The following is a 55390-nucleotide window of genomic DNA, read 5'->3' as shown; positions in this document are numbered from 1 at the left end:
CACCGCCGTGCTGTACGTGTCGACGTACGCGTGGACCCAGGTGTCCAGCGGCTACCCGACCACCTCGTTCTGGACGACCAACCGGGACGCCATGCGCTCCGGCCGGGAGTACGGCACCACCCGGGTGTGGCGGTCGTTCGTCCGCTTCGACGGCCTGGCCCCGGTCACCGGCACCCAGATCCTCAACGCGACCGTCACGCTGACGCTCAACCACTCGGCCTCGTGCGCCGCGACGCCGGTCGACCTGTGGAAGACCCAGGACCTGACCGCTCCGGCGACGACCACCTGGGCCAACTCGCTCGGCTACTGGCAGACCAAGGTGGCGTCGGTCTCCACGGCGGCCAACACCACCTGCGGCTCGGCGCCGCACGCGGTCACGTTCAGCGGCGGCGTGACCAACGCCGTCCAGCAGAAGGCCGCCGGAGGCGGCGCCGACATCACGTTCGGCCTGCGCGCCCTGGACGAGAACGACCAGCTGCAGTGGAAGAAGTTCGCGCCGACCGGTGCGTTCCTCGAGATCTGGTACCAGACCGCCTGACGGTGCACTGATCACCCCATCGGTCATCAGTACCGCAGGACGCCGGGCGCTCCTCATGGAGGATGATCGCGGGGTGGGCATCGCAGACACACCTCGCGTCATGAACGTCGCGCGCGGGGACGGCGGGGTCCGATGAGCGTGCTGGTCGTCGGCGCGGTCAACGTCGACCTCGTCGTCCACACGCCGCGGATCGCGCCGCCCGGCGAGACGATCATCGCCACCGGGTCGACGACCGTGGCGGGCGGCAAGGGCGGCAACCAGGCCGTCGCGGTGAGCCGGCTCGGCGGGGCGTGCGCGCTCGTCGCCCGGGTCGGCGCCGGGTTCGACTACGGCAGCCTCGACGGTGTGGACGTGACGCGGGTGCGGCAGGACCCGGCGCCGACCGGACTCGCCATCGTCATGCTCGACGCCAGGGGCGAGAACGCAATCACCGTCGTCCCCGGCGCCAACGCAAACCTGGCACCCGACGACGTCGGCGAGCTCACCGGCGCCGGCGTCGTCCTGGCCAGCCTCGAGGTGCCCCTGGAGACCGTCGCCGAGGCGGGCCGGCGGGCGGCCGCGGCGGGCTGGACGTTCGTGCTCAACCCCGCGCCGACCGGGCCGCTGCCGTCGTCGCTGCTCGCGCAGGTCGACGTCCTGGTGCCCAACGAGCACGAGCTGGCGCTGCTCGGCCCGCCCGAGACCCTGCTGGCCCGGGGCGTCGGCACGGTGGTCGTCACGCTCGGGTCGGCCGGCTGCCGGGTACACCGGCCGGACAGCGTCACCGAGTTCCCTGCCCATCCGGTGCGGGCGGTCGACACCACCGGCGCCGGGGACGCGTTCTGCGGCGCGCTCGCCTGGGCCCTCGACGCGGGCCGCGACCTCGACGACGCCGTCCGGCTCGCCTGCGCCGCCGGCGCCCTCGCGACGCGGGCCGTCGGTGCCCGCGCCAGCCTGCCCACCGCCGCCGAGGTCACCGCGCTGGCCGCGAGCCTGCGAGCGTGACGGCTAGTTCCGGGTGACCGGGAGCGCCATCATCTGGTCGCCGTCGCGGCTGCGGCTGTAGTGCACGGCCTTGCCCTCGCGGGCGCGGACGAGCAGGCCGGCGCCGAGCAGCGCGGCGAGGTGGTAGGACACCGTCGACTTGCTGAGCCGGTGCCGCCGGCTGAGCTCGGTCGTGGAGCGCGGCACGTCCAGGTCGCGCAGGATCGCGGCCCGGTGCGCGCCGAAGAGCTGGACCGGGCCCTGCACCTGGACCGGCGGGGCGGGGGTCGCCCGCAGCGCGTACTGCACGAACGAGTTGGCGGGGTCACCCAGCTGGATGTTCAGTCCCGGCCGGCCGAGCAGCGACGGCACCAGCGGCAGGCCGGTGGCCGACAGGTCCCACGTCTCGCGGAACGCCACCCGCAGGTCGATCGCCGCGCCCGACCAGTGGATCTTCGGGTGGAGCGTGTTGACGGCGTGCCCGATGCCGTGCCGGGCCATGAGCCGCGCGCGCATCGCGACCTCGGCGTCGATGGCGGCACGGACGGTGGAGATCTGCTCCGCGAGGACGGTGTCGTAGAAGTGGCGCAGCGCCCGGGCCGCTCGCCCGGCGAACGTGCCCCGCTGCACCGCGTCGCGCACCTCCCGCGGCAGGTTGCCGGGCAGCATCCGGACGGCGTCGGCGGCCGGCGTCGCACGCACCTGCTCGAGCTGCTGCCGCCAGGCGGCGTCCCAGTCCTGCTCCGGCGGGCTCGGCATCAGCAGGTCCGGGACGTAGTGGCGGTAGGTGCGCAGTACCGCACCGACCAGGGCGACATCGCGGTCCCGCAGCGCGAAGCGGGCCGCTGCGCCCGGGTCGCCGAACTCCCGGTGCCGCTCGCCGCACGCGGCCAGGCGCAGCCACTCCAGGGTCTCCGCGACCGGCGACGGCGTCAGCCGCACGTATGCGAGGCCCGGACCACCGACCGACACCGAGATCACCGTCGAACTCTACCGATTCGCGCCACGCCTGGCACCGTTCGACGAGGTTCGAACGGATTGCGGGCCGCCGCCACGGCGTAGTGCACTGCGTACGGCGCTTCGCCGGGTTCAACGGGGGACCCGGCGACGCACCCTCGCCGGCTGCTCTGGCACCGGCTGGTGGCATCGGGCGTTGGTCGCCCGGCCACGCCGGTCGTCGCGGGATCGGGTGCGCCGCCCCGGGTCAGGCGGCGGTGGCGCCCATCGGCGCGGAGTCTGCCGGGGCGCCGGGGGTGGGGCGGCGGGTGAGGACCTGGGGGCCGGAGGGCGTGACGGCGACGGTGTGCTCGGAGTGGGCGGTGCGGGAGCCGTCGGCGGAGCGGATGGTCCAGCCGTCCTTGTCGTACTTGATCTTGTCGGTGGAGCGGCAGAACCAGGGCTCGATCGCGATGGTGAGGCCGGGCTCGAGCTTGATGCCGCGGCGGGCGCGGCCGACGTTGGCGACGTGCGGGGCCTCGTGCATGGTGCGGCCGATGCCGTGGCCGCCGAACTCGCCGTTGACGCTGTACCCGTAGGAGTGGGCGACCTCGGCGATCGCGGCGGAGATGTCGCCGAGCCGGCCGCCGGGCTGGGCGGCGTTGATGCCCGCCTCCAGGGCGACCTCGGTGGCCTCGATGAGCTTCAGGTCGGCGGGGTCGGGGGTGCCGACGACGAAGGACAGCGCGGAGTCGGCGACCCAGCCGCCGATGCCGACGGCCATGTCGATGCTGAGCAGGTCGCCGTCGCGCAGCACGTAGTCGTGCGGCAGGCCGTGCAGGACGGCGTCGTTGACCGACAGGCACAGCACGTTGCGGAACGGGCCGCTACCGAACGACGGGGCGTAGTCCCAGTAGCAGGACTCGGCGCCGCGCTCCTTGATCCGGCGGCGGGCGTGGTGCTCGACGTCCATCAGGTTCACGCCGACCGCGGCGACGCCGCTCAACTCGGCCAGCAGCTCACCGACGAACTGCCCGGCCACCGCCATCCGGCCGATCTCGTCGGCGGACTTGAGCTCGATCACGACGCCTCTCCCCACTTCCGTGTGCGGTATTTTTATACCACACACGGTCCGGGGCGGTATCCTGCTCGCATGGTTCGCCAACCACTCTCCGTCGAACAGATCGCCGCGGGCCAGCGCCTCGGAGCGGCACTGCGGGCCGCGCGGGCGGGCCGCAGCCTCGTCGAGGTGGCCCTGGCGGCCGGCATCTCCCCCGAGACGCTGCGCAAGATCGAAACGGGCCGCCTCCCGGCGCCTGCGTTCGGCACCGTGGTCTGCCTGAGCCAGGCCCTGGGCGTCCCCCTCAGCGACCTGGCCGACGCCTGGCTCCCCGACACCCCCGTCCGCCAGGCGTCGTAACTTTCACGTCGCCGCTGGCCGTACAGTGGCAGCCGACCCGATTCGTTGACCGCCGTCGATGCGGTGAGCCAGTCTCGGGCCATGCCCGGAACTCGATCGCTGCTTCGGCTGGCGTCCGTCGCCGGCACCGCCATGCTCGCCGGCGCCCTGCTGGTGGCCGTCAACGACGCCAACGGCAGCGTGGCGGTCACCCCCGCCCCGCCCGCGCCCTCAACCTCGGGGACGCCCAACACCTCGCCGTTCCCGCCGACCCCGCCCACGAACCTGCGGGCGACGGCCGTCACGTCCACGTCGGTGACGCTGAGCTGGACCGCCTCGAGCCGCGGCTGCTGCGCGGTCACCGGCTACGACATCACGTCCATGCCGGCGTTCAACGACTACGGCCGGGTCATCGCCGTCGGCGACGTCACCACGGCCACCGTCACCACCGACATCCGGCCGGGCCAGCAGTACACCTTCCAGGTCTCGGCCCACGACGACCTCGGCCACCGCTCCGGCGGCTCGAACACGGTCGTCGTCGTCACGCCGGTCACCGACACCGGCCCGGACACCGTGCCGCCCGCCGCGCCGACCGGCCTGCGGGCCGACCCGACCAGCGGGCCCAGCACCACGCTGACCTGGTCGCCCTCCACGGACAACGTGGCCGTCACCGGCTACAACGTCTACCGCTTCGACGGCGTGTTCATCTCCACGCTGCTGGCCACGGTCCCCGGCACCACGTACACGGCGGCGGTGGTGTCGCCCCGCGACCAGTTCTACGTCCGGGCCCGCGACGCGGCCGGCAACGTCTCGATCGCCTCCAACACGGTCGTCGTCACCGGCGGGACCGGCGGGCCGGGCAGCCCGTCCGCAAGCTCGCCGCCAGTGCTGTCGTGCCGCGCCACATTCACGTACACATCGGTGTGGGCCAACGGGTTCGTCGCCGACGTCACGGTCACCAACACAGGGACGACGCCCATCTACGACTGGGTCATCACCTTCACGTTCCCCGGCGACCAGCGCGTCACCCAGGCCTGGAACGCCACCTCCAGCCAGACCGGCGCCGCGGTCACCCTCACCCATGCGAGCTGGAACCGGGTCATCCCGCCTGGTGGTTCGGTGACCGTGGGCATGTACGGCACCCGGACCGCACCGCCCACCCCGCCGCCGACCGTCTACGTCAACGGGGTGCCCTGCACCGCCTGACTGTCCACTTGCGACTCCCGCCCGAACGCCCGTTTCGCCTGGTAGGGTAGACGGTTCCGACGGGCGGGAGGTGCGGGATGAGATTCGCTCCCGTCCTGCGCACGACCGCCGTCGGCCTGGCGCTGAGCGCGTGCCTCATGCTGCTCGGGCTCTCCCGGGCCCACGACGCGCTGCCCGGCGACACGTTCCAGCTCGCCCGCGGCACGGTCGCCATCGCCGCGGCCGGTGCCGAGACACCGCACGGCAGGAAGCTGCCCGAGTCGCGGGACCTGCGGTCCGGCGCGCCGCACTGGCTCGCCGTGCTCCCACCAGTCGCCGGCGCCGACCCCGTCCTGGGGCCGGCGTGCCGCGGCCCGGCCGCCGCCATCGTCCACGCCGGACGGCCGGCGGCGGCGCCGACCTGCCGGGGCCCACCCATCCCCTGAGCGTCCACGTTGTCCGCAGCCGCGACCCTGCCGGGGTCGACGGTCTCGTCGCGTTGACCCTCAGGAGGTCGTCCGTCATGAACCCCACACCACCGATCACGCCGGCACGCCGGCGCCCCCGACCCGGATCCCCACCGCCGCCGGCGCCGCGCATGGCCACCCGGCGGAGCGTCCCGCGCACCACCAGCGCTCCCCTGCCCGGCATCGGCACGCTGCACGTGCTCGCCGCCCGGGACGGGCACCACGTCGGCGTCATCCGGCACGACGACGACCGGCGGGAGCTCGTCGTGTACGACCCGGCCGACCCGGACACCCGCCTCACCGGGGTCCTGCTCACCGCAGCGGAGGCCCGTACCGTGGCCGAACTGGTCGGCACGACCGGCCCGATGACGCACTGCGCCCGCCTCGACCGGCACACCGACGGCGTCGCGGTGCTGCAGGTCCTCATCGGGGCGGACTCGCCGCGGGTCGGCAGGCCCCTGACCGGCACCGGCGTCGCCGGCGCGACCGTCATCGCGGTGGTCCGTGACGAGCACGTCGTGCCGTCCCCCGGGCCGGACCTGCGGTGCCGGGCCGGCGACATCGTCGTCGTCATCGGCCGGCCGGACGCCGCGTTCGAGGTGATCGACTCGGTGACGGCGGCCTGATGTACCGCTTGCTGTATCGCCAACAGGATCGCTGAGTGCCCTACCGCCGGACGCACCCGGGTGGTGCCATCGAGTGCACCGAGCAACCATGCTCGTCGATGTTTCCGGAGGCGGTCTCATGCGTTCGCTGTGCAGGCGGTACATCGTGACGGCGCTCGTCGGCATCGTGGGTGCGGCGGCGTCCGCCGTGCCCGCCGGCGCGGCGCCGTCACCGCTCGTCGTCGACCAGGCCCGCGCCGACGAGCTCGTCTCCCTCGCGGGCGCCGACCAGGCGACCTTCGGCGGGGTGAGCGTCGACGAGGCCGGCAACGTCCTGACCATCCGGTACGCGCCGGGCCGGCTCGCCGCGGCGCGTTCCAAGGTGGGCCCCAGCGCCGCCGGTCAGGGCGGGCGGGGATGGCGGGTCGACCTCGTCCCGGTCAGCCACAGCCTGGCCGAGCTGGACGCGGTGCGCCAACGCGTCGGCCGGTGGCGGCCCGGCGGCGCGTCACTGTCGGAGTGGTACGTCGACGTCACCCACAACCGCGTCGCGGTCGGCGTGACGGAGCTGTCGCCACGGCTGGTGGCCGCCGCGCGGGCGGAGTTCGGCGACCGGGTCGCCCTGCACCAGGCCGCGCGGGCGACCAGGGCGAGCCGGACCGCCGACTGGAAGCCCTGGGCCGCCGGGATCCGGATCACCTCGGGCGGCACGGCCTGCACCGCCGGGTTCTTCGTCGAGGTGCCCGGCACGCCGGCCACCCGCAGGATGGTCACGTCGGGCCACTGCTTCGCCAACGCCGCGGTCGTCTCCAACAACGGTGTCTCGATCGGCACGGTGACAAGCCGGACGCTGACGGACAACGGCAAGGACGTCGAGTACGTCCTCGGGACCTTCACGCCGTGGACCTACAAGGGCCCCTCGACCAGCGACTACGGTGACACCATCCGCGGGACGAAGGCCTCCGTGGTCGGCCAGACGTTCTGCACCAACGGCGCGTTCGGCGGCGAGGTGTGCTCGGGCACGGTCGACGCGACGAACCTCTGCGTGCTGATGACCGACGGCATCACCACGTGCAGCCTCGACCGGCTGGTCAGCGGCGGCGGCGTCATGACCCGGCTGGGCGACAGCGGCGGCAACGTCTTCACCTATGACGCGGCCGGGCTGAAGATCGGCGGGATGATCGTGGCCATGTCGCCGGGCGGCACCACGACGTACTTCCACCCGGCCGCCGCCGTGACGCCGAGGGGCTGGCGGGTCTCCGTCGGCTGACGCTCAGCGCGCCGTGGTGAAGTGCCGCTCCAGGCGGTCGAGCAGCGCGGTGCACCGGCGGACGTCGCCGAGGTCCTCACCGAGGGCCTCGGCGAGCTCGCGGGCCCAGACGGCGCGCAGCGTCCGCAGGTTGGCGGCGGCGCGTTCGGTCGGGTGGACGGCGACGCCGCGGCCGGCGGTGGCACGGCGGGCGACCATGCCCTTCTCCTCGAGGCCGCGCAGGGCGGTGCTGACGTTGGTGCGCTGGAGCCCGGCGCGGTCGGCGATCTGGCTGGGCGAGGCGCCCGGGAAGAGGTCCACGACCCGCATCACGTGCCGCTCGGTCTCGGTCATGGGCACGACGTCGGGGCCTTCCGGTGTACGGGCGCGCACCAGCCGGCCGACATTGAGGATCAGCTGCGCCAGGTCGGCGAGATCGGTGTCGTTGCCCACGGTTCACATCCTAGTGGATTATGACATCATAGTTATGTGCTGATAACCCTTGCCGGCGAGGACCTGCGCCGCGGGCGGCGGGCCCGGCTGGCGGTGGTGCTCGGCTCGCTCGCCGCGTTCGGCCCGCTCACCATCGACATGTACCTGCCGGCGATGCCCGGCATGGCGCACGACCTGCACACCAGCGCGCCGCTGGTGCAGCTGACGCTGACCGTCTTCGTGGTCGGGCTCGCCGCCGGTCAGGTGATCGCCGGCCCGCTGTCGGACGCCTGGGGACGCCGCCGGCCGCTCCTGCTGGGCCTGGCCCTGTACGTCGCCGGCTCCCTGTGGTGCGCGTTCGCCCCGGACGTCGGCTGGCTGATCGCCGGCCGGGCCGTGCAGTCCCTCGGCGCCGCGACCGGCGTCGTGCTGTCCCGCGCGATCGTCCGGGACCTCTTCGAGGGCACCGCCATGACCCGCTTCTTCTCCACGCTCATGCTCGTCAACGGCGCCGCCCCGATCCTGGCGCCCGTCGTCGGCGGGCAGCTGCTGACGGTCGCCACCTGGCGGGCGGTGTTCCTGGTGCTGGCCGGCTTCGGCACCGTCCTGTCCGTCGCGGTCGTCCTCGCGCTGCCCGAGTCGCTGCCCGCGCAACGCCGCCGGTCCGGCTTCCGCGGCACGCTGCGCGCGTTCCGGACCCTCGGCACCGACCGGCACTACCTGCGGCACGTCCTGGCCGCGGCGCTGATGTTCGCGGCGGTGTTCGCCTACATCTCCGGCTCGTCGTTCGTTCTGCAGGAGGTGTACGGGCTGAGCGCCCAGCAGTTCAGCCTCGTCTTCGGCGGCAACGGCCTGGGCATCGTGCTCTTCGGCCAGCTCAACGGGCTGCTCGTCGGCCGGGTCGCGCACGAGCGCACGCTGCTGCGCGGCGCCCTCTGCGTCGCCGTCACGGGCGCCACCGGCGTCGTCGTGGCCGCCGCGGCCCGCCTGCCGCTGCCGGTGCTGCTCGTCTCCCTGTTCGTCGTCGTGTCGATGCTGGGCGTCGTGCTGGCCAACGCCACCTCGCTCGCCCTCGCCGGGCACGGCGCCTCCGCCGGTGCCGCCTCCTCGCTGCAGGGGCTGCTGCAGTTCCTGGTCGCGGGCGTCGCGGCGTCCGCCATGAGCCTGGCCGGCCAGGCTTCCGCCGTACCGATGGCGGCGACGATGCTCGTCTGTGCCGCCGCCGCGCTCGGCGTGCTGACGCTTGCCCGACAGCCGGTATCTGCCCGGTCCGCTCCCCCGTCCTCGCCGTGACCCTGTTCAGCCGATGTACGTGGCGACGAGCGACGCCGCGGTCGGCGTCACGCGTATCTCCGTTGTCCGTAGCCGCGGATGCTCCAGCCAGAACATGCGTGCTTCGTCGAGCTCTCCTGCGTGTCGGGGCGGCCAACTGGTCATGGGAGTGAAGTCGTCGATCACCACCACGGCCCCTCGGCGGAGCCAGTCGGCCGGTTCGAGCGGTGGCTCGTCCGCCTTGCCCTGGCCGCCGCCGTCGAGGACCAGCATGTCGAACGGCGCCTCGTCAACCAGCTCGCGCCAATCACCGCAGCGAACCTTCACCCGCGAGTCATCCGCGAACAGCTGTTGCGCTCGCTGGGCTCGATGCGGTTCTCGTTCGATGCTGAACAGTTGAGCGTCAGGATGCGCCCCGCTGACCATCCACGCCAGGCCGACGCCGTACCCAGTGCCGGTCTCGGCGATGCGTCCGGCGCCGATCCCGGCGGCCAGCAGCTGCAGCAAGCGACCGTGCTCAGGCAGGCACGACGCGGTGAAACCGGCGCCGCGGGCCGCCGCCACCGCGGCGGCGACACGGTCCGGCAGATCAAGCTGAGTCTCGTGCCGCGCGGTTCCGCCGATCGCCATAGCCGAATGATGCCGTATCCCGTCACGATGCCGGCGGGTCCGCCGGCCTGGCTCGCTGCGGATGGATCGTCTCGTGCCGGGCGAGCATCGCTACGAACTCGGCGATCTTCCGGGTGCGCGTCTCGGCCCGCTTGACGGTATTGACCCGGCTGATGAGGGAGAAGCGGTTGGTCTTGGTGAGCACGTCGAACATCGCCTGCGCCGCTGGGTCGGCGGCGATCGCGGCGCGCAGGTCGGCCGGCACCTCCGCTTCCGACGACGGCGCATAGGCGGCTGTCCACCGCCCGTCGGCCTTCGCGGCGTCCACCGCGGCCCGGCCGGCGGGCAGCATCAGGCCGGCCGCCTCCAGCCGGGCCACGTTGGCGACATCGCGCTGGGACCAGACGCTGCGGGGCCGGCGCGGGGTGAACCGCCTCCAGGAACTCCCCTCGTCGCGCTTGCGGGCCTGCCCGTCGATCCAGCCGAAGCACAGTGCCTCGTCGACCGCGTGCTGCCAGGTCAGCGTGGTGACGGAGCCGTCCTTCCTGGTCAGCGCAAGCCACACGCCAGGGGAGGCGGTGTGGTGCTCCAGCAGCCACGCGCGCAGCGCCACGCCGTCAGCCACGATCAACTCGTCCAGTTCGGTTCCGGCCACCACCACAGGCTAGTGGAACGATCATGCTGGGTGGCGCCGCCGAGTCCGCTGGGCTGGACGGACTACACCTTCGGTTGAGCTGCCGTCAGCTCGGCTGACCGGCTCGGGTTCGGGTTCGGTGTGGCGCTGGACGGCGTCGCCGCCCGCTCCACGACGTGGGCAGCCAGGAGGGTTACCAGGGTCAGCAGGGCGAGGAAGGTACGCACCAGGTGCAGTCGCTGCCAGCGGCTGCGGACCTCGGTCCAGTCGGCTGGTGGAGCGTCCGGGTTCCACGTGTCGCCGATGGCGTTGAGTGGCTCCAGCCGGCTCACGGTCAGCCCGATGGTGACCACGATGAGCAGGATCGCCACGACCGCCGCGACGAAGGCGGGCTTCGAACGGCCGTAGCTCAGCACTGCGGTGAGGGTCAGCAGGCCCAGACAGGTCAGCAACATCGGTGGCATGGCCCGGCTCATATCGGTGTTCATGGCTTGCCACCAGCGCGTGTAGGCGTCGGCGGGCAGGCGGGTAACGCTCGGCGCGATGACCACGAACAAGACGCCGCCGGCATACAGCGCGACGAGCGCCGTTGCCAGGGCACGCACGACCTCGAACGACCAGGTACGCATGACCGAACTCCACTCGATTGGATCGACTTATATTGAATAGAATGTCTTCCACTGAAAATTCTGGCAACATGGTGTCCGATGACCGACAAGCCCAAACGCCGGTACGAAAGCGAACTCCGTCGCGAGCAGTCCGACGGCACGCGCCAGCGAATTGCCGACGCCGCCCGGGAACTCATGCTCGCCCGCGGTTACGCCGACACCACCATGGGCGACGTGGCTGCCGCAGCCGGGGTTGCGGTCCAGACGCTCTACGCCGCCTGCCCCGGAGGAAAGGCAGGCCTGGCAAAGCTGGTCTACGACACGACCCTGGCCGGCGACGCCGCGCCGGTCGCGATGAGCGAGCGGCCGGCCGTGGCGGCGATCATCGCCGAGCCCGACCCAGCGCGCAAACTGCAGCTCTACGCCAGCATGGTGGCCACCACCGCCGAACGCATCGCCCCGGTGCACGCGGTGCTGCGCGCGGCGGCCGGCGGCCTGGGTTCACTCCTGCAGGAGTCGGAGGCCCAGCGCCGCACCGGGACTCGCGGCCCAGCCGGCATGCTCGCCGCGGCCGGCGCTCTGCGACCCGGCGTCGACGTGGACCGCGCGGCCGACATCATCTTCGCGCTGACGTCGATCGAGGTCTTCGAACGACTGACAACCACCTGCGGCTGGCCCATCGACGACTACGCCGACTGGCTGACCTCCACGCTCACCGACGCGCTGCTGCCACACCAGCCGGTTCGGCACACGCAGCCCGCGGACTGACCCACAGGCCCGAAACACGTCGACACGATGTCGCGCAGCGCCCGCGCGACGGCCACCTCGATCGACGCCCTCCAACCTGCCAGGCCTTGCTCGTCCAAGCGGCATCCCTCCAGTCCGGCTGCTCCACACGCGGGCATCGTCCGGTGACGCCTACGATCATCACCGTGGCCGAGACCGTGATGCTCATGTTCAGCTACTTCGAGCACGACTGGGACGAGAGTCTTGAGGGTGCTGAGGCGATGGATGCGGAGCTGATGCGGCGCGTCACCGAGGGTGAGTGGACGCCGTACAGCGGCGACGAACCCGACCCGGAGGACATCGCGACGATCGAGGAGCTTGAGGCCCGCGCCCGCGAGGCGGTCGACGAGTGGGACGTGCCCGACGACGTCGTGCGCGTCCCGATCGAGAAGCTGCGGGCCGTCATCGACGGCGGGGGCTGGACGTTCGTCGCGGGCGAGTTCTCCGAGTTCGAAGGGCACCACAACGACACCGAGTACGTCGTCAAGCTCACCCGGCAGCCGGCGGCATGACCGAGTCCGTGCTGCTGATGTTCAGCTACTTCGAGCACGACTGGGACGAGAGCATCGACAACCCCGAGGCGGCGACCACGGAGCTGATGCGACGCGTCACCGAGGGTGATTGGACACCGTACAGCGGCGACGAACCCGACCCGGACGACATCGCCACGATCGAGGACCTCGAGGCCCGCGCCCGCGAATCGATCGACGCGTGGAACGTCCCAGACGACGCCGTCCGCATCCCCATCGACAAGCTGCGGGCCATCATCGCCGACGGCGGCTGGACGTTCGTCGCCGGCGAGTTCACGGAGCTCGTCGGAAACCACCACGACACCGAGTACGTCGTCCAACTCACCCGGTAACCGCCGCGGGGTAGGGTGCGCGGCGTGCTTGGTGGCCTTGACGCAGTTGCCTGGGGCGAGCTGTCACACGCGTACGGCAGCGCGGGCGACGTGCCGGACCTTCTCCGGCAGGCGGCATCCGAGGACAACGAGGAGGCCATCTCCGAGCTGCACGGCAGCATCTTCCACCAGGGCACGGTGTACCCCGCTACGGCGGCCGCGGTGCCGTTTCTCGCGGAGCTGGCCGCGGTGGCCGCGGTCCGTCGGGCTGACTTCGTCTGGATGCTCGGCATGCTCGCCGACCCCCAGCACGCCTCCGGTGCCGCCTTCCCGCAGGTACGGGCGGCGGTCAACGACCAGTTGGAGCCGCTGACGGGCCTGCTCGACGACGCCGAGCCCGCGGTCCGCGAGGCCGCCGCGTATGCCGCCACCAGGGCCGACGTCGCCGCCGGGGCGTTGTGGCAACGGTGGGCGGTCGAGGACGACCCGAAGGCGCGGGCGGCCCTGGCACTCGCGTTGGGCGAGGTGGATCCCGGCGCCGCCGAAGCGGCGCTCGGCGAGGCTGCCCTGCGCGGCGGGCCGGCGGTCAGCGCGGCGGCCGCGGTGGCGTTGCTCCGGGCCGGCCTGGATTGGCCGGCGGGCACGGTCCCCGCCGTGGTGGCCGCGATCGACGCGGGCGCGACCGTCGCCTGGCCGTGGACCCGCGGAGCGGAATGGTTCGAAGACCTCGCGACCCACGAGGTGGTCCAGCACATGCTGCGGTCCGGCAACCCGCGGACCCGCGAGTCCGGGCTTTGGGCGTTGAGCGCCCGGTGCGACGCCCGGCGATCGGCGCCCGCGCTGCTCGTGCCGATGGTCGCGGCGCTGCTCGACGATCCGGATCCTGACGTCCGCGATCAGGTGATGCACGTGCTGCGCCGGGCGGGCGCCGCGGCCGGGCAGTTCGCCGATGTGGTGGCCGACGTCGCCGCCCGCTTCTCCGACACGGCCGGGGCGTCGGGATTCACCGTCGAATACCGGGCGGTCGAGACGTTGCACCGGCTCGGTGACCCGCGCTGGGTGGTGCCGGTCTGTGCGGCGGCCGCCCGAGGGCACCGGTTCCGGTTCGCGCCCGGCGCGGTCCGCTGCACGCCGGAGGTCCTGGCCACGGTGCACGGCCGGCTGGTCGCCCGTCCGGCGGACGCCGAGGTGCTGGCCGGGATGGTCGGGCACTGGGGCGCCGGCGCCGCCGTGCTCGTGCCGGCGCTGGCCGCCGCCTTGCCGCACGCCGGTCCGCAGGTCGCTCAGGCGCTGCTGCTGTTGGGTCACGACGAGCACGCCGCCGTCCCGTACTGGCGGATTCGAGCGACGGAAGCAGGTGACCTGGACGCGGCGCTGGCGGTCCGGCGGCTGACCGGGGAAACCGGCGTCGTTGTCGACGCTCTCCGGGTCGCTCTCACCAGCGGTGCGGGGCCGTCTCTGCCGGACCTCAATGGCCTCGGCGATGCCTTGGCCTCCTTGCTGCCCGTCGCGGCCCCGTTCCTGACCGGTGTCGCCGCGCCGGTCCACCCACAGCGCGACCAACAAGTCCTGGCGGCCAGGGTGGTGGCGGCGGTGGCCGGTCCGACGGAGGTGCTGCCGACCGTGGAGGCGGTGCTGGCCGCCGGGGACACCCCGGCGCGTCATGCCGCGGACCTGATCGCCGACCTTGCGCTCGGCTCACCCGGCTCGGTCGCCCGCTTGGAACCGCTGCTGCGCGACCGCCTGGGTGACCGCTGGAATAGGTTGTCCGCCGTACGGGCGCTCGCCCGGCTCGGCGTGCCGACGGCGGAGTCGGCCGAGCCGCTCGGCCGCGGGATCCTCGACTACGGCGGGCGCTCAGCGCTCCCGCTCATCGTGGAACTGCACGCGGTCGAGACGATTCCCGTCCTGGAAGCGCTCCTCGACGGCGACGACCGCTCCGGCGTGGCCAGCTCCGCCGACGACGTCGTCTGGGCCGACGAACTGTTCCAGGAACGCATCAGCGAAGCCCTCGGCAGCCTCAGGCGGGATTTGGCCGGGCGGCGTCCTCGATTTCGGTGATCTCTGCCCCGGTAGTGCCGCTCCGGGCCGCCGCACCCCACCGGTGACGCGGCCGCTACGGCTTGGGGGTTGTGGGGGGTTTGGCGCAGTCGTCGCCGATGTCGAGGGTGTGGTCGGGGCGCAGGATGGCGTCGGCGGGTTCGGATTCGCTCGGGTGGGGGGTGGCGGGTGCCGGTTTGCCCGGGGCGAGCAGGCCCTTGTCGGCGCCGGCGCAGTCCATCCATGCGACGTAGGAGTCGGTGTCGGCGATCCACATGCCGCGGTCGTTCTTGCGGACCTGGTCGGGCTTCGGGAACTCCCAGCGGATGCTGTCGTGGACGGCGGCGATCGGGGTTGGCTGGCGCACGTCGAACGCGTAGACCCAGACGAAGTTCGTGGTGACGCGCAGGGTCTGGACGCCGTCGACCTTGGCGGAGTCGAAGGTGACGCGGCCACTGACGCGGGGCTGCTCGTCCGGGTCGAGTTTCGTGGACGGGTCGATCCAGGTCACCGCGTTGATGCGGGTGGCGCCGGTGAGCCACTTCGTGGTCCCGGCGCGGGCGTTCGGTGCCAGCAGGGCGAGGAACGCGGAGTTGTCGTGGCCGACGAGCGTCTTCCGGTCCAGGCGGCCGGCCACCAGCGCCTGGTGCACCAGTTGCAGGTCCGCGCCCACCTCGGCCTGGGTGAAGCCGGTGACGGCGGTCGCCGGCGGCATGGTGATCCCGGCGTCGCCCTTGGGGTACGTCGCGGCCGCGGTGCCGTCGAACGGGCCCGTCGGGGTGGCGCTCGCCGAGGTGGTCACGGAGATGCCGCTGGGCACCGGTTGGGTCGGGTAGGCGGCCGTTCCGGTGTCGCCGCTGCCCGGATCGGACGTGAACGCCGCTTTCACATACGGGAAGGCGGCGGCCAGGAGCACCGCCGCGGCGACGGCGCTGGCGATCCAGAGGGTCGTCTTGGTGACCTCGGACCAACGGAAGGACCAACGGAAGAGGCGCGCCACGCGGCCCCAGCGGTGGGCCCGCTTCGCCCGTCGTTCGACGTCCTTGGCCCAGTCGTCAAGCCCGTGGAACGGGTCGTCGTCGTGGTCGTTCATTGTGCTCTCATCCGCCCGGGCTTGATCATCTGGCGGCACAGTATGCACGACCGGCCGGACCCTGCACAGCCGTCCCGCGGCGACGGCACGCCACTATCTGGGACGGCGTGATCGGCACCGGGGCGCCACGAGCGCCTGCCAGAACGCCAGGTCGTGCGCCGTCGCTTCCACCAGGTGGGAGGGGTGCAGGCATGGTGTGGGAAATTTGGCTCCGGTACCCACTGTGAGAAACCTGGGCTGCACCGCTAAGGTGCACCGACAGGCCGGGCCAACGCTGTCCCACCGTATTCCGATGCACCCACAGGCAACGGTGGAGGTCAGGCATGCCCGATCCGATGGGCTTCATGAAGTACCGGCGTCAGCTGCCGCTGCTGCGTCCTGTGACCGAGCGGGTCGCGGACTGGCGCGACGTCTACCAGCGCGCGGACTCGCAGCTCATCCACGAGCAGGCCGCCCGGTGCATGAACTGCGGTGTCCCGTACTGCCACAACGGCTGCCCGCTGGGCAACCTGATCCCGGACTGGAACGACCTGGTCCGCACCGGTGACTGGGAGCGCGCGGCCGACGTGCTGCACGCGACCAACAACTTCCCCGAGTTCACCGGGCGGCTGTGCCCGGCGCCGTGCGAGGCCGCCTGCGTCCTCGGCATCGGTGACGACCCGGTCACGATCAAGCAGGTCGAGGTCGAGATCATCAACCGCGCCACCGACGGCGGGCCGCTCAAGCCGTTCCCGGTGGCGGCGCCGTCGGGGCGCAGCGTCGCCGTGGTCGGGTCCGGCCCGGCCGGTCTCGCCGCGGCGCAGCAGCTGGCCCGCGCCGGTCACGCGACCACGGTGTACGAGCGCAGCGACGCCATCGGCGGCCTGCTGCGCTACGGCATCCCGGACTTCAAGTTCGAGAAGCACCACATCGACCAGCGCGTCGCCCAGCTCGAGGCGGAGGGCGTGACGTTCGTCACCAGCTGCCACGTCGGCGAGGACGTGTCGCTCGCGGACCTGCGCAAGCAGCACGACGCCGTCGTCCTGGCCTGCGGCGCGCTCGACGCCCGTGACGTGCCGGACACCCCCGGCCGCGAGCTGAGCGGCATCCACCAGGCCATGGAGTACCTGGAGGGCGCCAACCGGGTCGTCGCCGGCTCGCTGGACGCCCCGCCGATCAGCGCCGAAGGGCGTCACGTCATCGTCGTCGGTGGCGGTGACACCGCGGCGGACTGCCTCGGCACCGCGCACCGCCAGGGCGCGGCCAGCGTCCAGCTCGTCGAGGTCGCCCCGCTGCCCCCGCCGCAGCGCGACTCGGCCCGCAACCCGTGGCCGACCTGGCCGATCATGCTGCGCAGCGGCTCGGCCCACGAGGAGGGCGGCGAGCGCAACTTCGGCTGCGCGATCCGCCGCTTCATCGGCACCGAGGACGGCAAACTCCGGGCGGTCGAGCTGGTCGACGTCCTGCTCGGTCCGGGCTTCACCCTCACCGAGGTCGAGGGCACCATCCGCGAGATCCCCGCGGACCTGGCCCTGCTGGCGATCGGTTTCGGCGGCACGCAGGACGGCGCCCACCTCGAGCAGGTCGAGCTGACCCGCAACCGGCGCGGCACGATCGACACCGACGCCGCGTGGCAGACCGACGCGCCGGGCATCTTCGTCGCCGGTGACGCCCGCCGCGGGCCGTCGCTGATCGTGTGGGCGATCGCCGAGGGCCGCTCCGCGGCGGCGGCGGTCCACGAGTACCTCGGCACCGGCGGCGCCCTGCCGTCGCCGATCACCCCGTCCTCGATGCCGCTCGCCGCGCACTGAGCGCACCCGGCGACACCGTGCAGGGCGGAGCGGCATCACCGCTCCGCCCTCCCCCTTTGCGCACCGGGTCCGGCCGGCGCCGTCAGTCGTCGATGGCGAACATCCCGGCGGGGATGCCCGGTGCCTCGTACTGGCGCCAGATCCGGCGGAAGCCGGGCACCTCGAGGTAGCGCCGCACCGCGGCGAGGCCACTGAGCCAGCCGGACCAGCCCGGGTAGGGCGGGTTCTCCACGTCGAACCCGCTCTGCACGAACGTGAGCCGGGTCCGGCCGCCCGAGCCCTCCAGCTCCCAGGTGGAGGTGAGCCCGTCGGGGAACCGCAGCGACGCCCGGCGCCCCGGCTCGAACTCGACGAACCTGACGCCGCCCGACGGGTCCAGGTCGAAGCCGCCCATCGCGAACCGGCCGTCCACCCTCGGCTCGATGTCGACGCGGACACCGGACCACCTGGTGTAGCGGTCCGACTGGGTGAGCGCGTCGAACACCGCCTGCGGCGTGGCGTCGATGACCACCGAGCCCTGCAGCTGCGGTGAGGTGTAGTCGCACTTCGGGGTCAGCTCGCGCCCCGCCAGGTGGTCGTGCAGGTTCTCCAGGGCGAGCGTCCAGAACGTCTGCAGCTCACCGCGCGGCCCCGCCATGTCCGACAGGACCTCCGCGAAGGTCGGCAGGTCCGTCTGCGTCAGGGTGAGCAGCGTGCTCTCCGTGCCGTCGGCGCCGGCCTCGTGCTCGGTCAGGGTGATCTCGACCGTGGTCTCGACACCGCCGACGGTCCAGGCCAGCCGCAGGCCGCGCTCGTCGGCGGACAGCACCCGCTGCCGCGGCTCGGCACCGTCGGGCGTGTGGCGGCCCCAGAACTGGAACCGGTCGGGCAGCGTCACCTCGGCCTGCTCGGCCAGCCACACCCGCAGCGCGGCCGCGTCGGTCAGCGCGGCGTGGACCACCTTCAGCGCGGCCGGCATGACCGCGCTCAGCCGCAGATCACTGTGCTCTGTCAGCTCTGTCATTGGGATCTCCTTCGGTACTGCCTACTGGAGCCGCCGAGTTGGGCGAGGTCACTCATGCGAAAGCGAGTCTTTACGTAAAAAGATGTTTTGTCAATCGCCCACACGCAGCCCGTCCGCCGCCGTGTGAGGCCTGTGTGAGGCCCGTGGCGAGCACGTCCGGCAGTCGCCGCGGCGGCGGATGCGGTACGCGGCCGCGGCGACGGCCAGGGCGGCGCCCCATACCGGCCACAGCAGGGCGGGGCCCATCATCGCCAGCTTGTCCGGGTCGGGGTCCAGGTACAGCACGCGGGCGAACATCAGGCCCGCCGACGTGACCGCCATCGCGACGACGACCGCGGGGACGACGGCGAGGGCGACCGGCACGCGGCGTCCGCGCAGCAACGGGATCCAGCGCGGGAACCGTTCGCCCCACGGGCGGATGAGGCCGAAGGTCAGCACCGAGCCGATGAGGCCCATGCCGCCCAGCGCCGCGCCGCCCCACCAGATGCCCGGCATCTCCTCGGCCATGTCGCGCAGCTGGGCGGAGCTGAAGCCGAGGGGGATGCCGAGGGCCCAGGCGAACCGGGTCGCGGCGTACACGACCGGGACACCGGCAGCGACCCACACCGCCGCCCTGCCCCAGCGCGCCGGATCCCGGCCGGGGGCCTGAAGGCCGGCCCGGCCGCAGGTCGCACAGGCGCCGCGGCGGGCACGGCGGTGGGCGAGCGCGGCGAGGGCGAACAGGACACCGCCGGCCATCAGGATGCCCTGATGCAGCACCGGCCACGGCAGCTGCGAGGCGACCGACACCCCGTCGGGCCAGCCGAACGGCTTGCCGGCGAGCAGGTCCGGGCGGCGATGGCCGGCGACACGCTGATCAGCCCGCAGCTGACCGTCCGGCTGCTGCGCCGCCTCCAGCCGCTGCCCGCGGCGGCGGCCGGCGTCTCAGGGCTGACCGGCCGGGAGCGGGACGTCGCCAGGGCGGTGGCGGCCGGCGGCACCAACGCGGAGATCGCCGAGTCGCTCAGCATCTCCGCCGGGACGGTGAAGACCCACGTCGCCAGCATCCAGGCCAAGCTCGGCGTGCGGAACCGGGTCGGCATCGCCGCCCGCATGTGGGCCGCGGGCGAGGCCGGCGGCCCACCCGACCCGGCCGGCTGACACCGGCGGACGGCGGACGGTCGCAACCGGGGTGCAGCCGGGGAGCGGCGCGCGGGCCGCGCTCAGCCCCGGACCGTGCGCCCCGATGTCGTGGTGTCGGACGACGGCCAGGCATTCGAGGGGCGGCGGCAGTGCAGCGTTCGCAGCGACGGCGGTGGTACGCCGTGACCGGCCTCGCCGTGATCATGCTGGGCCTGACCGGTCTGAGCGTCACCGGGGTGGCGCAGACCCGCCGGTCGGCGGCGGCCGTCAGCAAGGTGTGCGCGCTCGCCGCCGCGTACGGCCGCATCCACGACGCCGTCATCACCGAGGAGCGCAGCGAGCGGCTGTACCGGGTCGAGCCAGGATCGGTCGTGCGGACGTCGCACACCACCGCGGGCGCGTCGCTGCAGGACGCGCTGCTCGACGTGGAACGGTTCGGCACCGACACCGACCGGCGCCTGGCGACCGAGCTCGGCGCGCTGCACGGGCAGTACCTGCAGGCGGTCACCGACGTCTTCGACGCCGTCGACGACGGTGACGTGGCCCGGATCGACACCGGCCGCGCGCAGTCGCTGTTCGAGCGGATCAACCGGATCGTGCAGACCGCGACCGTCGAACGGGACGCGCAGGCCGCCCGCGCGCTGCGGCACCTGGAGCGGGTCGAGACGCTCGCGTTCATCGCGACGGTCGCCGGGTTCGCGGTCGGGCTGGTGCTGATGACGGTGCTGCTGGTGGCCAGCGTGGGGTACCAGCGCCGGCTGATGCGGCACGCCGCCTCCAGCGAGTACCTGGCCTCGCACGACTCGCTGACCGGCCTGCCGAACCGGGCGCTGTTCGCCCGCCGCGCCGCCGACGCGCTGCGGGACGCGCAGGACCGCGGCGCCGGCACCTCCGTGCTGATGCTGGACCTGGACCGGTTCAAGGAGGTCAACGACACCCTGGGCCACCACTACGGCGACGAGCTGCTGCGGCAGGTCGCGGCCCGGACCAGCGCCACGGTGCGCTCCGGCGACCTGGTCGCGCGGCTGTCCGGGGACGAGTTCGCGATCCTGCTGCCGCAGGCCGCCGCGCACGACGCCGCCCGCCTGGCCACCCGCCTGCAGAGCGAGCTGCACCGCAGCTTCGTGCTCGACGACGTGACCGTCGACATCGAGGCCAGCATCGGCGTCGCGGCGGCCCCGGAGCACGCCACCACGGTCGAGGCCGCCCTGCGCTGCGCCGACATCGCCATGTACAGCGCGAAGGACACCAAGACCGGTGTCGCCGTCTACGACCCGGCGATGCAGGTCGAGGACGGCAGCCGCCTGCTGCTGCTCGGCGACCTGCGCCGCGCCCTGGACAGCACCGACCAGCTCACCCTGCACTACCAGCCGAAGGTCCGGCTCAACGACGGGCAGGTGTCCGGTGCCGAGGCCCTCGTGCGCTGGCAGCACCCGACCCGCGGCGCGATCCCACCGGCGGAGTTCATCCCCGTCGCCGAGACCACCGGACTGATCAGCCGGCTCACCCTGTACGTGCTGCGCGCCGCGCTCGGTCAGGTCCGCACCTGGCTGGACGACGGCCTGACCCTGCCGGTCGCGGTCAACGTGTCGCCGCGCTGCCTGCTCGACGCGGGCCTGGTCGGCCACGTCGTCGCGCTGCTGCGCGAGTTCGACGTGCCGGCGTCGCTGCTGCGGCTGGAGGTGACGGAGTCGGCCGTCATGGCGAACCCCGCGACCGCCACCGCCACCCTCACCGAGCTGCACGAGCTCGGCGTCCGGCTGTCGATCGACGACTACGGCACCGGCTACTCGTCCATGGCGTACCTGAAGCGCCTGCCCGTCGACGAGCTGAAGGTCGACCGCACGTTCGTCCTGCACATGGACGCCGACCACGACGACGCCGTCCTCGTCCGCGGCGCGATCGAGCTCGGCCACAACCTCGGCATGACCGTCGTCGCCGAGGGTGTCGAGGGCATCGCCCACGTCGCCGCCCTGCAGGCGCTCGGCTGCGACATCGCCCAGGGCTACCACTACGCCCGCCCGATGCCCGCGGCCGACCTCAGCCGGTGGATCAGCGACCAGCGCCCCGCCACCGTCCCGGTCGGCTGACGCCGCTCGTTCTGCTGCCGCGCCGACAAGCACGCAGCCCGGCTTGATCCGTTACGGGTCAAGCCGGACGATCTCGGGTTGGTTCTGCGGAAGGCCCGCAGCGTCGCATGGTTGGAGCCGTGCAAGGCTGAGGCGGTGGAACAGCCTGCGTGGACCGACGCCGGCCACCTCGGTTTCCCACCCCGGCCAGCGCAAGCAAGGCCTCGTAGAACTGCGAAATCGCACCCGCGAACATCGAGCCAGTCGCCATACCCGAGCTCGAGGTCCTGCCAGGCGAGATGACCAGCACTCGGGTCCGACTTGGCAGCCACATCCGGCAGCCCGTCATGGCCGCCCTCGAGTACCCGGAGCCAACCGTGGTCGATCCACCAGCCCGCCACTGTCGGCGACCACCGCCCCGAGCCACGACCTGGCCGTGATTCCCAGGGCTGTCAGGCAGACCGACGCCCGCTCCGGATTGACCGGCAGCACCTCCACCGGATACGGAGCTGCTGCCACAAGCTGCGAGATGTTGCCCTGGATCACGGGATCAGCGCAGTGCCGCCGCCCTGGACCCGGGAGGGTAGGGACCTTTCCGCGGTGTCCCGTAAGCCGATCCCGTTAGCACAGCTCGTTTCGGTTCACCGGGAATTCGCGCGTCAGCTCGGCTTCCTGTAGCACGCCGCTGCCTCTCCGCCCGGCAGGCGACCAGATCGGGAGGGAGGTCAGCGGCCGGTGGTGGCGGGCGCGGGGGTGTCGCTGAGGCGCCAGCTGTTCTTGCCGGCGGACTTGACCGCGTACATGGCCGTGTCGGCGCGGCGGAGCAGGTCGGCGGCGCCGCCCGGGGCGTCGCTGACGGCGGCGATGCCGATGCTCGCGCCGACCCGGACCGGGTTGCCGCCGATGACGGCGTGGGCGGCGACGGCCTGCACCAGCCGGCTGGCGAGGCCGGCGGCGCGCCCGCCGGTCTGGCCGGTGAGCACGACGAACTCGTCGCCGCCGAGGCGGCAGACGACCGCGTCGTCGCCGGCCTCGCGGGTCAGCCGGCCGGCGACGTCGCACAGCAGCTGGTCCCCGACCACGTGCCCGAAGGTGTCGTTCACCGCCTTGAACCCGTCCAGGTCGATGAGCAGCAGCGCGGTGTCGTCGCCGGTCGCGGTGAACCGCTCGATCGCCTCGTCCACGTAGCGGCTGAACGAGGCCCGGTTCGCCAGGCCGGTCAGCTCGTCGTGCCACGCCTGGTGCCGCAGTTGCTCGGTGAGCGCCCTGTTCTGCGTGAGCAGCCGGTTGTTCTCGTGCAGGGCCGCCAGCTGGCGGGTCGCGACCAGGACCAGCAGGACGCCGGTGCCGGCCAGGACTCCCCCGCGGCGCCAGTCGAGCCCGGGGCCGACGACGGCGACCAGCAGCCCGAACGCGGCGGCGGAGGCGCCGTACGGCAGGACGCTGAACGGCCGGTCGCGGCGGGCCAGGGGCGGCACGGTGCCGGCGACGCTCGCCTGGTGCTGCAGCACCGCCCCGGTCAGCGAGGACAGCTGCGCCAGCAGCAGCAGGACGGTCGGGGCGATCGGCGCCTCCTCCTGCCCGATGGGCAGCGCGGTGGCGACGCCCGACAGCGTGATGCAGGCGGCGTAGCAGGCCAGGGTCGGGCGGGTGAGCAGGCCGGCGCCGACGAGCGCCACGCGGAGCACGCCGAACCCGGCGACGAGGACCGTCACCGGCAGGGCCAGGGTCTCCGACAGCGACAGCCAGCCGAGGTCCGGGGCCCAGTGGCTGCTGACCGTGAAGTACCAGATGAACGCGGCGGTGCCGACGAGCACGATGCCGGCGTCGAGGCCGACGCGCAGCTTCTGCGACCGGCTGTGGGTGACGGTCGGGTAGCGGAACACGGCGTACATGGTGAACACGCCGGCGACCGGATAGACCAGTTGCGCGCCGTACATCGACACGGACCGCCCGCTGACCGAGGTCGTCAGCAGCGCGGCGAGGTCCACGGCCATGCCGATCGCGTACACCAGCAGCGCCCGCGCCAGGCTGACCCAGAACCGGGCGGCCGCGGGCGGTACCCCGGGGACGCGCGACGTGCGGTGCACCACGAACGTCAGCGCACCGAGCAGCCCGAGGTCGGCCAGGACCGTCACCGGCCGGGAGGCGTCCGGCGGCAGCAGCAGCCCGGCGAGCACCGCCAGCACCGCCAGCACCGCACCGGCCGGCAGCAACGCGCCGACCCCGCGAGACAGCCGCATCCTCAACCCTCCTCGCCCCCGCCAGCTGGTCGTCGGCAGACATCGGCACCGTCCGGGCCGACTTGAACAATCCCCGCACGCCCGGTCGGCCAGGGTACCGGCGGTGCGGCCGCGCTTACCCGCCGCGCGGATGGGAACCAGTACCGGCGAGAGGTCCTGCGCAATCCCAGGAGGAGCAGATGCCAGCCGGTTCCAATGCCAAGCGCGAACGGCAGTACGAGCACATCAAGGAAAGCGTGAAACGGCGCGGCAGGTCAACGGACGTCGCCGAGGAGATCGCCGCGCGGACGGTCAACAAGGAGCGGGCCCGCGCGGGAGAGTCCCGGACGGCCAGCCGGTCCTCGATCAACGACGTGTCGTCCGGGCATCGCGGCGGGAAGCGCTCACACTCGGGCGCTCAGGGACGCACGAAGGAGCAGCTGTACAACGAGGCCAGGCAGCGCAACATCAAGGGACGCTCCGCCATGAGCAAGGCCGAGCTGGAGAAGGCGCTGTCCCGCTGAACGGCAGCGGCCCGGCCCGTGCTCATCGGTCGTCGAGGGTGATGACGACCTTGACGTCCTCGTCGGTGGCGGTGAACGCCTCCGAGGCCCGCTCCAGCGGCACCCGGCGGGTGATCAGCCGGCCGAGCCAGTCCCGGTCGGCCTCGGCCAGCGCGTCCGCGGCCGTGGCGTAGTGGCCGAGGTTGGCGTTCACCGAGCCGACGACCACGTTGTTGTCCAGGACGAGCTCCCGGTTGAGGTCGCCGGCGTCCACGGTGACGCGGCGCCGAGCCGTGGTCGCCGTGGGCGATCTCCTTGTCGGTGCCGCACACCCCGACGGCCAGCCCCTCGACGAGCAGCTCGCCGTCGCCCGGCTCCGGGTCGGGGACGTCGGTCACGGCGAGGGACTGCCGTTGCCGCGGGATGACGGTCAGGGCACGCGTCCGGCGCACACCTCCATGGTCGATCCGGCTGATGACAGGTGGCGGGCGCGCGCGCCCGTGTGCCGCATACCCAGTGCGCGATGCATCCATGTACGGACGGCCGCGCCGACGGTTGCTACCGGGGTGCGAGCGGGTGCAGTGCCCGCGGCGGCACCGGGTGTGCGCTGATCTCGCCTTCGGGGTCGGCGACGTACAGCCGGTCGGCGGCGACGGCCACCGCGAGCGGTACATCGGGCAGGGCGACGACGTGCCGGGCCGCGCCGGTGAGCAGGTCCCACACCGTGAGCGCGGGTCCCGTCACGGCGGCCAGGACCGCACGGCCGTGCAGGACACCGACCGCGGGCGCGCTCAGGTCCTGCACGGTCGCCGGCAACGCCGGGCCGGCCGGGCGGCGCAGGGCCAGGTCGAGGACCCGGTACTCCCGCCAGTCGGTCTTCACCAGCAGCGCCGGCCGCCGGCCGAGGGCCCACGGGCCCCAGCGGTAGCCGCGCACGAACACGGGCGGCCCGACCGGCCGGCCACCGATCGCGTCCCACAGCCAGCCGCGCCAGTCGGTCCGCGGCGAGTCGTCGTCGGGCTCCAGCCAGGCGTACGCCCCGCCGGCCACCGCGACGAGCTCGTCCACCCGCCAGCCGTCCGGCGCGCTCCACGGCGCCCGGAGCGCCTCGCCGGTGCGCAGGTCGTGGTAGTGGACGCGCCGCCAGTCGCTGCTGAGCACCGCCGGCCGCCCGGACACCACGGCCGCCGCCACGGTGTAGACGCCGTCGCCGTCCGGTTCGAACCGGCCGACCGGCTCCGGGCCGTCGAGGGTGAGCCGGTGCGCGATGCAGTCGTAGCCGCGGCCGCGGACGATCGAGTACGCCTCGCCGTCCGCCGCGAACGTCGACAGGTTCGTGTCGGGGCGGGAGAAGCACCAGTCGTAGGGCATCGGCCACCCGCCGAGCAGCCGGCCCGTGTCCGCCTCGTGCAGCGTGCAGGCCGTGGCCTGGTCGACCGTGCTGAACATGCCCGCGACGACGGCCACGCCGCCGACGGTGGCCGTCCGCAGGGCGCCGAAGTCCCACGTCCGCACCCGACGCATCGTACGGACTCCGGCGGGCGCTCACTCCTTCACGCCCATGTGCTCCATCGGCGGGACGCGCAGCAGGCGGCCGATCGGCAGCACCGTGGTGAGGAGGGCGAGCAGCGCCGTGCCGGCGATGACGGTGGCCCAGCCGAGGGGCGGCACGTAGGGCAGCGGTTCGCCGGTCACCGCGTGCACCACCGTGGTCAGGGTGGCCAGGGCGATCGCCGCGCCCATGAGGACCGCGACGCCGAGGAGGCCGGCCTGTTCGGCGTGGACCATCCGCTTCGCCTGGCCGCGGGTGACGCCGGCGAGGCGGAGCACGGCGAGCTCGCGGCGGCGGGCGAGGGCCGCGATGACCATAGTGTTGGCGGCCGCGAGGGCGGCGTAGCCGACCATGACGCCGACGAGCAGCCTGTTGAGCCAGGCGCTGACGGCGAGGTCGGCGGCGAGCTGCCGGGTCTGGCCGCTGGTGGCGACGAGCGTGCTGCCGGGGTGCCGGGCCGTGAGCGCCGACAGGTCCGCCGGACCCGACGTGCTGATGAGGACCTCGTCGTCGACGTCGCGGGCGGTGTGGCCGGCGACCGTGTCGCGCGCCAGGGTGATGTCGCCGAAGCCGAGGCCGCGCTCATAGACGGCGACGAGGGTGAGCCGCACGGGTGTGCCGTCGCCGAGCCACAGCGGGACCGTGTCGCCGATCTCCCAGCCGTGGGTCGATGCTCTGATCGACGATGCGGCCACGGTACCGGCGGACAGCGCGGACAGGTCGCCCTGGCGCACCCGCAGGTCCATCGTGGCGGTCAGGTCCGGCGCGGAGACGGCCTGGGCGCCGACCGTCTCCGCGCCGTCGAGGAACTTCACGATGACGGACGTGCGCCGTACCGACGTGGCGGCCCGGACGCCGGGAAGCTTCCGCGCGTCGTCGGCGGCGCCGACGGGCAGCCCGGCCGGGGAGACCAGGGCCTGCGAGGCGCGCAGGCCGTCGCGGCGCTGGGCGAGGGTCTGCCGTTCGAGGTTGTCCTGCAGGAACCACACGGATCCGCCGAGCCCGACGGACAGCACCAGCGCGGTGAGCACGGCGGCCGTGCCGCGCGCGTTCGCCTTCAGGTTGGCGGTCGCCAGGTATCCGCTGGTCCCCCACACCGCGCGCAGCACCGGCGCCAGCGCCTGGGCGGCGGCCCGGTTGATCCACGGCGCGAGGAGGCCGACCGCGGTCACGAACAGGTACAGCATGCCGACCGCGGCGGCGAGCGCCGCCTGCCCGCCGGCGCCGAGCGTGAACGCGCCTGAGGAGCCCGCGCCGGCCAGCGCGACGAGACCGCAGACGAGGCGCGCCTTGCCGCCGCGGGTCGGCTCGACCGCCACCTCGCCGAGGGCCTCGACGGGGCGGATCGCGGTGACGCGGCGGGCGGCGATCAGCGCGGACAGCACCGCGACGAGCGTGGTGACGCCGGCGGCCGCGACCGTCGCGAGCAGGCCGTCGGCGATCGGGAACGTCGCGGGGACGAAGCCGCGGCCCACGAGCTGGCCGCGCACCCAGCGGGTCGCGAGCAGGCCGGCGGGGACGCCGACCGCGACGGCGGCGAGACCCACCGCGGCCGCCTCGGCCATGATCATCCGGCGGACCTGGCCGGGGGTCGCGGCAACGGCGCGCAGCAGTGCGAGGTCGCGTCGGCGGTGCCGCACCGACAGCCCGACGGTGGCGGCGACGACGAACCCGATCAGCAGCACGACGTACCCGCCGAACGCGCCGCCGGCCTGGATCAGCAGGTCGCGTGCGTCGAGGTCGGCGGAGCCCTCGGCCAGGCCGCGGTCCGCGCCGGTGTAGACCTTCCCACCCGCTTCGGCCGCGAGCCCGCGTACCGCCGCCGCGAGGGCGGCCTTGTCGGTGCCGGGTTGCGCGACGATCCCGATGGCGGCGATCCGGCCGGGGTGCGGCGACAGGGTCGCGGCGTGCGTGTCGGTGAAGAAGACCGCGGGTGCCGGCCCGTCGACGACGCCGCTGACCCGGTACGTCCGTGCGGCGCCGCCGACGACCAGGATCGTCTGCTGGCCGGGCGCCATCCCGAGCCGCCGGTCGACCGCGATCTGCTCCGCCGCGGCCGGCGGGACTCCGGCGACGAGCCGGAACGGTGTCAGTGCGGCACTGGCCCAGCCGTGCCCGGTGACATCGGGCAACCCGACCGGCACAGGGTCGTCGGCCGCGACCGTGGCGACCCCGGCGAGCGCGCGGATCCGCTCGACCAGGTCCGCCGGGACGGTGCCGCCTTCGGGGAGCCGTACCGTCGACCAGACGACCTCACCGTCGAGGTCCTTGGCGCTGATGGTGATGTCGCGGTGCGCGACCACCACGTCGGCTGCGGCGTATCGGGCCGGCGACGGCTTGTACCGCAGCCCGGACTCGACGAGCGCGCCCATGGCCATGAGGATCATGACGCCCGCGGCGAGGGCGACGAGCGAGGCGACCGCCGAACCGGGACGGTGCCGCAGCATCCGCAATGCCAGCCTGGTCATGCCGCCACCTCCGCTGCGCTCCGGCGTCGGCCTGACCCAACACTGCAATGCTGATTCGCGGCTCCTCCGCTGCGCTGCGGCCCGCTCATGCCGCCACCGCCCGGCGGCGGCCCAGCGACGCGAGTTGCTCGGCGATGCGCTCCACGCCCGGCTGCGGCAGGTCGCGCACGATCCGGCCGTCGGCGAGGACCAGGACCCGGTCGGCGTACGAGGCGGCCACCGGGTCGTGCGTCACCATCACGACCGTCTGCCGGTGCTCGTCGACGACGGCGCGCAGCAGGCTCAGCACGTCCGCCGCGGTCTCCGTGTCCAGCGCGCCGGTCGGCTCGTCGCAGAAGATCACCTCGGGGCGGGTGGCGAGGGCCCGGGCGATCGCGACCCGCTGCTGCTGCCCGCCGGACAGCGCGGACGGCCGGTGGTGCAGGCGTTCCCGCAGCCCGACCCGGTCGACCACGTGGTGCAGCCACGGCTGGTCGGGCCGCCCGCCCGACAGGCGCAGCGGGAGCACGATGTTCTCCTGCACCGTCAGCGCGTTGACGAGGTTGAACGCCTGGAACACGAAGCCGATCCGGTCGCGGCGCAGCTTCGTCAGCCTCGTCTCCGACAGGCCGGACAGCTCGGTGCCGCCGATCCACACCCGGCCGGACGTGGCCCGGTCCAGGCCGGCCGCGGTCTGCAGCAGCGTGCTCTTGCCGGAGCCGGACGGCCCCATCACCGCCGTGAACGTGCCGCGGTCGAACCGCACGTCCACGCCGGCGAGCGCGGTGACCGCCTGCGGTCCGGTGCCATACGTGCGGGTCAGCTGCTCGACGCGGACCGCCGCGCCGGCGTCCTGTCCAACGTTCATGTCCATGCCGACGACGCTATGGCGGCACCCGGCCATGATCGATCCAGCGTGCTGGCGGACCGTGGTACAGCAGGCTGTACTTACTCCCGCGCTCACGCTGTGCTTACCCTGTGCTCACCCTAGGCGCCGGGTGTCCTCCAGGTGCCGCAGGACCGCCGTGACCCGCCGGTCGGCGCGGTCGTCGGGCGCGAGGCCGAGCTTGGCGAAGATGCTGCGGATGTGCTTGTGCACTGCCCCTTCGGTGACGAACAGCCGCTCCGCGATCGCCGTGTTGCCGAGACCTTCGGCCATCAGGGCGAGCACGTCGCGCTCCCGCGGGCTGAGAAGGCTCAGCGTGCTGTCGGGGCGGGTGCGGGCGAAGAGCTGGCTGACCACCTCCGGGTCGATCGCGGTGCCCCCGCCGGCGACGCGGTGCAGCGCCTCGAGGAACTCCTCGACCCGGCCGACCCGCTCCTTGAGCAGGTAGCCGAGCCGGGCCGCTCCCCCGGCGAGCAGGTCGGTGGCGAACGCCTGCTCCACGTACGCCGACAGCACCAGCACCGCGAGGCCCGGCTGGCGGCGCCGCGCCTCGACGGCGGCCACGATGCCCTCGTCGGTGTGGGTCGGCGGCATGCGGACGTCGACGATCGCGACGTCGGGCCGGTGCTCGTCCACCGCGGCCAGGAACGTGTCCGGCGCGCCAGTGACGGCGACCACGTCGAGCTGCTCGGCCCGCAGCAGCAGGGCCAGGCCTTCCCGCAGCAGGGCGTCGTCCTCGGCGATCACGATCCGCACGGCAGCTCCACATGTATCGTCGTCGGCCCACCGGGTGGGCTGGTCAGGGTGAACCGGCCGTCGTGGGCCTCGACCCGCCGGCGGATGCCGCCGATGCCGGAGCCGCGGCCCTCGTCGGCGCCGCCGTGGCCGTCGTCGGTCACCGTCACGTGCAGCCGGTCGGTCCTTCTCGTCACGGTGACGGCCACGGTACCGGCGCCGCTGTGCCGGGCGACGTTGGTCAACGCCTCGGCGACCACGAAGTACGCCGTCGCCTCGACCGACACCGCGCACCGCCCCGGCACGTCCACCTCGACCGTGCACGGCACGCCGCAGCCGGCGGCCAGGCCGTCGAGCGCGCCGGCGAGCCCACGGTCGTCGAGCACCGGCGGCAGGATCCCGCGCACGACGGTCCGCAGCTCCGCGAGCGCCAGCTCGGCGGCGTCGTGGGCGCGGTCCAGCACCTCCGCCGCCAGTGCCGGATCGCGGGCGAGGGCCCGCCGGGCGGCGCCGAGCAGCACGGTGACCGCGACGAGCCGGTTCTGCGCCCCGTCGTGCAGCGACCGTTCGATGCGGCGCAGCTCGACGGCGTGCGCGTCGAGGGCGGCCGCGCGGGTGGCGGTGAGCTCGGCGATCCGCAGCGACATGTCCACGTCCCGGGGCGGCGGAAGCCACCGCCGCCCCGGCGCCGCCTGCCAGCGGGCGATCCGGGGGCCGAGCGCGACGGACACGGCGAGCCAGCCGGCACCCATGAGCGCGACGGCGAGCGCGTCGGGCAGCCCGTCGATGCGCCAGGTGACGTAGCCGGGGCCGCCCACGTCCGGCGGCGGCGCCCAGTAGTACAGCGGGAACAGCAGGTACTGCACCGCCGACAGCGGCAGCGCGAGCCCGATCATCCCCAGCGCGAACCCGCCCGTGCCGTGGACGGCGACGAACGCGGCATCCCGCCGGACCCACGGGTCGCGCACGGCGTCGCGCCAGCCGGCCGGCACCGGCGGCGGCGACGGCAGGACGGCGTCCCATCGCGACAGTCGCGCCCGCTCCCGGTCCGCCGCCCAACGGGCCGCCTTCAGTGCCGACGGGACGGCCACCAGGCCGATGCCGGCCAGCGACGCGGCCGCCGTGACGAACAGCGACAGGAACGCGCCGAGCGCGAGGGTCGCCGTGCCGAGCCCGCCGACGATGCGTTCGAGCGCGTCGACGGACGCGCGAACCCGGTCCCGGACGAACTGCCGCACGGCAGAGACGATAGGCGACGAGCGGGACGGCCGGCCGCTCGCGGCCCGGAAAGTACAGCCTGCTGTACCTGCACCGGCGCGCTGGCTGGATCGCTGGCGGGCACCCGGCTGCATAGCGTTGCCGGCATGACTGACCGTTACCGCATCGAAGCCGCCGACGCGCCTGAGCGCCGCGGCATGCTCCGCCCCGTCCTGTGGCTGGTGCTGGTCCTCAGCGCCGCCACCAATGCCACCATGTCCGGCATCGGCGCCAACCCGTTCGTGGGCGCTGTCTTCGGGCTGGTCACCCTCGCCTGCGCGACCGCCCTCGTCGTTCACCACTACCGCCACCGCGCCCGGTGACCTGCCGGCCCTCGCGCTCGGCGGGCGCTGGCCCTCAGCAGGCGGTCGCGGTGACCGTGCCGGCGGCGTCGAGCGTGATGCCGTTGGCGGCGGGCGGCTCCTCGTTCAGGTAGCCGGCCGTCACCAGGTCGCCGACCGCCGCCGGCTTCGCGTTCTCGTCGGCGACGTACGCCTGATAGGCGATCTCGACGGCCCGCTTGTCGGCCTCGCAGGCGGTCGATCTGCTTTTGCCGGTGAGGTCGCCGACCGAGGTGACAGCGATCGCGCCGAGCGCGGCGACCACGACGGCCGCAACGAGCATCTCGTTGACCGTGGAGCCGGCGTCCCGCTGCCGCCGGGGCGCCGTGATGCGACGAAGCACGAGGTATTTCTCCATCAAGGGGGGGCGGGGACGGGCGGCTGCGGGGACGCGGCGATCCGCCACAGCCGCCCGTCGGCTCCGGTGCGAAACGGTAGCGGTTCGGTTGCAGCCGTCCTGTCCACCGGTCGGGCACGTGTACCCACCCACCGCCCGACACGCGGCCGTCCGGCGCACGGTCGCTCAGCGCACGGTCGCTCAGCGCACGGTGGCGGGGGCCGGGCCGGTGGAGGCGCGGACGATCAGCCGGGCCGGCAGGGACGTGCGGGTGCCGCCGGGGCGGTCGCGGTCGTTGAGCAGGTCGGCGAGCAGGTCGATGCCGGCCCGGCCGCACTGGTCCTTCGGCTGGCTGACGGTGGTCAGGGCGGGCGTGACCAGGGCCGAGGCCGGGATGTCGTCGAAACCGATGATGCTCACGTCACCGGGCGCGGTCACCCCCCGGGCGCCGAAGCGGCTGGCGAGACCGAGGCCGATCATGTCGTTGTAGGCGATGACCGCGGTGACGCCGGCGGCCAGGACCAGGTCGGCGACGGCGACGCCGCCCTCGAAGTCGGGTGAGACGTTGCCGGCCTCGACCCCCTCGAGGCCGAGGCCGGCCACCACAGCACGGAAGGCGCGCAGTCGCTCGCGGTTGACCCATGAGGTGCGGGGGCCGGCGACGTAGGCGACCCGGCGGTGGCCGAGGGCAGCGAGGTGGGCGAGCGCCTGGCGGATGCCGTCGGCGTTGTCGAAGATGATCGACGGCAGCTGGCCGACCCGGCGGTTGAGCAGCACCACCGGCAGGTCGCCGCAGACGGAGCGCAGCTCGTCGTCGCCGGCGCGGGGTGCGCACAGCACGAAGCCGTCGACCTGCTTGGTCAGCGTCCGGATGAGGTCCAGTTCGGTGGCGGGATCCTCGTCGGAGTCGGCCAGCAGCACGGCGAGCCCGAACTCCCGGGACCGGCGCTGGGCGGCCTTGACGATGCCGGCGAACAGCGGGTTGGCGATGTCGGGCACCAGGAAGCCGAGTGTGCCGGTGCGCCCGGTGCTCAGCCCCCGGGCGATCCGGTTCGGCTCGTAGCCGAGCTGCGCGACGGCCCGCTCGACCCGCTCCCGGGTGGCCGGCCGCACCTGGTCCGGGGCGGCGAGCGCGCGGGACACCGACGACTGGGAGACCCCGGCGAGCCGGGCGACGTCCTTGATCGTCGCCGCCATCCGCAGCTCCTCGCGTCATCCTGGAAGCGGTTCCAGATCTTGTCAGTTCGTCGACGGTAGCACGAGGTTCATCGATGCGAAACCGGTCTATTGCAAGGTATTGACAAAACTCGCTGTAGCGGACCACTGTGGGAACCGTTTCCGGCGCGCTCCAACCGCCAACCCGCCCGGAGACCCAATTCGCCGCGCGCGCCGCTGCGCACACCTCACCGCCACAAGCGCAACGGATTCGCCCGCACCTGTCGAGGAGAGTCGATGCGATGAAGAGAAGGAACGTGCTCGGCATGGCCGCCGGGCTGTCGATCGGCGCCGTCGCCGCCGGACCGGGCCGGGCCGTCGCGGCCGTCGGGGAGCAGCTGGGCAACTACGCGTCCCACCTGACCGACGCCCGCAGCGTCACCGTCACCAGCACCACGGGCCAGCGGTTGCGGATCACCGCGTACGGCAACCAGATCGTCCGGGTCCGCGCGATCCGCAGCGGGGAGACGTTCTTCGCCGACTCCCGCTACGAGATGGTGGTGCCCGCCAACCACGCCGGCATGGGCGGCACCCTCACGGTCACGAATGACAGCACCAGCCTGACGATCGTCACCGGCGCGGCCGACGGCATCCGGATCGTGCTGCACAAGAACCCGCTGCGGCTGGAGTTCTACCACCGCGGCACCGGGGCGCTGCTGGCGAAGGAGGACGCGACCCGCAGCATCACCTGGGGCGGCACCAACAACAGCGTCGTCACCGAGGCCTTCGTCCCGCCGCCCGCCGACGAGCACTTCGTCAAGGCGGGGCACGGGCTCTATGGACGCTCCCCCAGGGTCGACCGCACCGGTGACGTCGTGTCGCACAACTACGGCACCGTCCGCAGCGACCAGGCGCCCGCGATCGTGCCGCTGTACCTGTCCACCAAGGGCTACGGCGTCTTCTTCAACACGACCTTCGACACCACCTTCGCCTTCGCCAACGGCACCGCCAGGGACTACGCGTTCTCCGCGGACGACCACAACACCGCCGGCGTGCGGCCGCAGATGGACTACTTCCTCATCAACGGCCCGGAGTTCGCGAAGCTGCTGGACCGCTACACCCAGCTGACCGGGCGGCCGCGCCTGCCGCAGATCGCCATCTTCGGGCTGCACATGTCGGACAAGGGCTTCCCCGACGTCAGCGACCAGAACTGGTGGCGCACGAAGATCACCCAGCACCGCAACGCCGGCTACCCGTTCGACCACCACGTCAACGACAACCGCTGGCGCAACGGCACCGGCGCGTGGGGCGGCTCCTGGTTCGAGTTCAGCCCCACGCGGTGGCCGGACCCGGCCGGATACCAGGCGTGGGCCGCGGAGAACGGCGTCACGATGACGCTGGACTACAACCGCAACAACTCCAACCTCATGGCCGGCTGGGTCGGCGGGCCACCGCCCGGCTACAGCTTCAAGGCCGGCGACCTCACCGGGGTGGCCGACAGCGGCTCGGTGCCCGACTGGACCAACCCCGCGACCCGCGCCTGGGTGTGGAACGTCTTCTGGACCAAGGCCCTGAACCCGGCGCTGCACTTCCCCGGCGACGGGCTGTGGCTCGACGAGACCGACGAGCTGGGCCCGATCCCGTTCAACGCCGACTCCGCGGGCGGCAAGAAGTGGTCGGAGCTGCGCAACGCGTACTTCTTCTACCTGCACAAGGGCGTCGGCGAGGAGGGCTGGGACCCGCAGGCGGCCGGCCACATCGGCACCGCCAAGCGGCCGTGGACGTGGAGCCGCGGCGCGTCGGCCGGGCAGCAGCGCTACGGCCACTACTGGACCGGCGACATCGGCTCCACCTACGACGAGATGCGCCAGCAGATCCGCGGCATGCTGGCCGGCGGGATCGGCGGCTTCCCCTTCTCCAACATCGACGGCGGCGGCTTCCACGGCCAGACCGGCGGCCTGATCCCCGAGCCGTTCTACCGCAACTGGACGGCCGCCTGGTCGAGCCTGTCGCCGATCTGGCGGCCGCACAGCGGGGCCAGCACCACGTCGCAGGGCGCGGTCGCCTCCCGCTGGCCGCTCGACCAGAGCGCCGTCATCCAGGCGGACTTCCGCAAGTACGGCGAGCTGCGGTACACGCTGCTGCCGTACATCTACAGCATCGCCCACGAGGCGAGCACCACCGGGATGCCGATGGCCCGGGCGATGGTCATCGACTACCAGAACCGGCCGAACGCCTACTCGCACGACCTGCAGTACATGTGGGGGCCGTCGCTGCTCGTCGCGCCCGTCACGTCCGACGGCGGCGCGACCCAGAACGTCTGGCTGCCCGCCGGCGCCACCTGGTACAACTTCTGGGCCGACATCAAGCACGTCGGGACCGACGCGTCCGACCTGCCCTACGTCACCCACACCGGCGAGATCATCCTCTTCGTGAAGGCCGGCGCGATCCTGCCGAAGTACCAGTACGCGCAGAGCACCGCCTACCTGAACAAGCGGCAGCTGGAGATGGAGGTGTACGCCGGAGCGGACGGCACATTCAACCTGGTGGAGGACGACGGCGTCACCGAGGCGCACCGCGTCTCCGGCGCCAGGGCCGTCACCACCCTGACCTTCACCGACGCGGCGACGAGGACCGTGATCCGGCACCCGCAGGGCACCTACGACGGCGCACCCACCGCGCGCCGGTACATCGTGCGCGTCCACGGCCTGACCGCCCCGGTCGGCATGCGGGTCAACGGCGGCGCGACCCTGCCGGCCTACAGCACCGAGGCGACGGCGATCACCAGCGGCGGCGGCACGGTGTGGGACGCCACCCGCAAGGTCCTGTCGGTCGTCACCGCGTCGATCCCGGTCGTCGCCGGCGGCGGCGTGGCCGCCACGGTCGAGCCGAGCGGCGCGGCCTTCCCGGCGGTCACGGGCGGCACCTCCTACCCGGCGGAAAGGGCCCTGCTCAGCGGCGCCGTCATCGACACCCGTCACGCGGACTACACCGGGACGGGCTTCGTCGACTTCGCCGACACCTCGGCCAGCGGCGCCTACGTCCAGTGGACCGTCAACGTGCCCGCCGCGGGCACCAGGACGCTGACGTTCCGCTACGCCAACGGCGGCACCGCCAACCGGCCCCTCGCGATCTCGGTCAACGGCACCGGCGTCAACGGCGCCCTGGCGTTCAACCCGACCGGCTCCTGGGACGCCTGGAGCACCACCTCGTTCACCGCGTCGCTGCCCGCCGGCAGCCAGGTCACCGTCCGGGCGACCACGACCGGCGCCAACGGGGCGAACATCGACAGCCTCACCATCACCTGAGCCACGGCGACCGGCTTCCGGTGGACCCGTCGCGGCCCGCCGGGAGCCGGGCTCAACCGTGGACGGCCACCGGGGGGCGCGGCGGGGTCCAGCGCCGTCGGCAGGCTCGGCCACTCGGCGGCGGAGCGGTGCAGCAACGCCTCGACGTCGCCGGCGGGCAGCGGGCGGGCGAAGTGGAAGCCCTGCGCGGTGCGGTACCCGAGCAGGGTGAGCTCGGTCGCCTGGGCCGGGTCCTCGATGCCCTCCGCGACGGTGTCCATGTGCAGGATCTGGCTGAGCCGGATGACGGCCTCCGCGACCGCGGCGCGCTCCGGGTCGCCACTGAGGTCCGCGACGAAGCAGCGGTCGAGCTTGAGGATGTCGACGGGCAGGCGGGTGAGGTACCGCAGCGACGAGTAACCGGCGCCGAAGTCGTCGAGCCCGCCGGTCCATCGGCTCCGCGGCGAAGCTCAGCAGCCCCAGCAGCAGCACCGGCACCGCCAGGGTCCGCAGCGCCACGGCGGCGACCGTCGCGACGCCCCAGCTCCGGTCGTGGGTGTTGAACGCGACCGAGAACCCGACGCCGGCGATGATGAGCAGCGCGAGCGCGGGGCTGGTGAACCGGTACGGGCGCTTGGCGGCCGCCGACAACCGCCGGCTGAACGCGACACGCGGGTGCAGGCCGAGCGCGACGGTCTCCAGGGCGCAGATCGAGATCCCGGCCCGCCTGCGTGTTGTACAGGTCGGTGAACCGGAACACCACCAGCCCGGCGAAGAGCAGGCACACCACTCTCGTCACGTTCGACACACCCATCGCACCGCCCCGGTTCGCACACGTCCGGTCCCCTATCGGAGGAGGCCGCGGCGATCTGAGCGCTTCCCGGCTCTTGTCGCGACCCGATCTATTCCTTCGCTGCACGGCCGAGTCGGACGGCGGAGATGAGGAAGAAGACGGCGCCGGGGATGGCGTAGGCGATCGCGTTGGTCAGCACCGGGTCGTCCGCGGCGGCGCCGGCGATGAACGACCCGCCGGCGAGCACCGAGATGCCACCGCTGATGATCATCGGCCACTGGCCGCCCATGCCGCGGCGGGTGATTCCCACGGCCAGCTGCACCAGTCCGGCCACGACCGCCCACGCACCCCAGACGCGCAGGACCGCCGGGATGCCGTCCGCGCCGGCGAAGACCAGGCCGGCGGCGGCGAGCAGGCTGACGGCGACGTTCACGTAGAGCAGCGCGGGCGATCCGGTGCCGCGGGAGGCCCGCGCGTCGACGACGGCCGCACCCACGTCGAACAGCGGGTAGAGCACCAGCAGCGTCCTGGCGAGCGGGCCGAGGTGCTCGGCGGTCGTGAACATCACGAGGGCCCAGGCGATGGCGAACGCGAAGCGGACGAAGTACAGCCTCCGCAGGGCGGACGCCGTCGCCTCGATGCCGGACGTGGTGAGAGTGGTCATGGCGCTTCCTTCTCCGAGAGAACGAACGTTCTGTCTCGGCCCAGCGTGCAGGCTTCGCGGAGGCCTGTCAAGACCGAACGTTCTATCTCTAAGATGGACCCCATGGCACTGGGCGGAGTTTCCGAGGCACGGCAGCGGCTCCTGGTCACCGCCGCCGGGATCTTCTACCGGGAAGGCATCCACTCGGTCGGCGTCGACCGGATCATCGGCGAGGCGAAGGTGACCCGGGCCACGTTCTACCGGCACTTCCCCGGCAAGGAGGATCTCGTCCTCGCCTACCTGCAGGCGGCCGACCAGCAGATCCGGGGCCAGGTGGACGCGGCCCTGACCGCCGGCCTCCCCGCCCCCGACGCGCTCCGCGCCGTCGCGGCGTCGATCGCCGAGGGCATCCGGTCGGACGGCTTCCGCGGCTGCGCCTTCCTGAACGCCGTGGCCGAGTACCCGGACCCCGGCCACCCCGTGTACCAGGCCGTCCTGGCACACCGGCAATGGTTCCTCGACACGGTCACCGCCCTGACGGGCAGCGATCCTCGCGCGCAGCGGTTCGTCATGCTCCGCGACGGCGCCATGGCGGCCGGCTGCCTGTCCGACCGCGACCAGGTCTGCGCGACCTTCCTCAGCGGCGTCGACGACCTCATCCGGTCCGGCGCCGGTGGTTCATGAGCGCAGCGCCCGCCCCGGGTACGCGTCCGGCAGCAGCTCGCCGTCGCGGATGACGGGCTCGCCGTTGACCAGCAGGTGCCGGACGCCGTGCGACGGTGCCGTCGAGGCGAGCACCGTCGCCTGATCCGTGATCCGGGCCGGGTCCAGCACGACGACGTCGGCGTCCGCGCCGATGCCGAGGTGCCCCTTGCGCCGGGCGGCGGGCGCGTGCGCGTCGAGCAGCCGGGCCGGCAGGTAGGAGCAGCGCCGGAACGCCTCCGGCCAGTCCCAGATCCCGGTCTCCCGCACGAACCGCCGCAGCGCCTTCGCGAACGTGCCGGCCGTGCGCGGGTGGGTCGCGCCTTCCGGCAGCGGCCACTGCCGCGTGTCGCGGGTGCCGTCGTTGAACGTCACCGGCAGCGCGTCGCTGGCCACGATCGTGCCCGGGTCGGCGAACGTGCCCTCCAGCAGCGCACGGTCCGACGGATCCGTCTCGTCGAGGATCTCGATGAGGCACAGCGCGCCGGGCGTGGCCGCCCTGACCTCCCGCAACCGGGCCGCGTCGGCGATCCGCTCGCCCGACGGCAGCAGCACCAGGTTGTGCGGCTTGAGCCCCCACACGTGCAGCCGTTCGGGAGCGAGGAACGCGGCACCGATGCCCGTGCACGCGGTGCCGTACGGGTACGCCTCGTACGTCACCCGCGAACCCGCCGCGACCGCCGCGTGGATCGTGCCGAGCGCCCGCTCCACATGCCGGCCCGAGGTGCTGTTGACGTGGCAGTAGTGCATCGCGACGCCGGTCTCGGCGGCGGCCGCGGTCACCTCGTCCGCGCCGTCGACGAGCACATCCGGGTCGGCCTCGATCAGGTTCCGCACGTGCGCGAACACCGGCACCCCGTTGCCGCCGGCGAGCCGGGCGACGTGCAGGAACTCGCTGGGCTCGGCCCGCGGCGTGTACCCGATCGGCACCCCGATGCCCAGCGCACCGTCGGCGAGCTCACCGGACAGCAGGTCCAGCCACCGGTCACGCTGTACCGGCGACGACGACGCCTGCCAGTGCTCGTTGCCCATCAGCGCCAGCACGCCGGCCAGGTCCGGCACCGGCTCGACCCCGGCGAGCACCAGCCCCCGGGCCGCCGCCCACGACGCGGAGTACCCGTAGTTCAGCGGCCGTCCCTCCTCGGCGGCCCGCTGGAGCGCGACCGCCACCGGCATCAGCCCGATCTCGAGGTCCAGCGCCGTGGTCACGCCGTCGAACGCCTGCAGCCGCTGCCCGGCGATCGTGTTGACGTGGCTGTGCACGTCGACGAACCCCGGCCCGACGACCAGCCCGGTCGCGTCCACGACGACGGCACCCTCGCTCACGCTGGCAGGATCGGCGATCGAGCCGTCGCGCACGAGCAGGTCACGGACCTCGTCCGTCCCCGCCCCCGGGTCGATGACACGCCCACCACGAATCACGATCTCGGTCATGCGCCCACCCTAGGACCGCCGACGCCATCGAGGTTGGTGACCGGCGACAGTTCCGCTCTCCCCTGTTCGTACCGCCGCACCGACCCGCCCTGACCGCCACGTACGCCGGCGCGGTCGCGACCGTCCCCGGCTCACACCACCCGGTTGCCGTCCTCCAGGTACCGAGTCTGATGAGCCTGCGCTGTCGGCCCATCTCGGCGCCGGGCATGTGATTGCCGCGATCATGGAGGGCGTTCCGGATGTCATTTCCGGATCGGACGGATTTCCGGAGATGTCAGGTGCGTCGTCGTTGCTGACGGACGGCGTGTGGGTCTGGCGGCGCGATCTGGCGTATTACCTGCGTCGTTATCATGTCGCTCTGCCGGACGAGTTCCGTGACCATGCCGCGCGAAACGGCTACCTCGTTCCGCCGATGGAGCCTCGACGAATCGTCGAGTTGCAGAAAGAGGCCAACGTCGGCTGTACGTATTTCGACCGGCCGTGAAACGACGCACGTGGCGGCGAAGACCCGCCGGAGGACATCCTCCGGCGGGTCCGGGCCGTTCGTTCACGTGACGACGGCCGGTATCAGCACCAGCCCTTGACGGCCGGGGCGCTCTGGATGGAGCCGGAGACGGCGTACACCGTCGTGCGGCAGTCCGAGCCCCCGGTCACGGTCGTGGCGGTCACCTCGGCGGTGCCTGCCTGCGCCGGCACGGTGAACTGCCGGTCGACGTAGTAGGCGCGGTACATCTGGCCCCAGCGGGGGTCGTTGTACTGCTCCCAGTACTGGCGGGTGATGACGACCCGGAAGGAGGTCTCCTCGACCGAGTTGTCCTTGAAGCCGAACACCGTGGTGCCGTCATCCGCCCTGGAGATGGTTCGCACGTCGGTCGGGGCGGCGAGGGTGGCGGTGTACGTCCTGCAGCCCAGCTGCGGGTTGCCGGGGTTCGCGGCGCCGGCGGGCACGACGCTGATCGCCCACGCGCACACCTGGTGGGTGCCGAGACCCGCCGGGACGTTGGCGTCGAAGCCGCGGTAGGAGCCGTAGGCCGGGTACGCGGCGGCGACGTCCGGGCGGTACGTGTTGGCGCTGAGGGTCTGCTTCCACGCGCCGTCGATGTAGATGTCGACGATGAGCGGCGCGCTGCCGCTGTCCCGGTCGATGCCCCAGCCGGTGACCCGCACGGCATTGCCGACGTACGTGACCGTGTCGAGCGTGCCGTGCACGGGGATGTCCCGCACCACCGGTTCGCCGTCGCCGCCGCCGTCACCGCACGCCGGCGGCGGCACCGGAACGTTGCAATTCGGCGCGGCGCTGGCCGGGCTGGACGGTAAGACGATCGCGCTGAACAAACCGGCCAGCGCCACCGCGCCGACCTGAAGAAGTCGTCGTTTCACTGCTCTTTCTCCTCTGTACGAGGTCATCTCTGCTGATGACGAGAGGAATGTAGAAATACGCGGCCGCCGCCGATTCAATTCATCGCGGACCGTGGCACGAACTGGGGAGAGGCCCGAGCGCACAGGACAATGTCCAGGACACAATTCGGGACGACTGTCCCTGGCCACCCGGGACACTTTGCTGATTCAATTCGCCGACAATTGCACGGCAATTCGTCTGCAATTCCATTCACGAATCGGCGCGACCTCGCCGGCCGCGCCGGACCGGGCAGCCACGCCTTCGACGGTGGCGGGCCGCACCGCGACCCTCCGATGAAAGTTTCGCCGGGTTTCCAGCGGATTCGACCGTCCACCTTGCCGAAAAGGTTTTCGGGGCGCACCGTGGCGGAGTCCATTGATGAAAGGGGATGTGATGCGGCTTCAACGGTACCGGGGCCTCGTGCTCGTCGCCGCCACGGTCGGCCTCGTCGCGGGCGGCGCGGTCGTCGCCGGCACGTCGGCCGGTGCGGCGGTCGCGGGCTGCCGGGTGACGTACACGATCAGCTCGCAGTGGCAGGGCGGGTTCGGGGCCGACGTGGCGGTCACCAACCTCGGCGACCCGATCAACGGCTGGACGCTGACGTGGAGCTTCTCCCCCGGCCAGAGCGTCACCCAGGCCTGGAACGCGACCGTCACGCAGACCGGCACCAGCGTCTCGGCGGTGAACGCCGGCTACAACGGCGCGCTCGGCACCGGCGGGAGCACGTCGTTCGGCTTCAACGGCGCCTGGAGCGGCTCGAACCCGGTGCCCGCCACGTTCCGGCTCAACAACGTGCTGTGCACCGGCACCGCCGGCCCGACCACCAGCGCCTCACCGACCAGGTCGGCGTCGCCGTCGCCGAGCGCCTCAAGTACACCCGGAAACCCCGGCACACCGGGCACGAAGACGGTGCGGGTGTTCTGGCTCAAGCCGACCGACGTCGCGTTCGACCAGCGCTACCCGGACGGCATCGCGAACGTGATGCGCGAGGCGCAGCGCTATTACCGTCAGGAGCTCGGCAAGACGTTCGCCCTGAACGCCACGGTCGTCGAGACGGTCAACGGCGAGCACGACACCAACTGGTACATCAACACCAACTGTGACCCGAACGGCGACCGCTACTGGTGCGTCGTGTTCAACATGCAGGCCGAGCTGCGGCGCCGGTTCAGCCTCGCCAACCCCGACAACCGCTGGCTGATCGTCGGCGAGATCAGCGCCGAGGACGTCGGCAAGTCCGGCGGCGGCGCCAGCCCCGGCTGGGTCCTGCTCTCCGGCCACGACGCGGACGGCGGCGCCAGCCGCAACGGCCCGATGAACCGCTGGTACGGCGGGATGGTCCACGAGCTCGGCCACGGTTTCGGCCTGCCGGACTCGAGCTCCACGGACGGCACCCCGATGTCCGCGTCGTTCTACAACTACCCGAACACGCACTTCAGCCAGGCCCAGAAGAACGCCATCCTGGCCGGCCCGTACGGCAGCTTCCTGAGCTGACCACCGCCGCCGCGGATCCCCTGCCCGGCACGGGATCCGCGACGGCGCCCGGGCTGCCGATCGTGCGAGGTCGTGGGGTGCGGGGACTGGCACCCCGCCGAGGAGCTCAGTCCGGAATGTTCAGAAAATCCATGGCCCAACGCGTCCACTGTGCGTACGGGTTACACGGGTACACGTCGATCCCGGTGCCCCAATTGCCATTGGGGTCCACGGTGTCCAGGCACATGCCGGGATACTCGATGGCCTCCCACTGTTCCTGGTTCGCGGGGTGCCGCCAGCCCTGACCGGCCTGTCCGCAGGCCTCGGCCCACACGGCGTTGGCCGGGGAGCCCGGACTTGCGACCCCGTTGACGTTGTAGGTCAGGCACTTGTTCGTGGCCTTGTTGCGGAACCGCCGGTTGTTGTCGGGCTGCCCGGCGAAGCCCTCCTGGCTGAACGCCTGGTACTGCACCTGCGGCTGCTCGGACGCCGCCCGGCACCGGTAGGTCTGGACATTGGCGCGCACGTTGCCGGCCGTCTCCGCCTGAATGTCGACGCACCAGGTGCGGACGTTCTCGGCCCAGCCCCTGAACTGGTAGTACACGACATTCGGCGAGGCGGCAGCGGGCGCCGCACCCAGGGCGATCGACAACGCCATGGCCACGGTCGCCACGACGCCGAAGCTGCTACGTCTGAACAAGCTCCACCATCCTCGAGTCGATGGAGCCAGACGCTATACGTGCACACTCTTCGATCGCTCTCCGCTCGCTGGCGGCTACCTGAGCGTGCAGGTGACGGCGGTCAGGGGTTGGTTCTGGCCGGTGACGACCATGCCCCAGCTGGTGGTGCCAGCGGGTGGGATGACGGCGTTGTAGGGCTGGTTCGTCGCGGTGACCCGGGTGCCGGTCTGGGTCGTGACGGCGTTCCAGGAGCTGGCGATCCGTTGTGTACCGGGGAAGGTGAACGCCGTGGTCCAGCCGGTCGACGCGGTGCCGCCGGTGTTGCGGACGGTCACCTCGGCCTGGTAGCCGTCGTTCCACGAGCCGGTGACGGCGACGGTCGCGGTGCAACCACCGGCGGACCCTGAAGCAGACACAGAAGCAGACACAGAAGCAGACGCCGAAGGTGACCGCGAGGCCGACGGGGAAACAGACCTGGACGGCGAGACCGAGACCGACGGTGAGACCGAGACGGAGGGCGAGACCGACGGTGACGCGCCCGTCGTGGTGTACGTCGCCTTGGTGTACGCCTGGCCGCACTGGGCCGAGCAGGTGTCCGGCAGCGCGAAGCTGTACTCGCGGCCGCCGAACAGCGGCGCGTCCGCCGCGTCCCTGGCCCGGATGCGGAACTGGGTGCCGCCGGAGGTGGTGCCGCCGATCACGAACGACTGGCCCATGTCGCCGTTGGGCTGGGCCGCCCGCCAGGCGCCGTCGGCGTAGTACTCGACGCCATGGATGCCGTTGGGCAGGCGGGAGACGGCGATCGCGGGCCACCAGCGCTGCGCGCCGCTGAGGAAGCCGATCTGGATGTCGCCGGAGTAGGCGGGCGCCGGGATGAAGTTCCAGGCGACGTGCCGGTTGTTCCAGTGGTTCGGGTACAGGTCGCCGAGGGTGGAGCCGTTCTTCGAGAAGCGGTTCAGCGACGCCTTGGACAGGTCCAGGTGGTACGGGTCGTCGCGGCACCAGGCGTTCGTGTCGGCGCAGCTGTCCGCGACCAGCATGTTCAGCACGCCGCCGTTGTAGGCGTCGGCGGTCCAGGATCCGTTGCGGCAGAACGGCTGACCGAGGGCGCCGTCGTTGGTGCCGGTGCAGTAGTCGGCGATCTTCACCTGGACCCAGCGCCCGCAGTTGCGGCCGTTGTCCCACACGCCCATCTTGTCGGCCATGGCCGGCGGCACCGGACGGGTGTTGTAGCTGCCGTCGCCGGGGGTGTCGAAGACGTTCAGGGCGACGAAGTCCTGCGTCTCCAGCTCCGCCTGCGGCAGCCCGCAGCCACCGTACGGCGAGCCGAGCCCGTCGAAGTAGGTCGCGTTGCCGGTCACCGGCGCAGCCGGTGGCGGCACCGTCGCCTCGGCGGCGGGCAGTTGCAGGTACGCCACGAGCAGGGCGGCGCACGCGCCGGCGGCACCGAGGACGGCGAGCCTCTTCGTCATGGCGCACACGCTCGCGCCGCCCGCGGCCGGCCGTCAACGGTGGCCGGCCCGCACGCCGCGGTGACCTCGGCGCGCTGGCGAAACTTCCACACGACCGGCCGGCGATCTTGTTAGCATCGATCGAGTAAGGACGGGGACGATCTTTCTCGTCGGCGCGCTGCTGGGCGCGCTCATGAGCGCAGCGCCCGCCCAGGCGGCGCCGAGTCACACGTTCACCGCTGAGGACGTCGGGTTCATCGACGGCGGTGACCAGGCCGGCGCGGCCGGCCGGATCGCCGCGATGGACGACTACGTCGGCGCCAAGACCCCGATCGTGCGCCTCGATCTGTTCTGGGCCGACGTGCAGGCCTGCGCGACGTGCCCGCCGCGGTGGGGCCGGCTCGACGCGCTGGTCGGCGCGGCCGCCGAGCGCGGCGTGCGGGTGCTGCTGATCCTGGACTACACCACGAGCTGGGCCAACGGCGGCCGGCCCAGCAACTGGTTCCCGACCGACGACCGCGCCTGGGCCGGCATCGTCGAGGCCGCCGTCGCGCACTTCGGCGACCGGGTGCAGGCCTACGAGGTCTGGAACGAGCCCAACATCACGGCGTTCGGCAACTACGGCGACAACAGCGTCGACGTCCGGGCCCGTCGCTACTGGGAGCTGACCCGCATCGCGTACCAGAAGGTCAAGGCCGGCTGCCCGTCCTGCGTCCTGCTGGCCGGCGGCTCCGCGGCCGGCGACGTCGTCACCGTGAACGGCGGCCAGGTCAACGACAACGAGGCCGGCGACTGGCTCGAATGGGCCTACGGCCACGGCTTCGGCGACACCTTCGACGCCGTCGCGTACCACCCGTACCCGGACTGGGGCGGCGGCAACCGGCCCACGTACGCCCCGGAGCCGTGCAATGTGAACTGGTTCCGGTGGTGGTCCGGCTTCGGCCCCGACGACACCGGCTGCGGCGGCCTGGCCTACCTGCGCGACGTGATGGTCCGTCACGGCGGCGCGGCGAACGGCAACCTGGTGCTCTACCCGCACGCGGGCGGCTCACCCTGGGCGAGCGGCACCGTCCGCCCCTGAAGTCGGGTCATCGCGGCCGGCTCAATGTGATCAGCCGGCCGCGGCGCGGCGGGCGCGGAAGTCGCGGACCTTGCGCCGGTTGCCGCACTCCGACATCTGGCACCAGACGCCCTTGCGGTTGCGGGCGTGGTCGTAGAAGGCCCAGCGGCAGTCCTCGGCTGGGCACAGCTTGAGCCGCTCCCAGGTGCCGTCGAGGGCGGCGACCGCCACGACCGCCAGCAGCCGGGCGGCGAGCGGGTCGGTGGCGTCCTCCCCCGCCGTGAGCAGCGCGGACTGGCCGCCGAGGCGCAGCCGGAGGGGCTGGGCGGCGGCGATCGCGTCCAGGAGGGCGGGGTCGCCGTCGATCGCGTCGCGCAGCGCCGTGCGCAGTGCGACGGCGTCGCGCAGGGCGGGCGGGGACACCTCGGGCAGGTGTTGCCGGCACCACGCGGCGAGGCCTGCGGCGTCGGTGAGCTGGTCGGTGCCGTGCTCCAGGTCGAGCGTGTTGGCGAAGGACCGCACGATCTCCAGTGCTCCGGGTGCCTCCTGTGGTTTCATTGCGCCGCCTCCGGTAACCGGTAAACTGCTTTAAAGGTTACATCATCGAGGTGCGGACGGAGTGACGCCATGGCAGCGCAGACCTCATCGAGCCCTCCGGTCACGGTCGCGGTGGCACGCGGACCCGAGCCGGCCCGGCGCGGGCAGGGCCGGCTGGCGGGTTACGCGGCGGTGGTCGTGGCGGCGGCGCTGTGGGGGTTCGGCGGGACCGTCGCCAGCCGCCTCTTCGACGCCGGCGTCGACCCCCTGGAACTCGTCGCGACCCGCACGTTCATCACCCTCGCCGGGCTGGCGCTGCTGGTCGGCGCCGGCCGCGCCACCCGCCGGCAGGACCGGCAGGACCGGCAGGCGGCGCCGGAGCGGGCCGGCTGGGCCGTGACCGTCGGGTTCGGCGTGTCGGTGGCGGTGGCCAACGGCTGCCTGTTCCTGGCGATCCAGCACCTGCCGGTCGCGGTGGCGATGGTGCTGCAGAACCTGGCCCCGGCCCTCGTGGTGGGCTGGCTGATCCTGCTCGGGCGGCGGCGGATGAGCCTGCCGCTCACCCTCGGCCTCGCCGCGGCGCTGCTCGGCGTGGCGCTGGTCGTGCGGCTGCCGGAGACGTCCTGGGGGCAGCTGGACCTGGTCGGCATCGGCTTCGGCCTGGCCACGGCTGCGGGTGTCGCGGCGTTCTCGGTGCTCGGCAGCGCGGCGACGCGCGCGCACGGCGCGCTGCGCGCCAACGTGTACGCGTTCGCCGTGTCCAGCGTGGTGTGGCTGGTGGTGCTGGCGCCGGGCGGCGCCCCCGGCATCACCCGGCACGGCGACCAGTGGCCGGGGATCGCGTTCGTCGGGGTGCTGGGCACGTTGGTGCCGTTCCTGCTGTACGCGTGGGGCACGGCACGCGTCGGCGCGCAGGCCGGCGCCGTGAACATCTCGCTGGAGCCGGTGTTCAGCGCGGTGCTCGCCTGGTGGTGGTTGAGCCAGCGGCTGACCGCGATGCAGATCGCCGGCGGCGTCGTGCTGGTCGGCGCCGTCATCGCCCTGCAACACCTGCGGGAGCACCCCGAAAGGGAGCGACCGGACGACGACACCGGTCGCGGCAGATGACCGCGCCATTACCGGTGTGTTGCCTTTGACGGAAAGCTCCCCCGGTCACCAGGAATCGACAGTCACGGTTGATGCGACTCCGGCTACTGATAGTTATGCTTCGATATCGTTGCGGTGATGCCACCGTCGACGCTCGGGAGCCTGAAGTTGGAGTCCGATGGAGCTGCGGGTGCTGGGGCCGATGGAGGTCGTCCACGAAGGCCGGCGATGGACCATCTCCAGCACCCGCAGCGGCACGGTGCTGGCCTGCCTGGCCGTCAACAGCGGCCTCGTCGTGCCGGTCGCCGACCTCATCGAGGCGGTGTGGCCCGAGCCGCCACCCACGGCGCGGTCGCAGATCCAGATCTGCGTCTCCCAGCTGCGCCGGACGCTCGCCGAGGCCGGCCGCGCTTCGGCCGTGATCACCCGCACCGGCGGGTACCAGCTGCGGATGGCGCCCGAGGAGATCGACGCCCACCGGTTCGGCCAGTTCGTCGACGAGGGTCGCCGGCTGGCCCGGGAAGGGTTCACCGAGGAGGCGCTGGAGCAGCTGCGCGCCGCGGAGGCCATGTGGTTCGGCCCGGCGCTGCCCGGCATCCCGGGCGAGCCGGCCGAGGCGTGGCGGCGGCAGCTGGAGGAGGCCCGCGACACCGCGGTCGAGGAGCGCATCCGGCTGGAGCTGGCCACGGGCCGGCACGAGGAGCTGCTCAGCGAGCTGGAGCGGCTGGCGGTGGTGCACCCGCTGCGGGAGCGCATCCACGCGCATCTCATGCTCGCGCTGTACCGGTGTGACCGTCAGGCCGAGGCGCTGCAGGTGTACCGGCGGGCGAGGCAGCTGCTGGTGGAGCGGCTCGGCGCCGATCCCGGGCCGGAGCTGCAGCGGCTGGAGCGGGCGATCCTCACCCAGGACCCGGCGCTGGACCTGCCGCCGACCGCCGGTCCGGTCGCGGCGCTGCGGACATCCGCCGGGACGCCCGGGCCGCCGCGGCAGCTGCCGATGGACGTGGCCGACTTCACCGGCCGCGAGAAGCTCGTCGAGGAGATCCAGGCGGCGCTGACGGCGCGCCGGGACGACCCGCAGCAGCCGGGCAGCTCACCGGTGGTGGCGATCAGCGGCCCGGGCGGCGTCGGCAAGACCAGCGTCGCGGTGCACGCCGCGCACGGCCTCGCCGACCAGTTCCCCGACGGGCAGCTGTACGCGAACCTCGGCGGGCCGCCCGGCTGGGAACGGGTGCCGGAGGTCCTGGCGCAGTTCCTGCGGGCGCTGGGCACCAGCGGCCCGGCCATCCCGGAGAGCGTCAGCGAGCGCGTCGCCCAGTTCCGCAGCCTGCTCGCCGGGCGGCGGGTCCTGGTGCTGCTGGACAACGCCGCCGACGAGACGCAGGTGCTGCCGCTGCTGGTCAACGCGACCGGCTCCGCGGCGATCGTCACGTCCCGGGTGCGGCTGACGGCACTGCCGGGCTCGCACCAGTTCGACGTGCAGGTGCTGTCCGGCCGGCAGAGCGCGTCGCTGCTCTACAGCATCGTCGGGCCGCGCGTCCTCGCCGAGCCCGACGAGGCCGACGAGCTCGCCGCGCTGTGCGGGCACCTCCCGCTGGCCTTGCGGATCGCCGGCGCCCGGCTGGCGTCCCGCCCGCACTGGCGGGTCGAGCGGCTGGTCAGCCGGCTGCGGGACGAGGCACAGCTGCTCGACGAGCTCGTGCACCGGGACCTGTGCGTGCGCGGCACGCTGCGGCTGAGCTACGACAGCCTGCCGCCGGAGACCCGGCGGCTGCTGCGCCGGCTCAGCGTGCTGCCCGGCGACGACTTCCCCGCCTGGATCGCGATGCCGCTGCTGGAGGCCGGGCACGACGTCGTCGAGGACTCGCTGGAGCGGCTGGTGGACGTCCGCCTGCTGGAGGCGCACGCCGACGAGACGACCGGCGCGGTGCGGTACCGCTTCCACGACCTCGTGCGCGCCTTCGCGCGGGAGCTGCTCGCCGCCGAGGAGCCCGACGGTGTCCGCGAGGAGCTCGTCCGGCGGGTCGTCGCGGGCTGGCTCACCGCCGCGGAGCTGGCGCACCGCCGCGAGTACGGCGGCGACTACACCATCGTGCACGGCACCGCGCCGCGCTGGCCGTTGCCCGACCCGGTGACCGGGCCGATGCTGGCCCGCCCGATGGAGTGGCTCGAGCTGGAGCGGCTCAACCTCGTCGCCGCGGTCCGCCTGGCCGGCGACGCGGGGCTCACCGAGCACTGCTGGGACCTGGCGTTCACCCTGGTCACGCTGTTCGAGACGCGGGCGTACTACGACGAGTGGGCCGAGACCGCCGGCATCGCGCTGCACGCCGCCCGCCGGGCCGGCGACCGCCGCGGCGAGGCGGTCACGCTGCACTCCCTCGGCACCATGCACATGTTCCTGCGCAACCCGGACCGGGCCGAGCCGAAGCTGCGGCAGGCGCTGCGGCTGCTCGACAGCGTCGACGACCCGCACGCCGCCGCGCTGGTCCGGCGCAACCTCGCCTACCTGGACCGGCTGCGCGGCGACGCGACGGCGGCCCTGGACGGCTACCGGGCGGCGCTGACCGCCCTGCGGCGGGCCGGCGACCTGGTCGCGGAGGCCCACGTGCTGTCCAACCTGGCCCGGGTCCGGCTCAGCCAGGGCGCCGCCGACGAGGCCCGGGAGCTGGTCGAGGAGGCGCTGAGCATCTGCCGGTCGGTCGGGGTGCGGCGGGTCGAGGCGCAGGTGCTGCACCGCGTCGGCGAGGTGTACCTCGACACCGGCGATCTCGGTCGCGCCGCCCAGGCCTTCGAGCAGGTGCTGCACCTGGTCCGCAGCGCCGCCGACCGTACCGGTGAGGCCCACGCCCTGCACGGTCTCGGCACGGTGCACGCGAGGGCCGGGCGAACCGCGCGGGCCCGGGCGACGCTGCAGCGGGCCGTGCAGGTGGCCCAGCGGGTCGCCGAGCCCGTCGTGGAGGGGCAGGCGCTGTACGAGCTGGCCCGGCTGCCCGACCGCGAGCCCGGCGAGGCGGCCGTGCAGCTGGCCGCGGCGCTGGAGATCTTCGACAACCTCGGGGCCCGCGGCTGGCACGCCCGGGCCGCCCAGGCACTGCGCGACCTGCACGAAGACGCCCCCTGATCCGGACCGGATCCAGGGGGCGCACTGCCCGTGCCGCCCGCTACCGCGGGTGACCGACGACGGCGACGGCCGGACTGCTCCAGCCCGTCTCCGCCCGGACCTGGCCGGGGCCGCGCACGACGGCGGCGGCCGGCAGGACGGCGACCAGCGCGGCGGCGGTCACGACGAACCGACGAATCATCGGGGCTCTCCTCACGTGGTGCGGACTGCGGTCGCACCGGTTCTACCCGGGCCGCTATCGTTTCGCTTTCGCCGCGCCTTCGCCGGCGTGCCGCCCCGCCGGATAGCCGCGGGATAACCGGCCGAATAGGGCGCGGGCACAACCTCCTTGCGAACGACGCGAACGACGCGAACACGCGAATGACGCCGAACACGCGACAACGCGACAGACAGCCGACGCGAGGAGATGGCAGATGACGATCGTCGAACAGCCCGCCCGCCGCACGACGGCACAGCTCCCGCCCGCCGGGAGCATCGAAGGGCTGCAGCTGGTCGAGGTGCTCACCGGGGTGGCCCTCGACACCCTGCGGGAGGTGACCAGCGCCCGGCCGGGCCCGGTCACCGCGGGCGGGCCCGCCGCGGTACGCGAGGCCGCCGGGCGGCTGCTCGCCGGGCCGCTGCTGCCCGAGGAGCCGGGCGACCCGGTCGAGACGTTCCGGCGGTTCGTGCGCGAGTTCGCGACCTGGTCCGTCGACATCAGCCACCCCGCCGCGGTGGCACGCATGCAGTGCCCGCCGACCCCGGTCGCGGCCGCCGCCGAGCTCGTCCTCGGCGTGCTCAACCAGTCGCTGCACGCCTGGGAGGCCGGGCCGTGGGCGCTGGAGCTGGAGCGGTACGTCATCCGCAACCTCTGCGACATCGTCGGCTACGGCCCGGCGGCCGGCGGCACGATCACCGCCGGCGGCAGCATCTCCAACCTCATGGCGATCCTGACCGCCCGGGACAGCGTGATGCGCCGCGAGTCCGGGGTGGTGCCGTTCTTCGACGGCCTCGGCGGGACGGGACGGCGGCCGGTCGTGCTGGCCACCGACGCGACCCACTTCTCCATCGGCAAGGCGGTCGGGATCACCGGCATCGGCGAGCAGGCGATCGTGCGGGTCCCCAGCGACGCGCTGGGCCGGCTCGACCCGTCGCAGCTGCAGCGCACGCTGGAGAACCTGCCCGACGACGCCGTGCCGGTCGCGGCGATCGCCTGCGTCGGCTCCACCGACCAGGGCTGGGTCGACGACCTGCCGGCCCTGGCCGACGTGTGCGGGCGGTGGGGCGTGTGGCTGCACGCCGACGCGGCGTACGGCGGCGGCGCCCTGTTCTCGCCGCGGCTGCGCGGGCGCCTGGCCGGCCTCGAGCGGGCCGACTCGGTGACGCTGGACCTGCACAAGTTCGGCTGGACCCCGGCGACCTCCGGCATCTTCCTGGTGTCCGACGCCGCGCACCTGGCGCCGCTGTCCGGGCAGACGACCACGACGCTGAACGCCGACGACGACAAGGCCGCGGGTTACATCGGCCTGTACGGGCAGTCGGTGCAGGCCACCCGCCGCGCGGAGGCGTTCAAGATCGCCGTGACGATGGGCGCGCTGGGCCGCGCGGGCATGGCCGAGATGGTCGACGGCTGCCACGACCTCGCCCGGTACGCGGCCGGCCAGGTCGCCGCGCACCCGCGGCTGGAGCTGGCCGCCGAGCCGTCGCTGAGCACCGTGCTGTTCCGGTACCTGCCAGCCGGCGCGGACGGTGACGACGCCCGGCTCGACGCGTTCAACGGTGCGCTGCGCCGGGAGCTGATGGACCGCGGGGTGGTGCTGCTGGCCCGCACCAGGGTCCGCCGCGCCGACGGCAGCCAGCCGGTCTTCCTGAAGATCATGGTGCTGAACCCGGCAACGACACCGCAGGAGATCGACGAGATCCTGGCCGGCATCGTGGCGGTCGCCGACGAGCGTTCCGGCCGCGAGGGGGCGTGAGCGATGACCGCCACCGTGCACCGGCCATCGCCGGACACCATCGCGGCCACGGCACCCGAACGGCGGTTCGCGACCACGGACTCCGCGGACAACAGCGTCCGTGACGGGATGCGGCGCCTGCCCGGCGTGCTGCAGCTGCCGCTGACGATGCTCACCGGCCGCCCGTACACGGGACAACGCCGGCTGCACCTCACGCCCACTGCCCATCTGATCGCGGCGCTCGCCTCCATGGCGGCCGGTCTGGCGCTGAGCGGGGCGGCGCTGTCCCTCGGCGGGTGGTGGCTGTGGCTGCTGCTGCCGGGCTGGGCGAGCACCCTGCACGGCGCCCGCAACCAGCGGATGATGATGTTCCACCAGTGCGCCCACCGCAACATGTGGGCCAGGCGCGGGCCGGACCGGGTGCTGGGCAAGATGATCGCCGGGCTGCTGATGGTGCAGGAGTTCGAGCGGTACAGCACCGAGCACGTCGCCGACCACCACGCGCTGCACCACATGACGCTGCGGGACCCGACCGTGCAGGCGTTCCTGGTGAGCCTGGAGCTGCGCCCCGGCATGACCCGCCAGCAGATGTGGCGGCGGGTGCTGGGCAAGCTCGTCTCGCCGGTGTTCCACGCGCGGTTCCTGTGGGCGCGGGTGCGCTCCTACGCCCACGCCGCCAGCCCGCTCGAACGGGCGCTCACCCTCGCCTGGTACGCCGGGCTGGCCGTCGCGGCGACCCTGCTGGACGGCTGGGCGCTGCTGCTGCTCGGCTGGGTGCTGCCGATGACCCTGTTCTTCCAGGTCAGCAACACGCTGCGGTTGTGCGTCAAGCACACGTTCCCCGGCCGGGACGTCGAGTCCCGCCGCGGCAAGGAGTACTTCGCGAGCCTCACCAACGCCATCTGCATCGGCGAGCCGGTGCCCGCGGCCGGCCTGCGCGGCGGTGCCCGGCTGCGCGCCTGGGCCCGCTGGTGGACGCGGATGCTGCTGGTGCACGTGCCCAGCCGGTACCTCGTGCTCACCGGCGACACGGTGTGCCACGACTTCCACCACCGGCGGCCGATGACCCGCGACTGGGCGAACTACATCTTCGCCCGCCAGGACGACGTGCAGACGGGCCACAAAGGGTGGCCGCCGTACCGCGAGATCTGGGGCATGGTGCCCGCGATCGACCTGGTCTTCGAGTCCCTGTCGCTGGCCGACCCGGACGAGTTCGACCGGGCGCGGCTGGCCGAGGCGAGCGACCGCGAGCTGTTCGCCGCCTTCGACGACTGACTGTCCCCCAGAGGATTCCCAAAGGAGCGAACCATGCAGCGACTCGTCATTCTCGGCGTGGCACACAGCGACGCCCACGCGGTGGCCAACCATCTCATCGCGATGCAGCTGCGCGAGTACGGCTTCACCGTCGTCAATCTGGGCGTCTGCACGCCCCTGGCCGACTTCGCCGCGGCGCTGGAGGCCAACCCCACGGCCGAGGCGGTCGTCATCGGCAGCCTCAACGGCCACGCCTACGCCGACCTCGCCGACCTGCCCGCGCTGCGGGCCGCGGGACGGCTGCACTGCCCGGTCGTGCTCGGCGGGAACCTGACCGTCGGCAGCCACAAGTCCGCCGGCGGCATCGAACGGCTGCGCGGCCTCGGCGTCGATCACATCCTCGAGAACCCGTTCGAGCTGCCGATGGTGCTCGACCTGATCCGCGAGGCCGCGACCGCTGGGAGGGTGGCGGCCGGTGTCTGAGACCGTCGAGTGGGCCGGGATGCGCATCGACCGGGCAGGCGCCGCAGACCTGCCGCAGTGGCGGGAGACCGTCGACGCGCTGCGCACCTCAACCCGGCCGAGGGCCGCCGACGCGCTGCGCGCCGCACACCGCACCGGCCGGCCGATCGCGCAGCCCCGCTGCGGGGTCGGCGGCCACGAGGAGATGCTGGAGCTGCTGCGCCGCCTCGAGCCGGCCGGGCCGGGCATGCTGACGGTCACGATCGACTCGTACACCCGGCTCAAGCAGTTCGACCGGGCCGCCCAGGCGCTGCGGGAGGCGCCGGCGGACCTCAACGGCTACCCGCTCACCGTGCACGGCTGGCGGCGCGGCCGGCAGCTGCTGGACGCCGTCGGCGTGCCGCTGGAGGTCCGGCACGGCTCGCCGGACGCCCGGGACCTGTTCGCGGTGGCCCTGGCCGCCGGGTTCACCTCCTTCGAGGGCGGCGGCATCGGGTACAACGTGCCCTACTGCAAGGACGTGCCGTTCGCGACGTCGATGGAGGCGTGGCGGCAGGTCGACGCGGTCTGCGGGGCGCTCGCCGACGACGGCGTGATCGTCGACCGGGAGCTGTTCGGCACCCTGACCGCGGTCCTGGTGCCGCCGTCGATCAGCCTGGCCTGCACGCTGCTGGAGGCGATCGCCGCGGTGCGGGAAGGGGTGCGCTGCCTGTCGATCGCCTACCCGCAGGGCGGCGAGGTGCACCAGGACGTGGCCGCGCTGCGCAGCATCCGTGCGCTCGCCGCGCGGTACCTGCCGCCGCACGTCGCGGTGCACCCGGTGCTGCACGAGTTCATGGGGGTGTTCCCGCGCGGCCGGGGCACCGCCGACGCCCTGATCCTCTACGGCGGGCTGGTCGCCAGGCTCGGCGGCGCCGACAAGATCATCAACAAGACCAACCAGGAGGCGTACGGGATCCCCGACGCCGACGCCAACGCCCTGGGCATCCGTACCGCCCTGA

The 55390-nt window shown here is 73.0% G+C and carries 53 protein-coding genes and 2 pseudogenes (2 of these 55 only partly in view); 28 read left to right on the top strand and 27 right to left on the bottom strand.

Annotated elements, in window-relative coordinates; translation table 11 throughout:
- Positions 1 to 538, top strand: the 3' portion of a protein-coding gene (locus ACQEVZ_RS40760) for a DNRLRE domain-containing protein (protein WP_433377560.1). 221 nt of this gene lie to the left of the window's left edge; the window shows 538 of its 759 coding nt (coding positions 222-759); its start codon lies off the left edge, out of view; the stop codon is at positions 536 to 538.
- A gap of 132 nt (positions 539 to 670) precedes the next feature.
- A complete protein-coding gene (locus tag ACQEVZ_RS40755; protein ID WP_344507409.1) occupies positions 671 to 1522 on the top strand; it encodes a ribokinase in 852 nt (283 codons plus the stop codon).
- Positions 1523 to 1525: 3 nt separating this feature from the next.
- On the opposite strand, the gene ACQEVZ_RS40750 is transcribed toward ACQEVZ_RS40755, so the two are convergent.
- Positions 1526 to 2482 carry a helix-turn-helix domain-containing protein gene (locus tag ACQEVZ_RS40750; RefSeq protein WP_433377556.1) on the bottom strand — a complete coding sequence of 319 codons (957 nt, stop codon included), beginning with the start codon at positions 2480 to 2482 and terminating at the stop codon, positions 1526 to 1528.
- A gap of 223 nt (positions 2483 to 2705) precedes the next feature.
- Positions 2706 to 3521 (bottom strand): type I methionyl aminopeptidase, encoded by an 816-nt coding sequence (map, locus tag ACQEVZ_RS40745; protein ID WP_433377553.1) that lies wholly within the window; start codon positions 3519 to 3521, stop codon positions 2706 to 2708.
- A 69-nt stretch (positions 3522 to 3590) separates the two neighbouring features.
- Between map and ACQEVZ_RS40740 the strand changes: the two genes are divergently transcribed.
- From ACQEVZ_RS40740 to ACQEVZ_RS40720, 5 genes are all read left to right on the top strand, one after another.
- On the top strand, positions 3591 to 3857 hold the full coding sequence (locus ACQEVZ_RS40740; protein ID WP_344507401.1) for a helix-turn-helix domain-containing protein: 267 nt from the start codon (positions 3591 to 3593) through the stop codon (positions 3855 to 3857).
- Between the two features lie 81 nt (positions 3858 to 3938).
- Positions 3939 to 5042 (top strand): cellulose binding domain-containing protein, encoded by a 1104-nt coding sequence (locus ACQEVZ_RS40735; protein ID WP_433377550.1) that lies wholly within the window; start codon positions 3939 to 3941, stop codon positions 5040 to 5042.
- Positions 5043 to 5119: 77 nt separating this feature from the next.
- On the top strand, positions 5120 to 5467 hold the full coding sequence (locus tag ACQEVZ_RS40730) for a hypothetical protein (RefSeq protein ID WP_433377547.1): 348 nt from the start codon (positions 5120 to 5122) through the stop codon (positions 5465 to 5467).
- Positions 5468 to 5619: 152 nt separating this feature from the next.
- On the top strand, positions 5620 to 6114 hold the full coding sequence (locus ACQEVZ_RS40725) for a cation:proton antiporter regulatory subunit (RefSeq protein ID WP_344507395.1): 495 nt from the start codon (positions 5620 to 5622) through the stop codon (positions 6112 to 6114).
- Between the two features lie 118 nt (positions 6115 to 6232).
- Positions 6233 to 7363: an alpha-lytic protease prodomain-containing protein gene (locus ACQEVZ_RS40720; protein ID WP_433377543.1), complete on the top strand. Its 1131-nt coding sequence runs from the start codon at positions 6233 to 6235 to the stop codon at positions 7361 to 7363.
- A gap of 3 nt (positions 7364 to 7366) precedes the next feature.
- Here the strand turns inward: ACQEVZ_RS40720 and ACQEVZ_RS40715 are convergent, their stop codons facing one another.
- Positions 7367 to 7795: a MarR family winged helix-turn-helix transcriptional regulator gene (locus tag ACQEVZ_RS40715; RefSeq protein ID WP_344507391.1), complete on the bottom strand. Its 429-nt coding sequence runs from the start codon at positions 7793 to 7795 to the stop codon at positions 7367 to 7369.
- A 36-nt stretch (positions 7796 to 7831) separates the two neighbouring features.
- On the opposite strand from ACQEVZ_RS40715, the gene ACQEVZ_RS40710 reads away from it, so the two are divergent.
- Entirely contained in the window at positions 7832 to 9067 is a 1236-nt protein-coding gene (locus ACQEVZ_RS40710; RefSeq protein ID WP_433377540.1) for a multidrug effflux MFS transporter, read from the top strand.
- Between the two features lie 6 nt (positions 9068 to 9073).
- Here ACQEVZ_RS40710 and ACQEVZ_RS40705 read toward each other — a convergent pair whose 3' ends face one another.
- From ACQEVZ_RS40705 to ACQEVZ_RS40695, 3 genes are all read right to left on the bottom strand, one after another.
- The gene (locus ACQEVZ_RS40705) at positions 9074 to 9676 is read right to left on the bottom strand and encodes an O-methyltransferase (protein WP_354901802.1); all 603 of its coding nucleotides are present in this window, start codon (positions 9674 to 9676) and stop codon (positions 9074 to 9076) included.
- 22 nt (positions 9677 to 9698) lie between these two features.
- Positions 9699 to 10310 (bottom strand): YdeI/OmpD-associated family protein, encoded by a 612-nt coding sequence (locus ACQEVZ_RS40700; RefSeq protein WP_433377536.1) that lies wholly within the window; start codon positions 10308 to 10310, stop codon positions 9699 to 9701.
- A 62-nt stretch (positions 10311 to 10372) separates the two neighbouring features.
- Entirely contained in the window at positions 10373 to 10918 is a 546-nt protein-coding gene (locus tag ACQEVZ_RS40695) for an anthrone oxygenase family protein (protein WP_433377533.1), read from the bottom strand.
- A gap of 78 nt (positions 10919 to 10996) precedes the next feature.
- On the opposite strand from ACQEVZ_RS40695, the gene ACQEVZ_RS40690 reads away from it, so the two are divergent.
- The 4 genes from ACQEVZ_RS40690 to ACQEVZ_RS40675 all read left to right on the top strand — a co-directional run bounded on the left by ACQEVZ_RS40690 (position 10997) and on the right by ACQEVZ_RS40675 (position 14585).
- Complete coding sequence (locus ACQEVZ_RS40690; protein ID WP_433377530.1) at positions 10997 to 11665, top strand: TetR/AcrR family transcriptional regulator; 669 nt, start codon at positions 10997 to 10999, stop codon at positions 11663 to 11665.
- 164 nt (positions 11666 to 11829) lie between these two features.
- Positions 11830 to 12195, top strand: coding sequence for a hypothetical protein (locus ACQEVZ_RS40685; RefSeq protein WP_433377527.1), 366 nt, complete (start codon positions 11830 to 11832; stop codon positions 12193 to 12195).
- Entirely contained in the window at positions 12192 to 12545 is a 354-nt protein-coding gene (locus tag ACQEVZ_RS40680; protein WP_433377524.1) for a hypothetical protein, read from the top strand. The genes ACQEVZ_RS40685 and ACQEVZ_RS40680 overlap by 4 nt, the downstream gene beginning before the upstream one ends.
- A 24-nt stretch (positions 12546 to 12569) precedes the next feature.
- Entirely contained in the window at positions 12570 to 14585 is a 2016-nt protein-coding gene (locus tag ACQEVZ_RS40675; RefSeq protein ID WP_433377521.1) for a hypothetical protein, read from the top strand.
- Positions 14586 to 14640: 55 nt separating this feature from the next.
- On the opposite strand, the gene ACQEVZ_RS40670 is transcribed toward ACQEVZ_RS40675, so the two are convergent.
- Positions 14641 to 15657: a hypothetical protein gene (locus ACQEVZ_RS40670; RefSeq protein ID WP_433377518.1), complete on the bottom strand. Its 1017-nt coding sequence runs from the start codon at positions 15655 to 15657 to the stop codon at positions 14641 to 14643.
- Positions 15658 to 15980: 323 nt separating this feature from the next.
- On the opposite strand from ACQEVZ_RS40670, the gene ACQEVZ_RS40665 reads away from it, so the two are divergent.
- Entirely contained in the window at positions 15981 to 17447 is a 1467-nt protein-coding gene (locus tag ACQEVZ_RS40665) for a glutamate synthase subunit beta (RefSeq protein ID WP_354901819.1), read from the top strand.
- Between the two features lie 82 nt (positions 17448 to 17529).
- Here the strand turns inward: ACQEVZ_RS40665 and ACQEVZ_RS40660 are convergent, their stop codons facing one another.
- Positions 17530 to 18450 carry an SRPBCC family protein gene (locus tag ACQEVZ_RS40660; protein ID WP_433377515.1) on the bottom strand — a complete coding sequence of 307 codons (921 nt, stop codon included), beginning with the start codon at positions 18448 to 18450 and terminating at the stop codon, positions 17530 to 17532.
- A 90-nt stretch (positions 18451 to 18540) separates the two neighbouring features.
- Complete coding sequence (locus ACQEVZ_RS40655; RefSeq protein WP_433377512.1) at positions 18541 to 19209, bottom strand: hypothetical protein; 669 nt, start codon at positions 19207 to 19209, stop codon at positions 18541 to 18543.
- Here ACQEVZ_RS40655 and ACQEVZ_RS40650 point away from each other — a divergent pair.
- Both ACQEVZ_RS40650 and ACQEVZ_RS40645 read left to right on the top strand, forming a co-directional pair.
- Entirely contained in the window at positions 19201 to 19590 is a 390-nt protein-coding gene (locus tag ACQEVZ_RS40650; protein ID WP_433377509.1) for a helix-turn-helix transcriptional regulator, read from the top strand. The genes ACQEVZ_RS40655 and ACQEVZ_RS40650 overlap by 9 nt on opposite strands.
- Before the next feature lie 164 nt (positions 19591 to 19754).
- Positions 19755 to 21662 carry a putative bifunctional diguanylate cyclase/phosphodiesterase gene (locus ACQEVZ_RS40645; protein ID WP_433377506.1) on the top strand — a complete coding sequence of 636 codons (1908 nt, stop codon included), beginning with the start codon at positions 19755 to 19757 and terminating at the stop codon, positions 21660 to 21662.
- A 324-nt stretch (positions 21663 to 21986) separates the two neighbouring features.
- Here ACQEVZ_RS40645 and ACQEVZ_RS40640 read toward each other — a convergent pair whose 3' ends face one another.
- Together ACQEVZ_RS40640 and ACQEVZ_RS40635 are read right to left on the bottom strand one after the other, a co-directional pair.
- Positions 21987 to 22187, bottom strand: a complete 201-nt coding sequence (locus tag ACQEVZ_RS40640) for a DUF2625 family protein (RefSeq protein WP_433377503.1) — start codon at positions 22185 to 22187, stop codon at positions 21987 to 21989.
- Between the two features lie 179 nt (positions 22188 to 22366).
- The gene (locus ACQEVZ_RS40635) at positions 22367 to 23884 is read right to left on the bottom strand and encodes a diguanylate cyclase domain-containing protein (RefSeq protein WP_433377500.1); all 1518 of its coding nucleotides are present in this window, start codon (positions 23882 to 23884) and stop codon (positions 22367 to 22369) included.
- Positions 23885 to 24063: 179 nt separating this feature from the next.
- Here ACQEVZ_RS40635 and ACQEVZ_RS40630 point away from each other — a divergent pair, with 179 nt between their 5' ends.
- Positions 24064 to 24387 carry a plasmid stabilization protein gene (locus ACQEVZ_RS40630; RefSeq protein ID WP_344507357.1) on the top strand — a complete coding sequence of 108 codons (324 nt, stop codon included), beginning with the start codon at positions 24064 to 24066 and terminating at the stop codon, positions 24385 to 24387.
- A gap of 22 nt (positions 24388 to 24409) precedes the next feature.
- On the opposite strand, the pseudogene ACQEVZ_RS40625 reads toward ACQEVZ_RS40630, so the two are convergent.
- The 6 genes and pseudogenes from ACQEVZ_RS40625 to ACQEVZ_RS40600 all read right to left on the bottom strand — a co-directional run.
- Positions 24410 to 24643: pseudogene (locus tag ACQEVZ_RS40625) on the bottom strand (theronine dehydrogenase); the annotation flags it as partial.
- 281 nt (positions 24644 to 24924) lie between these two features.
- Complete coding sequence (locus tag ACQEVZ_RS40620) at positions 24925 to 25881, bottom strand: hypothetical protein (protein WP_433377497.1); 957 nt, start codon at positions 25879 to 25881, stop codon at positions 24925 to 24927.
- A gap of 30 nt (positions 25882 to 25911) precedes the next feature.
- Positions 25912 to 28386, bottom strand: a complete 2475-nt coding sequence (locus tag ACQEVZ_RS40615) for an FtsX-like permease family protein (protein WP_433377494.1) — start codon at positions 28384 to 28386, stop codon at positions 25912 to 25914.
- An 85-nt stretch (positions 28387 to 28471) separates the two neighbouring features.
- On the bottom strand, positions 28472 to 29239 hold the full coding sequence (locus ACQEVZ_RS40610; protein WP_344507350.1) for an ABC transporter ATP-binding protein: 768 nt from the start codon (positions 29237 to 29239) through the stop codon (positions 28472 to 28474).
- A 108-nt stretch (positions 29240 to 29347) separates the two neighbouring features.
- A complete protein-coding gene (locus ACQEVZ_RS40605) occupies positions 29348 to 30007 on the bottom strand; it encodes a response regulator (RefSeq protein WP_433377490.1) in 660 nt (219 codons plus the stop codon).
- Entirely contained in the window at positions 29995 to 31224 is a 1230-nt protein-coding gene (locus tag ACQEVZ_RS40600; RefSeq protein ID WP_433377487.1) for a sensor histidine kinase, read from the bottom strand. Before ACQEVZ_RS40600 ends, ACQEVZ_RS40605 begins: the two co-directional genes overlap by 13 nt.
- 126 nt (positions 31225 to 31350) lie before the next feature.
- Between ACQEVZ_RS40600 and ACQEVZ_RS40595 the strand changes: the two genes are divergently transcribed.
- Entirely contained in the window at positions 31351 to 31566 is a 216-nt protein-coding gene (locus ACQEVZ_RS40595; RefSeq protein ID WP_433377484.1) for a hypothetical protein, read from the top strand.
- A gap of 34 nt (positions 31567 to 31600) precedes the next feature.
- On the opposite strand, the gene ACQEVZ_RS40590 is transcribed toward ACQEVZ_RS40595, so the two are convergent.
- Both ACQEVZ_RS40590 and ACQEVZ_RS40585 read right to left on the bottom strand, forming a co-directional pair.
- Complete coding sequence (locus tag ACQEVZ_RS40590) at positions 31601 to 31927, bottom strand: hypothetical protein (protein WP_433377481.1); 327 nt, start codon at positions 31925 to 31927, stop codon at positions 31601 to 31603.
- A 195-nt stretch (positions 31928 to 32122) separates the two neighbouring features.
- Positions 32123 to 33118 (bottom strand): LacI family DNA-binding transcriptional regulator, encoded by a 996-nt coding sequence (locus tag ACQEVZ_RS40585; RefSeq protein WP_433377478.1) that lies wholly within the window; start codon positions 33116 to 33118, stop codon positions 32123 to 32125.
- Positions 33119 to 33378: 260 nt separating this feature from the next.
- Here ACQEVZ_RS40585 and ACQEVZ_RS40580 point away from each other — a divergent pair, with 260 nt between their 5' ends.
- Positions 33379 to 36384 carry a TIM-barrel domain-containing protein gene (locus tag ACQEVZ_RS40580; RefSeq protein WP_433377475.1) on the top strand — a complete coding sequence of 1002 codons (3006 nt, stop codon included), beginning with the start codon at positions 33379 to 33381 and terminating at the stop codon, positions 36382 to 36384.
- 221 nt (positions 36385 to 36605) lie between these two features.
- Here the strand turns inward: ACQEVZ_RS40580 and ACQEVZ_RS40575 are convergent.
- Together ACQEVZ_RS40575 and ACQEVZ_RS40570 are read right to left on the bottom strand one after the other, a co-directional pair.
- Positions 36606 to 36743 (bottom strand): annotated as a pseudogene (locus ACQEVZ_RS40575) (EAL domain-containing protein); the annotation flags it as partial.
- Positions 36744 to 37265: 522 nt separating this feature from the next.
- Positions 37266 to 37820, bottom strand: coding sequence for a hypothetical protein (locus tag ACQEVZ_RS40570; RefSeq protein WP_433377472.1), 555 nt, complete (start codon positions 37818 to 37820; stop codon positions 37266 to 37268).
- A 102-nt stretch (positions 37821 to 37922) separates the two neighbouring features.
- On the opposite strand from ACQEVZ_RS40570, the gene ACQEVZ_RS40565 reads away from it, so the two are divergent.
- On the top strand, positions 37923 to 38483 hold the full coding sequence (locus ACQEVZ_RS40565) for a TetR/AcrR family transcriptional regulator (protein WP_433377469.1): 561 nt from the start codon (positions 37923 to 37925) through the stop codon (positions 38481 to 38483).
- Here the strand turns inward: ACQEVZ_RS40565 and ACQEVZ_RS40560 are convergent.
- The gene (locus ACQEVZ_RS40560; protein ID WP_433377466.1) at positions 38478 to 39935 is read right to left on the bottom strand and encodes an amidohydrolase family protein; all 1458 of its coding nucleotides are present in this window, start codon (positions 39933 to 39935) and stop codon (positions 38478 to 38480) included. The genes ACQEVZ_RS40565 and ACQEVZ_RS40560 overlap by 6 nt on opposite strands.
- Before the next feature lie 208 nt (positions 39936 to 40143).
- Here ACQEVZ_RS40560 and ACQEVZ_RS40555 point away from each other — a divergent pair, with 208 nt between their 5' ends.
- Complete coding sequence (locus ACQEVZ_RS40555) at positions 40144 to 40419, top strand: hypothetical protein (protein ID WP_433377463.1); 276 nt, start codon at positions 40144 to 40146, stop codon at positions 40417 to 40419.
- Positions 40420 to 40502: 83 nt separating this feature from the next.
- On the opposite strand, the gene ACQEVZ_RS40550 is transcribed toward ACQEVZ_RS40555, so the two are convergent.
- Entirely contained in the window at positions 40503 to 41315 is an 813-nt protein-coding gene (locus ACQEVZ_RS40550; RefSeq protein ID WP_354901859.1) for a hypothetical protein, read from the bottom strand.
- A 412-nt stretch (positions 41316 to 41727) separates the two neighbouring features.
- On the opposite strand from ACQEVZ_RS40550, the gene ACQEVZ_RS40545 reads away from it, so the two are divergent.
- Positions 41728 to 42825, top strand: a complete 1098-nt coding sequence (locus ACQEVZ_RS40545; RefSeq protein WP_433377460.1) for a cellulose-binding domain-containing protein — start codon at positions 41728 to 41730, stop codon at positions 42823 to 42825.
- A gap of 106 nt (positions 42826 to 42931) precedes the next feature.
- Here ACQEVZ_RS40545 and ACQEVZ_RS40540 read toward each other — a convergent pair whose 3' ends face one another.
- Both ACQEVZ_RS40540 and ACQEVZ_RS40535 read right to left on the bottom strand, forming a co-directional pair.
- On the bottom strand, positions 42932 to 43477 hold the full coding sequence (locus ACQEVZ_RS40540; protein WP_433377457.1) for a hypothetical protein: 546 nt from the start codon (positions 43475 to 43477) through the stop codon (positions 42932 to 42934).
- A 102-nt stretch (positions 43478 to 43579) separates the two neighbouring features.
- Positions 43580 to 44956: a cellulose binding domain-containing protein gene (locus ACQEVZ_RS40535; RefSeq protein WP_433377454.1), complete on the bottom strand. Its 1377-nt coding sequence runs from the start codon at positions 44954 to 44956 to the stop codon at positions 43580 to 43582.
- Between the two features lie 172 nt (positions 44957 to 45128).
- Between ACQEVZ_RS40535 and ACQEVZ_RS40530 the strand changes: the two genes are divergently transcribed.
- Positions 45129 to 46016, top strand: coding sequence for a hypothetical protein (locus ACQEVZ_RS40530; RefSeq protein ID WP_433377451.1), 888 nt, complete (start codon positions 45129 to 45131; stop codon positions 46014 to 46016).
- Between the two features lie 30 nt (positions 46017 to 46046).
- Here ACQEVZ_RS40530 and ACQEVZ_RS40525 read toward each other — a convergent pair whose 3' ends face one another.
- Positions 46047 to 46553 (bottom strand): CGNR zinc finger domain-containing protein, encoded by a 507-nt coding sequence (locus ACQEVZ_RS40525; RefSeq protein WP_433377448.1) that lies wholly within the window; start codon positions 46551 to 46553, stop codon positions 46047 to 46049.
- A gap of 69 nt (positions 46554 to 46622) precedes the next feature.
- Between ACQEVZ_RS40525 and ACQEVZ_RS40520 the strand changes: the two genes are divergently transcribed.
- Together ACQEVZ_RS40520 and ACQEVZ_RS40515 are read left to right on the top strand one after the other, a co-directional pair.
- The gene (locus ACQEVZ_RS40520; protein ID WP_433377445.1) at positions 46623 to 47639 is read left to right on the top strand and encodes an EamA family transporter; all 1017 of its coding nucleotides are present in this window, start codon (positions 46623 to 46625) and stop codon (positions 47637 to 47639) included.
- A gap of 157 nt (positions 47640 to 47796) precedes the next feature.
- Positions 47797 to 50739 carry a BTAD domain-containing putative transcriptional regulator gene (locus ACQEVZ_RS40515; RefSeq protein WP_433377442.1) on the top strand — a complete coding sequence of 981 codons (2943 nt, stop codon included), beginning with the start codon at positions 47797 to 47799 and terminating at the stop codon, positions 50737 to 50739.
- Positions 50740 to 50779: 40 nt separating this feature from the next.
- Here the strand turns inward: ACQEVZ_RS40515 and ACQEVZ_RS40510 are convergent, their stop codons facing one another.
- Positions 50780 to 50920, bottom strand: coding sequence for a hypothetical protein (locus tag ACQEVZ_RS40510; protein ID WP_344507312.1), 141 nt, complete (start codon positions 50918 to 50920; stop codon positions 50780 to 50782).
- Between the two features lie 232 nt (positions 50921 to 51152).
- Here ACQEVZ_RS40510 and ACQEVZ_RS40505 point away from each other — a divergent pair, with 232 nt between their 5' ends.
- The 4 genes in view from ACQEVZ_RS40505 to ACQEVZ_RS40490 are tightly spaced (at most 33 nt apart) and all read left to right on the top strand, a layout consistent with a single transcriptional unit that may run on beyond the window.
- Positions 51153 to 52694, top strand: a complete 1542-nt coding sequence (locus ACQEVZ_RS40505; protein ID WP_433377438.1) for a pyridoxal phosphate-dependent decarboxylase family protein — start codon at positions 51153 to 51155, stop codon at positions 52692 to 52694.
- A 3-nt stretch (positions 52695 to 52697) separates the two neighbouring features.
- Complete coding sequence (locus tag ACQEVZ_RS40500; protein WP_433377435.1) at positions 52698 to 53948, top strand: fatty acid desaturase; 1251 nt, start codon at positions 52698 to 52700, stop codon at positions 53946 to 53948.
- A gap of 33 nt (positions 53949 to 53981) precedes the next feature.
- On the top strand, positions 53982 to 54410 hold the full coding sequence (locus tag ACQEVZ_RS40495; protein WP_354901876.1) for a cobalamin-dependent protein: 429 nt from the start codon (positions 53982 to 53984) through the stop codon (positions 54408 to 54410).
- On the top strand, positions 54403 to 55390 hold the 5' portion of the coding sequence (locus ACQEVZ_RS40490; RefSeq protein WP_433377432.1) for a methylaspartate mutase. It continues 389 nt past the right edge of the window; the window shows 988 of its 1377 coding nt (coding positions 1-988); the start codon lies at positions 54403 to 54405; its stop codon lies beyond the right edge, outside the window. Before ACQEVZ_RS40495 ends, ACQEVZ_RS40490 begins: the two co-directional genes overlap by 8 nt.

Source organism: Dactylosporangium sp. CA-152071 (genome assembly GCF_050936335.1).
In the GTDB taxonomy this organism is placed as follows: domain Bacteria; phylum Actinomycetota; class Actinomycetes; order Mycobacteriales; family Micromonosporaceae; genus Dactylosporangium; species Dactylosporangium maewongense.
Note: the sequence above shows the minus strand (reverse complement) of the source record. Positions and strands in the feature narration are given on the sequence as shown.

What these genes read in the sequence shown, in the direction of transcription:
- ACQEVZ_RS40735 (WP_433377550.1), top strand. Translation starts at nt 3,939, where the DNA reads ATGCCCGGAACTCGATCGCTGCTTCGGCTGGCGTCCGTCGCCGGCACC.
- ACQEVZ_RS40615 (WP_433377494.1), bottom strand. Translation starts at nt 28,386, where the DNA reads ATGACCAGGCTGGCATTGCGGATGCTGCGGCACCGTCCCGGTTCGGCG.
- ACQEVZ_RS40570 (WP_433377472.1), bottom strand. Translation starts at nt 37,820, where the DNA reads ATGACCACTCTCACCACGTCCGGCATCGAGGCGACGGCGTCCGCCCTG.
- ACQEVZ_RS40505 (WP_433377438.1), top strand. Translation starts at nt 51,153, where the DNA reads ATGACGATCGTCGAACAGCCCGCCCGCCGCACGACGGCACAGCTCCCG.
- ACQEVZ_RS40755 (WP_344507409.1), top strand. Translation starts at nt 671, where the DNA reads ATGAGCGTGCTGGTCGTCGGCGCGGTCAACGTCGACCTCGTCGTCCAC.
- ACQEVZ_RS40585 (WP_433377478.1), bottom strand. Translation starts at nt 33,118, where the DNA reads ATGGCGGCGACGATCAAGGACGTCGCCCGGCTCGCCGGGGTCTCCCAG.
- ACQEVZ_RS40650 (WP_433377509.1), top strand. Translation starts at nt 19,201, where the DNA reads ATGCAGCACCGGCCACGGCAGCTGCGAGGCGACCGACACCCCGTCGGG.
- ACQEVZ_RS40530 (WP_433377451.1), top strand. Translation starts at nt 45,129, where the DNA reads ATGAGCGCAGCGCCCGCCCAGGCGGCGCCGAGTCACACGTTCACCGCT.
- ACQEVZ_RS40670 (WP_433377518.1), bottom strand. Translation starts at nt 15,657, where the DNA reads ATGAACGACCACGACGACGACCCGTTCCACGGGCTTGACGACTGGGCC.
- ACQEVZ_RS40705 (WP_354901802.1), bottom strand. Translation starts at nt 9,676, where the DNA reads ATGGCGATCGGCGGAACCGCGCGGCACGAGACTCAGCTTGATCTGCCG.
- ACQEVZ_RS40730 (WP_433377547.1), top strand. Translation starts at nt 5,120, where the DNA reads ATGAGATTCGCTCCCGTCCTGCGCACGACCGCCGTCGGCCTGGCGCTG.
- ACQEVZ_RS40660 (WP_433377515.1), bottom strand. Translation starts at nt 18,450, where the DNA reads ATGACAGAGCTGACAGAGCACAGTGATCTGCGGCTGAGCGCGGTCATG.
- ACQEVZ_RS40635 (WP_433377500.1), bottom strand. Translation starts at nt 23,884, where the DNA reads ATGCGGCTGTCTCGCGGGGTCGGCGCGTTGCTGCCGGCCGGTGCGGTG.
- ACQEVZ_RS40595 (WP_433377484.1), top strand. Translation starts at nt 31,351, where the DNA reads ATGACTGACCGTTACCGCATCGAAGCCGCCGACGCGCCTGAGCGCCGC.
- ACQEVZ_RS40525 (WP_433377448.1), bottom strand. Translation starts at nt 46,553, where the DNA reads ATGAAACCACAGGAGGCACCCGGAGCACTGGAGATCGTGCGGTCCTTC.
- ACQEVZ_RS40545 (WP_433377460.1), top strand. Translation starts at nt 41,728, where the DNA reads ATGCGGCTTCAACGGTACCGGGGCCTCGTGCTCGTCGCCGCCACGGTC.
- ACQEVZ_RS40665 (WP_354901819.1), top strand. Translation starts at nt 15,981, where the DNA reads ATGCCCGATCCGATGGGCTTCATGAAGTACCGGCGTCAGCTGCCGCTG.
- ACQEVZ_RS40535 (WP_433377454.1), bottom strand. Translation starts at nt 44,956, where the DNA reads ATGACGAAGAGGCTCGCCGTCCTCGGTGCCGCCGGCGCGTGCGCCGCC.
- ACQEVZ_RS40510 (WP_344507312.1), bottom strand. Translation starts at nt 50,920, where the DNA reads ATGATTCGTCGGTTCGTCGTGACCGCCGCCGCGCTGGTCGCCGTCCTG.
- ACQEVZ_RS40695 (WP_433377533.1), bottom strand. Translation starts at nt 10,918, where the DNA reads ATGCGTACCTGGTCGTTCGAGGTCGTGCGTGCCCTGGCAACGGCGCTC.
- ACQEVZ_RS40630 (WP_344507357.1), top strand. Translation starts at nt 24,064, where the DNA reads ATGCCAGCCGGTTCCAATGCCAAGCGCGAACGGCAGTACGAGCACATC.
- ACQEVZ_RS40520 (WP_433377445.1), top strand. Translation starts at nt 46,623, where the DNA reads ATGGCAGCGCAGACCTCATCGAGCCCTCCGGTCACGGTCGCGGTGGCA.
- ACQEVZ_RS40515 (WP_433377442.1), top strand. Translation starts at nt 47,797, where the DNA reads ATGGAGCTGCGGGTGCTGGGGCCGATGGAGGTCGTCCACGAAGGCCGG.
- ACQEVZ_RS40565 (WP_433377469.1), top strand. Translation starts at nt 37,923, where the DNA reads ATGGCACTGGGCGGAGTTTCCGAGGCACGGCAGCGGCTCCTGGTCACC.
- ACQEVZ_RS40725 (WP_344507395.1), top strand. Translation starts at nt 5,620, where the DNA reads ATGGCCACCCGGCGGAGCGTCCCGCGCACCACCAGCGCTCCCCTGCCC.
- ACQEVZ_RS40495 (WP_354901876.1), top strand. Translation starts at nt 53,982, where the DNA reads ATGCAGCGACTCGTCATTCTCGGCGTGGCACACAGCGACGCCCACGCG.
- ACQEVZ_RS40560 (WP_433377466.1), bottom strand. Translation starts at nt 39,935, where the DNA reads ATGACCGAGATCGTGATTCGTGGTGGGCGTGTCATCGACCCGGGGGCG.
- ACQEVZ_RS40740 (WP_344507401.1), top strand. Translation starts at nt 3,591, where the DNA reads ATGGTTCGCCAACCACTCTCCGTCGAACAGATCGCCGCGGGCCAGCGC.
- ACQEVZ_RS40680 (WP_433377524.1), top strand. Translation starts at nt 12,192, where the DNA reads ATGACCGAGTCCGTGCTGCTGATGTTCAGCTACTTCGAGCACGACTGG.
- ACQEVZ_RS40720 (WP_433377543.1), top strand. Translation starts at nt 6,233, where the DNA reads ATGCGTTCGCTGTGCAGGCGGTACATCGTGACGGCGCTCGTCGGCATC.
- ACQEVZ_RS40610 (WP_344507350.1), bottom strand. Translation starts at nt 29,239, where the DNA reads ATGGACATGAACGTTGGACAGGACGCCGGCGCGGCGGTCCGCGTCGAG.
- ACQEVZ_RS40580 (WP_433377475.1), top strand. Translation starts at nt 33,379, where the DNA reads ATGAAGAGAAGGAACGTGCTCGGCATGGCCGCCGGGCTGTCGATCGGC.
- ACQEVZ_RS40500 (WP_433377435.1), top strand. Translation starts at nt 52,698, where the DNA reads ATGACCGCCACCGTGCACCGGCCATCGCCGGACACCATCGCGGCCACG.
- ACQEVZ_RS40690 (WP_433377530.1), top strand. Translation starts at nt 10,997, where the DNA reads ATGACCGACAAGCCCAAACGCCGGTACGAAAGCGAACTCCGTCGCGAG.